Genomic DNA, 54,584 nt, shown 5'->3' with positions numbered 1-54,584 from the left:
AGAGAAACAGGTTCGGGTCGTCCCGCTGGTCGCGCAGGACCGCGAGCAGGTCGAGCGCGAACGCGGCGTTCCCGCGAATCTGGTCGGCGAGCAGGTCTTCAGGGACTTCGGGGTCGGTCACCGGGTCGATTTCGGGAAACGGCGGTGCGTCGAGGTCCTCGAAACCGGGCGATTCTCCGGTGGTCGTCCCGGGCGTCTCGTCGGTCGGCGATTCGTTCGCGGGAGTCTCGCCGGTCGTCTGCGGGTCGTCGCTTCCCGTACAGCCAGCGAGTCCGGCGAGGAAAGCACCAGAGAGAGCGAGGGTTTCGCGGCGTCGGAGGGTCATGGCCGGACGTTCCACGGGTCGGGATAAACGCTTTCTGTAGGCTGAAGTGGGCGCTTCAGTTACGGCGGAGGACTCCTCGTCGGCGTCGGAGTTTGACTGCGTCTCAGCGTCGGCGTTGTGCCTCATTTCTTCAGTAGACCGCCAACGAACCGCCGAACAAAGAAATAGCGTTCGGTGCTCCCGTCGAGAACGGAATGAGGCGGTTGTGACGCTTACGTACGCTATAGAACGTTTATAGGTCAAATTGTGTAGTCAAAAAGTCCAAGTACGAATAGAGGGAGTTAAAACGAACAATCCTACTTACCGGATGCTTCAGTACGAGGCGGTTCACAGGCTAAATTCGGGAGTGGCTGTTCGCCGATTGCTCCACCGTTCCGCTTCGACGAGAAACCTTGCTGCCCGCTCACAGAACATCCGTCGAGAGTGGAGTAACGTCCCCCGTCGGAAGCTCAACTACGATCTGCTCATGAGCGAGGTGGTAAATCAGTCCCGCCTCTTTCTGGTATTCTTTCACAAGTAACTCTGCGTCGACGAGGGTTTCGAGAGCACGATAAATGCTTTCCCGGTGTTTCTGGTCGCTGTATTCGTCGACGTACCGTTGGTGGAGACGTGTTGCCGAGCCGGGTTCCTCCGCGATAAGTTTCAGCAGTCGCAACCGTGTTTCGTTAGACAGGGCTTTACTGACAGCAATCAGTTCCATTACTGCTATGTAACTGCTGACGTTTCTTGGTTGCTTGTTACGTAATTCCGTAACGATATACAAGATATAGTAACAAAGGTTCGTGATAGCTTAGGATTTCAGCCCGATTGGATGCCGAAGGAACTGGAGAGCGCGTACGATGATGTATTGGAGAAAGCGCAAACGGTCGTGGACGAATTGGAGGCAATAGACCCTGAGGAAGTGACCCGCGAGAACTGGGAAGATAACTTTGCGAACTACATGGAAGCGATAGACGAGTTGAACGACCACCAGCCGGACCTGTACGCGGCTATCTTCCAAGAGTCGAGTGGTAAAGGCCGAATACGAGAGTATCTCCGGGACAAAATTGGGGAACCGGTCCGGTCTGAGCGACTCGCCCAGATCAGCGGTATCAGCGAGTATGCCCGCCGAGTCCGTGAACTCCGGAACCAAGAAGGTTTCGTAATCGACAGTACCAGAACGCGGAGTGAACTCGGGCAAAACGACTACTTCGTGGTAGAGATACGCGATATCGAAGAAAAGTCCCGTATCTCGGCACAAACGCGATACGAGCAGTTAGAACGGCAGAGCAACTGTGAAATCTGCGGTCGCGATGCTCATCATCCGGATGTTCGGTACATGGAAGTGGATCATATCGAGTCGTTCGTCGACTACGATAATTCAGACGCCGTAAATGATCCCGACAATCTCCGTACGCTGTGTAACGAATGCCATCACGGGAAGAGTGCGTCGGACAACATCGCGAACCGTCGGCGCGGCGGCCAGATAGAAGACTCTTGAACTTGATTGCGTCAGTCGAAGGACGCCAACTGAGCCTGTTTCTCCTCGCCGATGCGGAACGATTTCTCGAACACTTCGTGTTCAGTATCTGCATCTGGAATAATCTGGCTCTCCTCGCCTTCGAAGTGATCTTTGATCGCCTGGCCCAGATGGTACGACAGTTTCGGTGGGACCGCGTTTCCGATTTGGGGCGCGACACGGGTCCGCGCCCCGACGAACTCGAAATCGTCAGGGAAGGTCTGTAGCCGTGCCCCCTCGCGGATAGTGATGGAGCGATTTGCCTCCGGATGCAGGTACCGTCCCTTCTCCGGTTTGTAGAACTCGGTTCGAATAGTGACAGACGGCCGATCCCACCACAGCCGCCCGAACAGATCCGTGCCACCCCGTTTGTCTATCCAGCAATCTGGTAAGAGTTCTTTCGGGATGTCCGTCCGGTTCCCGCCTGGCGGTACGTGTTCCATCCGTTTCTTGCTAAGGTCGGTCACGTGTTGACGGGAAACGTGCCAGTTGTCACCCGTCGGTTCTTTCGGGAGATCGCCAAATGCATCTTCGACAGTGCGCTCGGATTCGCCCGACGGTTCAGGGAAGAAAGGGACGCCGAGTTTGCTCCCGATGACGAAGGCGCGCTTCCGCTTCTGCGGGACGCCGTACTCGTGTGCCCACAGCGTGTCCACCACCGTAGTGTACCCGTGGTTCTCTGCGATTTCCACGGCGCGAGCGCCCTGTGCCGATTTCAGGAACCGAGGCACGTTCTCGATGAGGAATACGTCGGGGTCAATTTCTTCGACGGCCCGCATGAAGTGACGCCAAAGCGTGTTCCGTTCGTCCTCCAGTTCCGCTGTTTTCGTCTTGTTCAAGTTAGAGAATCCTTGACACGGTGGCCCCCCGACAACGATGTCGGCATCGCTCCACTCCGCAAAGGACTCGATTTCCCGGATATCTCCTTCGATAACTTCACTTTCGAAGTTGCGGCGGAACGTTTCCGCCGTATTGTCATCGTTCTCGACCGCGAGTACCGTCTCGAAGGCATTTTCTTCAAAACCAAGCCCCTCGTAATCGAGGTTTCCGAGTCCGTTGAGGCGCTCGGGTTCTTCCAAGCCAAGAGAGAAACCGCCCGCACCGCTGAACAAATCGACCACTTTGTACGGCGTCTTGCTCATCGGCATAGTGATGTGACCGGCTCCTTATTGAAGTTGTGATTGCCTGTTATCATCGGTTCTACGCCGCGTTACAGCTATCTATTTTTGGAGGCTGTGGGTTTCGTACATCGCCGCTAGTAAAAAGGATTGATAAACCGCAGTGAAAGTGAACGATCCACGCCGAATACGGATTCCACTGGTCTATCGACGGAGGCGGGCGACGAGTTCGTCGTTCGCGTCACCGCGCTCTACGTCCACCAGTCCGTCGTCCGAGAGGTCGTTCAGGAGGCCCTCCAACCACTCGCGTCCGTACTCTCCCTCCGGCGCGTAATCGACCCTGACGCGGGGGCCGAGTTTCGAGAGCGGGAGTTCGTCGTACTCCTTCAGAATCGAGATGACCTTTCCGCGGAACTGCCTGCGACTCCCCTCGAAACTCGGCTGGGTCGGCACGTCCGGCGCGGTGAAGTCGCCGGTCTCGTAGGCGTGACACCACTCGCGCCACGGGCATCCCGCCGAGTCGCACTTGGGCGTCTGCTCGCAGGCGACGCCGCCGAGTTCCATGATGGCGTTGTTCCAGACCCGCGACTCGCCGTCGGGCATCGCCTCGCTGGCGGCGGCCTCGAACGCGGCGTCGTCGTCGGGCACGTCGAAGGCGCGGTGGAGGACGCGCTTGACGTTGGTGTCCACCACGGCGTCGCCGTTGTTGAACGCGAAGGAGGCGACGGCATTGGCGGTGTAGGGACCCACGCCCATCAGATTCTGGAGTTCGTCGGGCGACTCGGGGAACTCGCCGTCGTACTCGGTCACGACCTGCTCTGCCGCCTCGTGGAGGTACTTCGCGCGGTTGTTGTAGCCGAGACTGTGGTCGGTCCAGAACCCCACCACGTCGGCGCGGTCGGCGTCCGCGAGGGCCGCCGGAGTCGGCCACCTGTCGAGGAACGCCTCCCACGCCTCGACGACCCGGCCGAGTTGGGTCTGCTGGCTCATGACCTCCGAGACCAGAATCTCGTAGGCATCGTCCGTCTCGCGCCACGGGAACTGCCGGTGGTCGGCCTCGTACCACGAGACGAGTGCGTCGCGGACCGCCGGGAGGTCGTCGGGCAGCGAGTAGTCGGCGTCGTCCGATTCGCTCATTGGCGCGGTGTAGGGACGACGCGGATAAAGGGACGGCGGTTCGGTTCGTCTCCGGGCTACTGGAGCGCGCGCTCCCGGACCGCTCGGGCCTGTTCGCCGAGGTTCTCGCTCGGACGGCGCGTGTCGCGACCCATCGCCTCGTTCGCCGGACACGTCTGCGTCAGGCCGGTGACGGTCAGAATCGCGCCGACCGCGAGCGCGCCAGCCGTCACCGCCGGGCGGAGACGGACGGTTCCCTGCAGCGACGCTATCGAGAGCACCACCAGCAGCGGTCCGAGCGTGATTCGAATCCCCTCGTCGAGTCCTCCGACGTTCTTCTGCATGTGTGACCCCGAACCACGGGACGACGCCGCGACACTTGAAGGTGAGTGTCGGTCGCAACTGCGACACTTGAACGCGGACGGCGGTCGAAAGGCGTTTCCGCCTCACGCGCGACGCTCCCGACATGAGTCTGGACGACCTGCAGGCCGACATCGAGGACGAGTACACCGACCTCGGCGACGAAGTCGGGGTGTCGCTCGACCGCGAGACCCGCAACGAACTGGCGATGCTGAACGCGGCGTTCGACCCGGACGACACCGACGAACTCCTCCGGCGGGCGGTCCACATGCTGTTCCAGAGCGCGGTCGAGACGGGGAACCTCACCTTCCACCTCCGGAGCGAGTACGACGTGACCTACGACGAGTACCTCTCGGGGATGACCTACGACGAGATGACCGGCGGGAACCAGTTCCCCCAGCAACAGCAGAAGGACGACCGACGATATCAGTTCTGAGGGCGCTCTCCGTCGGCGTTTTCTCTGTCGGTCAGTTTCCGCGAGCGACGGCGACGGTCGCCGGAACGGAAGGGACAGACCCAAAACGCGGCCGGGAGAACACACGCGACGAGAGTACAGTCCACCATGCCACGCTACGAGGGCGTCCACGCCTACCCCGACGGCGACAGCACCGTCGCGCGCTTCGCGGCCACCGCCGCCGAGTACGACTTCGACGGCGTCGTCGTTCGCAACCACAGCGACGCGACCGGCGAGTACGACGCCGAACGCATCGCCGACGAGTACGGCGTGGACGTGGTGGACGCCATCGAGATTCGGGCCGACGACCCGGAGACCGCGTCGGGACACGTCGGCAACTACCGACCCAAGCACACGGTTCTGGCGCTCCACGGCGGGACCAACGCGCTGAATCGCTTCGCGGTGGAGTCCGACCGCGTGGACGTGCTGGCCCACCCGATGCGCGGCCGCGGCGACTTCAACCACGTGCTGGCGAAGGCCGCGGTCGAACACCACGTCCACGTGGAGTTCGACCTCTCGCGGGTCCTCCGGTCGGACGGCGGGCCGCGCGTGCAGGCCCTGCAAGACCTCCGGAAACTCCGGGAGATAGTCGTGAAGTACGACGCGCCCTACGTCGTCAGCGCGAACCCGACCAGTCACCTCCAACTGCGGGCACCCCGCGAGTTGGTCGCGGTGGGCGAGACCATCGGCTTCTCCGCCGACCAGATTCGCGCGGGCCTCCGGGCGTGGGCCGACCTCGCCGAGCGCAACCGCGAGCGCATGTCCGACGCGTTCATTGCACCGGGGGTCAAACGCGGCAGATATGAAGAAGAGCCTTGAGGAACACGCCTCGCGCTTCGACGAGGTAGCGGGCGAGTACGACGACAGCCAGAACGACACCGAGGAGTACCGCGCCGCCGTCTCGCTGGTCGTGGACCACGCGAACCCCCATGAGAGCGACACCGTGGCCGACCTCGGCACCGGCACTGGGGCCATCGCGCTGGCGCTGGCCGAGGACGCCGAGAAGGTAATCGGCCGCGACATCAGCGAGGGGATGATGGAGCGAGCGCGGGAGAAAGCGACGGAGCAGGGCATCGAGAACGTCGAGTTCGGCGAAGGGCGTTTTCGAGAACCGAACGTGGAGGAGGCCGACATCGTCGTCTCGAACTTCGCCATGCACCACCTCAGCGACGAGGAGAAGCGCGAGGCCATCGAGGCCATCGCGGAACTGGGGCCGCGGAAGTTCGTGCTGGGCGACGTGATGTTCTTCGGCGAACCCAACCCCGACGAACCGTTCTACAGTCCGGAAGTGGACGACCCCTCGACGGTGGGCCATCTGGCGGACGTAATGACCGAGGCCGGATTCGCGCTGACTGCGGTCGAGCGCGTTCACGAGCAGGTTGGCGTGCTGGTGGCCGAGCGCGGCGAATCGACGGAAGCGTAATCGACTGTTTCGATTTTCGCGGCCGAAGGCGCGTCACGTCGTCGGGAACCGTCTGAATACTCATCGGCGCTCAGAGAAATTTCGAAATCGGTGTCGATTTCCGGGCATCTCCCCGGCCGAAAACGGAGTTCGGTTGCTACTCCTCCGTGTCGTACGGCTCCCCGACGGCCGACGGGACTCGCGTGTACCCGACCAGCGTCAGCACGACCAGCACCGCGACGTAGGGGAACAGGCCGACGATGCTCCCCGGCAGCGAGATGCCCACGGTCTGGAACTGGACCTGTAGCATGTCCGTCGCGCCGAACAGCAGCGACGCGCCGAACGCGCCCAGCGGGTTGTAGTTGCCGAACAGGTACGCGACGATGGCTATCCAGCCCCGGCCGTCCACCATCGTCACGCCAGTCCCGGTGAACCCGCTTCCGATGCCGATGGAGAGGACCGCGCCGCCGAGGCCCGCCATCGCGCCCGAGAAGACGACCGCGGCGTACCGCACCCGGTTCACGTCCACGCCCGCGGTGTCGAGCGCCTCCGGGTTCTCGCCCGCGGCCTGCACCCAGTAGCCGTAGCGAGTGCGGTAGAGGACGACCCACGCGACCCCGGTCAGGAGGACGGTGAACAGCACCAGCGGCGAGGCGTCGAAGAGTAACCGGCCGAGGACCGGAATCTCCGCCAGCACCGGGACGGTCAGGTTGTCGATGTTCGGCAGCGAGGGACTGGAGACGCCGCCCCAGATGACCGTCGCCGTGAACGGGCCGAACCCGAGACCGAGGAACCACACCGCCAGCCCCGCGACTATCTGGTCGGCCTCGTACCGGATGGTCAGCACCGCGAACATCGCGGTCAGCAGCGTGCAGACCGCCACTGCGGCGAGGACGCCGACCCAGAGGTCGGCCTGCGTGACCGACCCGCTCCCGGCCGAGAGCCACGCCGCCCCGGCGGCCGCGAGCGCGCCGAATATCATGAACCCCTCCAGTCCGATGTTGAAGACGCCGCTCTTCTCGGCGTAGAGACCGCCGATGGCCGCCAGCGCGATGGGCGTCGCCGCCCGGAGCGCGCGCTCGGCCATCCCCACGGTCAGCAGGTCGGCCACCGGCAGGTCGAACAGCGCCGCGAGGACCGCCAGCAGGACCAGCGCAATCGCGGTCCCGCCGATTCTGAGTCGGTTTCGCGCGGCGTAGTCGGCGACGCTCACTCTCCGTCACCTCCGTCGGACTCCGTCCGAGTCGGTCGGGACTCCGACGAGTCTCGACCCCCGAGACCGGTGCGCCGACCGGCCATCCGGAACAGTTCCGGCGTGGCGACGAACAGCACGACGAGACCGACCACGCCGTCCACCAGTTCCGGCGGCACGTCGAGCGTGAAGCCGATGTACTGCCCGCCCGCGTCGAGACCGCCGAACAGCAGACCCGCTGGCACGACGCCGAGGGGGTTGTTCGCCGCGAGCAGACTCACCGCGATGGCGTCGAAACCGAACCGCGGGAACGTCGAGGGGTCGCTGTAGTAGCCCAGAATCATGATGGTGAACATCGCGCCCGCGAGGCCCGCCACCATGCCGGAGAAGGTCATCGTGGCGACGACGTTACGCTCGGGGTTCACCCCCGAGTAGGCCGCCGCGGATTTCTGATAACCGCTAGTCACGAGGTCGTAGCCGAATCGGGTGCGGGTCATCACGACGGAGACGACGACGACAGTCACCAGCGCCACGCCGAGTCCGACGACCGAGAACGACGCGCTGTCGAACACGACCGACGGGAGCGAGACGTACTCGGGGAACGTCTCGGTGTTCGGCGCGGCCGCGCCCGCCGGGCGGAGGTAGCGGTCGACGACGAAGAAGACCACGCCCGACGCGATGAAGTTGAGCATGATGGTCGTGATGACCTCGTTCGCGTCGGCGTAGGCCTTCATCAGTCCCGGTAACGCGGCGTACGCCCCACCGGCCGCGACGGCGGCGAGAGTCCCGAACACCAGCAGCAGAACCCCGCCGACCGCGCCGCCGGGAAGGTGGGGAGCGAGGAAGAGGACCGTGACCGCGGTGGCAAACCCGCCGACGACGAACTGACCCTGTACGCCGATGTTGAACACGCCCGCCCGGAACGCGACGGCGACCGCCACGCCCGCGAGGATGAGCATCGTGGACTGGCGGAGCGTGAACGCGAGGTTCGAGGTGGTTCCGAACGCGCCGTAGACTAACGAGGAGACGAACTCCACCGCGTCGTAGCCCGACGCGGCCACGATGACCGCTCCGAGCAGAAGCGCCAGCAGCGTCGAGACCACCGCGATGGCGAACCGCTCCAGCACCGTCGCGCGGAGCATGCGGTCGGCCGCCCGGTCGAGGGCCGCGCGGCCGCGGCCGGTGTCGCCGCTCACGGTTCGACACCTCCGTCGGTGGCGGACTCGGCGCTCTCGTCGGCGGCCGAAGGACGTTCTGACTCGACTGTCTCGTCGGTCTCGTCGAGCGTGCGCCCGGCCATCAGCAGGCCGAGTTCCTGCTCGGTAACGGCGTCGGGGTCCACCACGTCCACGAACTCGCCCTCGTACATGACCGCGACGCGGTCCGAGAGCTTCCGAATCTCGTCGAGTTTGGAGGAGACGAACAGTATCGCCATCCCCTCGTCGCGCATGTCGAGCAGGCGCTCGTGGATGAACTCGATGCTCCCGATGTCCACCCCTCGGGTCGGGTGTGAGGCGACCACGAGGTCGGGTTCGTGTTCGAGTTCGCGACCGACAACGAACTTCTGCTGGTTGCCGCCCGACAGCGACGACGCCTCGGCGTCGGCGTTCGGCGGTTGCACGTCGTACTCCCGGACGATGTCCTCGGCGTGGTCCCGGACCGTCCGCCAGTCGATGAAACCACCGCTGGCGAACGGTTCGACGGTCTGGTTCCCGAGCAGCGCGTTCCTGACGAGGTCGTAGTCCTGCACCAGTCCTTCCTCCTGACGGTCCTCCGGGACGTAGGTGATACCGGACTCGATGCGACTGCGGCGACTCGTCTCCGTGATGTCGGACCCGTCGAAGGTGACGGTGCCGGACTCCACGTCGCGGAGGCCGGTCAGCGCCTCGACGAGTTCGGCCTGTCCGTTCCCCTCGACGCCCGCGACGCCGAACACCTCGCCCTCGCGGACGTCGAACTCCACGCCCCGAACCTGTTCGAGGTCGCGGTCGTCGCGGACCCGGAGGTCCTCGACCGAGAGCGCGACGCCGCCGGGCGAGGTGTCGCGCTCCGGGTAGTCGAACAGCACGTCCCGGCCGACCATCATTCGCGCGAGTTCCTCGCGGGAGGTCTCGGCCGCGGCCACGGTGCCGACCGCCCTCCCGTCGCGCAGGACGGTTATCTCGTCGGCGGCTTCGAGCGCCTCGTCCAGTTTGTGCGTGATGAAGATGAGCGACCGGCCGCGGTCGGTGAGTTCCGCCATCACGTCGAAGAGGCCCTCGACCTCCTGCGGCGTCAGCACCGCGGTCGGTTCGTCGAGGACCAGCACGTCGGCCCCGCGGTAGAGGCTCTTGACGATTTCCACGCGCTGCTGGACGCCGACGCCCAACTCCTCGACCCGGGAGTCGAGATACCGGTCCACGTCGAAGCCGTAAGTCGAACAGATGTCCTCGATGTCCGACCGAGCGCTCGACTCGTCCACCAGTCCGTTCGCGGACGGTTCGTGACCGAGGACGACGTTCTGGACGACCGTCATGGTGTCCACGAGTTGGAAGTGCTGGTGAATCATCCCGACGCCCGCGTCGATGGCGTCCCGCGGGGAGTCGAACTCCCGGCGCTCGCCGTCGACGAAGATGTCGCCCGCGTCGGGGGCGTAGAGACCGTAGAGGACGCTCATCAGCGTGGTCTTCCCGGCCCCGTTCTCGCCGACGAGCGCGTGGACGGTCCCGGGTTCGAGCGAGAAATCGACGGCGTCGTTCGCCACCACGTCGCCGAATCGCTTGGTGATACCGTCGAGTCGGACGGCTGGCATCCGTGTGTCGCTCATGGCCATGGTGTGTGATTTCGTATCATAAATAACGGCGAGGTGGTCGGGTCAGTTCTGACAGCCCGAGGCGCTGCACGGAACGGTGACGTCGCCGTTCACGATGGCCTGCTTGGACTTCTGGAGGTTCTGTTTCACCACGTCGGGGAGCTTCGGCCCGACGGCCTGCCCGAGGACCAGTTTGACGGCGTCCTCTTCGAGTCCGAGAACGTTCTGACCGTTCACTTGGTCCCAGTTGCCGTTCACGACGGCCGTCGCCACGTCCCTCGTCCCTTTGTTGATGAACTTGACTGCCGACCCCATGACGACGTCCTGATAGTCGGGGAGCGTCTTCGACTGGTCGGCGTCCACCCCGATGGCGAAGCGGTTCGCATCTTGTGCGGCCTGAAAGACGCCCTGACCGGCCGCCGCGGCGGCGTGGTAGACGATGTCCGCACCGGCGTCGTACTGGGAACTGGCGATGTTGTTCGCGGTCTGGGTGTCGGTGTAGTTGCCGATGTAACCGACCTTCACGCTGACGTCCTCGCTGACCCACTTGGCCCCCGCCCTGTAGGCGCGCTCGAAGGCGTTGATGAGCGCGCCGTCGACGCCGCCGACGAAACCCACGGTGGCGTTGTCCGGGTTCAGGGAGTTGCCCGCGTGAGACAGTTCGCGAGTCGTCATCGTGGCCGCGAGGACGCCCGCTTGGAACGACATCTCGTGGTTCGCCCACGTGTACCCGGCGACGTTCGGTTGGTCGACGTAGTCGTTGATGAGCATCCACTTCTGGTCGGGGTACTGGGAGGCGTTCGATTCGAGCGCCTGCGTGTGGTTGTACCCCACGAGCACGACGAGGTCGTAGTCCGGACTACTGCTCTCGGCGAGTCGCGACTGAACCGTCCGGTACTGAGACTGGTCGGTCTCCTCTACTTGCTGGATGTTGATGTTGGCGTTCTGTGCGGCGTTCCGAAGGCCTTCGAGGGCCAAGTCGTTGAACGCCTTGTCGCCGAACCCGGCGGGACTCGATATGATTGCGATGTTCGTCGGTTCGCCGCTCCCACCCGACTCGGTGGTGGTCGTGGTGGTGTCTCCCTCCTGTCCGCCGGTACAACCGGCGAGCGCCGCGCCGCCGACCAGAGCGACCCCCGACTTGAGGAGCGCGCGACGGTTCGGACCGGTCGCGGTCGATTTCTGGCTGTGCGTCGGTTCGGAGTCGTCGTCCGCGAGTATGTTACCCATGTCCATGCCTCTTCAAGAGCCATTTACTTGTACGAGGGTAAATAATTACCTTTTAAAATTGAACTATGCCGATGAGTGATAAACCGGGCAACCGGTTTCTTTCACTGTTTCCTCAGAGAACAGCGTTCGGACGCGCAGAAGGCGTCCCCCGGTCCTGTCCGCGGTAGTCACACCCGAGAAACCCACCTTTCAAGCCACCGCGCGACCAATCGCCGCCAACTACCCGATGAAGCATCTCCCGAAGCACCTTCGACCCAGATGGCGCTACCTCGCCGTCGGACTCGAAGCGTGGCCGGACGCCGACTTCGACCGCCGGGACTTCCAACGGAGCATCTGGTTCGCTGCCCAGAACCTGCTGGGCGACGTTGGGAGCGCCGACGCCGACCTCAAGGTCCTCCAGTTCGAGTTCGGGGAGGGCACCGGGGAAGCCATCGTTCGCGCCCGACACGGACACGCCGACGAGGCACGGGCCGCGCTTGCCTGCATCGACGAAGTGAAAAACGACCACGTCGGCGTTCGCGTCCGCGGTATAAGCGGTACGGTCCGTGCCTGTGAAGAAAAGTATTTAGGAGCAGACGGCCAATTTCCTGACGAGAGAAAAGTCGTGTTCGGGGACGCCCAGCGGTCGGCCGTCGAGCGAGACGGACTCCTCGACGTGCGAACCGACGGCGCGTTCGCGGGCGCGACGGAACTCGATTTCGAGTGATACTATGCAGGGACAAGCCCAACAGCAGGCCTACGACCGTGGGATTACCATCTTCTCCCCGGACGGACGGCTCTACCAAGTCGAATACGCCCGTGAGGCCGTCAAGCGCGGCACGGCGAGTATCGGTATCCGCACGGAAGGCGGCATCGTGCTCGCGGTGGACAAGCGCATCCGTTCGGAACTCATGGAGCGGACCAGTGTCGAGAAGATTCACAAGGCCGACGACCACATCGGCATCGCCTCCGCGGGCCACGTCGCCGACGCCCGCCAGCTAATCGACTTCGCCCGGAAGCAGACGCAGGTCAACCGCCTGCGCTACGGCGAACCCATCGGCGTCGAGACGCTGACCAAAGAGGTCACCGACCACATCCAGCAGTACACGCAGGTCGGTGGCGCGCGCCCGTTCGGCGTCGCGCTCATCATCGGCGGTATCGAGGACGGCGAACCGCGCCTCTACGAGACCGACCCCTCGGGGACGCCCTACGAGTGGAAGGCCCTCGCAGTCGGCGCGGACCGCGGCGAACTGCAGGAGTACCTCGAAGACAACTACGCCGAAGCGATGGACCTCGACGGCGGCATCGAACTCGCGCTCCGCGCGCTCGGGTCCGTCAACGACGAACTCACCCCCGAGGGCGTCGGCATCGCCACCGTGGACGCCGAAACCGAGCAGTTCATGGAACTCTCGAACGACGAGACCGAAGAGTACCTCGCCGAACTCGGCCTGCTCGGCGGCGAGGACGACGGCGAACCGGAAGAAGAAGAGGAGTAGTCGGCCCTTCTTTCCCGCGGTTTTCGACGACTCGGTAGTTACGTCTCCGCAGAACGTGTTCGCAGAGAGAACATCGTCGAGACTTTTCAGTAACTGAGATGTTCACTCACAGAAACGCCGTACTCGCAGAAAAACCGTACCGCAGGAACCCTCACACGTCGAGGACGCCGACGCGTTCGCCGCGGTAACCGAAGACGTTCTCGTAGCCGTACGGCGACATCAGGACCGGATGGAACGGTTCCTCGGCGACCAGTTCTCGCCCGTCGGCGGCGGCGAACGCCTCGCCCGCCGAGACGCGCTCGAAGTTCTCGGCGAACACCTCGTACTCGTCGGCCGCGTTCTTGGGCACTGGGCGGCCGAGGTCGAACACCTCGACCTCGCCGCGGTCCTCGCCCGCGACCGGTTCGGCGTCGGCCAGCGCGCCGGTCGCTTCGAGGAATCCGTGGACGAGTTCCACGGCGTTGTCGGCGGCCTCGTCGGACCCCTGCAAACCGCACTCGGCCTCGATAACGTGGGGGTATTCGATGAGTCTGCCGTCGCTCTCGGCCCCGGTTTCGACGACGACGGAGACGGGGAGGTACGGACAGACCGAGCGCGCGACCGCATCGACCGTATCGACCAGCGCGAACGGGTCGGCGTACGACTGGGTGGAGTGCAGCGACAGCGTGGTGCAGTCTCTCACCTCGCGTGCCAGCGCGTCGGCCAACCGTCGCTCGTGGGTGTCCGCGTCTGGGTCGCCCGGAAACGCACGGTTCAGGTCCTCCTCGACGTACCGGACGTCGCGTTCCAGCGCCGCCTCGTTCGCCACGACGAACTTGACGGGGCGCTCGACCGCGGGCGACTCGGCGAGAACTCGCTCGACGGCCCGGACGCCACACGGTTCGTCGCCGTGAATCCCGGCGACCACGGCAATCTCGGGCGTACCCTCGCCCAACTGCTCGATTCGCATCGGAGAAAAAGGGGCAACGCTACGTATTGAGGGTTTCGACTTTCAGTCGTCGGACGGTTCGCACAGCGCGCGCGTCGAGGATTCGAGCGCCCGGCCGACGTCGGTCAACGCCACGTAGTCGTCCTCTTGGTCGTACGCTACCAGACCCGTGTCCGCGAGTTTGGGGACGTGCGTGTGGTACAGCGAGAGGTAAACTCGCAACACGTCGTCCGGGTCCACGTTCGAGAGCGGTTCGCCGCGCTCGGCGACCGTCACCTCGTCGGCGAGGTCCGGTAACGAGAGGTCGTCGTGTCGCAGGAGTTTGAGATAGGCGGTCCGGCGGCGGAAGTCGGCCAGCAACTCGAACAGCGTGTCGAGCGAGACCGGTCGGTCGGCCGACTCGAACGCGGCGATACTCTCGACCATCGCCGCGTACCGGGAGTCGAGACAACTCCGGACGAGTCCGCGGTCGGTCTCGTACGCCACCAGTCCCGCGTCGTCGAGTTTCGGTAGTACGGTGTGGTGGAGGCGGGCCGTCAGTCGCGTCTCGGCGTCGCCGGTCGCGTCGTCGCTCTCGGTCCTCTCGATAAGTCGCGCAGCGAGGTCCGTCACGAGGAACGTCTCGTCGTCGCTCTCGGCGAGTCGCCGAAGCAGGTCCCGACACTCCCGATCCGCGAGCGCGGCGAACGTGGCGTCGAGTGAAACGCCGCGCTCGGGACCGCACGGTTCGTCGGCCGTGTCGTCGGGGTGGGTGTCGGTCGTAGTCATGTCGTGACCTCCAGTGGGGTGTCGCGTGCGCTGTCGAAGACCACTCTGACTACACCATCGACGGGGAAGCAATATAAGTTGTCGATTCGAATTGACTGCCTGTCGGAACCGAGACGGGAGTGAAATCGGGCGACAGAGGCACCGAGAGCCGTAAATAGAGCGTCTACGAGAGACCCGGCCGTCGTTCACTCCAAGGACTCTGCGTAGGCGAAGTCCGAGTCGTCTGCGGTCGGGGTTCGCCCGTCGAGTTCTATCTGCCACCCCTCCAGCGCCGAGGGGTCGTCGAGCGCTCGCGTCGTCGTTTCGCGCACGTCCAGTACGTTCACGCCGTAGTAGTCCCGGGGAACGCCGTGGAGGTACTGGAGCGCGGTGTCGAACAGCGACCGCATCCCGCCGTCGTCCTCGAAGTCGAAGTGCTTGTACGCGCCCGCCGCGACCTGCACCATCCCGTGGCAGAACTTCGACTCGGTGGTGCCGCTCCCGTAGTTGTACCACGCGTCCTCGAAGCAGTCGTGCGACTCGTGGAACTCACCGGCGTTGAACAGACGCACGCCGTGGGCCGTCGCCCGCCGGAGCGTGTCGTGCCGCCAGTGGCCCTCCGCCGGAAGCCACCCCGTCGGACTTCCCGTTCTGGGCGGTCCGACCGACTCGTCGCGAGTGTGTTCGTCCATGTCGGCTACGTGGGCCCGTAGCCGGGTAACGTCGTCGGACGGTTGGTCAGCAGAGCGGAGAGTAGCGGAAGCCGACGCCACACAGGTCGAGGAAGGCCGAGACCGAAGTGGGACGGAACAATTGAAAGTTTACTTACGAAAGTGATATTTAAGTCCGATTTCTACGCCCCGATAATGAGTTTCGTGGCGGAGTTTTCGGTCCGCTACCCGATACTGCGCGAGGCGAGAGCGTGCGTGCCCGGCATAGAACTGGAGACCGAGGACGTTCGACAGACGCCCGACGGCCGCCAGCGGTTCGTCTTCTGGGCGAGCGGCGACGACTTCGAGGCGTTCGAGTCGGGCGTCGAAGCGGACGCGACCGCCACGGAGTACAGCGTACTCGGGGACTCCGGGGAACGGCGACTCTACCGCGTGACCCTCTCGGAGTCCGCCGGCGAGCGGACGACCCACTCGGTCGCCGCGAAACACGACATCGTGTTCCTCGACGTGACCGCCGACAGCGAGGAGACTCGAATTCGTGCCCGCGTTCCGGACAGAGACGCGCTGTTCGCCTTTCGAGACGCCTGTCGGGAGCGGGACCTCGCGTTCCGACTCGTCGGCATCTACGACGGAGGCGGGGAGACCGCCGACGGACGGCAGTACGACGTCACCGCCTCCCAACGGGAAGCACTCGTCCACGCGCTGGACGCCGGATACTTCGACGTGCCGCGCCGGACGACGCTGTCGGAACTGGCCGACGACCTCGGTATCTCCGACCAAGCGCTGTCGGCGCGACTCCGGCGCGGGCAGACGGGTCTCGTCCGAAGCACTCTCGACGGGCCGAGCGACACTTAAATCGTTGGCCATTCAACGTGGGCGGATTCACGTGTCGTCGTTCATCTGCCGGTATGGGAGAGCGCGAGGACTCGGTTGGCGTCTCGACCGACGAACTCCGGTATCGGGCCGACCCCGGCGAGACCGCGAGCGAAGCGGTGGTCTCGGCTATCACGGCAGTCGTTCGCGACACCGAGTTCGAGCGAACCGACGACGTGACGTCCCTGCCGCCGCTCTACGACGCCGTGGACGCGGACGCGCTGAACCAACTGTTCGACCCGCCGTGGAACGACGGGGACGCCGACATCTCTATTACGTTCGTCTACGCGGACTACCGCGTACACATCGACGACACCGGACTGGTGGTCGTCACGGACGGCGGTGACAGCCACTGACTCCGCAACGACCGGCCTCGGGTCCGCGGCGACCGACTCCGAGTTCGCGACGACCCCAACAGATACGCCGGTAGCGAACGAACGAACAGTCGTGTCCGTCGTCCACGACTACCACGTCCACTCGAACTACTCGGACGGTACGCAGATGCCGCGGATGCTCGACGCCGCCGCCGACGCTGGACTTCGTGCGGTCGGGTTCGCCGACCACTGCAACGTCGCCGAACGCGAAGGTCTCCAGCGCGAGAAGCGCGAGTACGGCATCAACCTCGACCGGACCTACCCGCTCCGGCGGGAGGCCATCGAGTCGCTCCGCGAGCAGTACGACCTCCGAATCTTCGACGCGGTGGAACTCGACTACGACCCCCGCGACGAGGGCGACATCGTCTCGTTTCTGGACGAAGCCGACTTCGACTACGCCGTCGGGAGCGTCCACCGCGTGGCGGGGACGAACGTCCAGCGGAGCGCGCCCTTCGCGGACCTCTCTGAGCGCGAGCGCCGGGCGTTCGTCGACGACTACTACGAGCGACTCGCCGACCTCGTCGAGTCGGAACTGTTCGCCGTCGCGGCCCACGTGGACCTCCCCGAGCGAACGCCCGAACTCCGAGGGTACACCACCGCGGACCACCACGAACTCGTCGCCGACGCCTTCCGCGGGTCGCGGACGGTCCCCGAACTCAACGCCGGGCGAGTCCTCCGGGACTACGGCGAGTACCACCCCGCGCCCGACTTCCGGGCGGCGCTCCGGGAGCGCGGCGTGGCGTTCGTCGCGGGGTCGGACTCGCACGCGCCCGACGAGATTCGGAACCGGAAGCGAGCGTTCGAGGACCACTTCGCCGAGCGCGAAGCGGAACCAGTTCAGTTGTTCGACTGACCTCGCTCGGCCGTCGGTCGCTCGAAAACTGCTGATGCGGTGATTCCGTCACTCGTCTTCTACTGGATGCGAACTGGCTTCCAGAACGTCGAGCGCACGCTCGAACGCCGTTTCGCTGGTTTCGAACTCCCCCTCGTGGTTCCACTCGTCGTCGCCGCCGGTCGTGTACACGTCGAAGTTCCCGCCGCGGTACTCGTGGCTCTCGACGTAGAGTTCGCGCTCGACGCCGCCGCCGTCGTCCACCAGCAGCCAGATGCCGAGTTCCTTGCCGCCTTCGAGGTCCCGCCGTCGTTCCCAGTGCATCGAGTCACGGTCACGAGTCGCACGCAGTTAGCTCTTGACGCGAATCGGAGTCCCGGCCGTCGAGCGCGCGAGCTTTCTAAAACGAAATCAGGACCGTGGACGCTCTATCGGTGACGATAGGGGGGAGCGTATCGACTCCCGAGTCAGTGTCCCGTCAGAAGTGTTGCGAGGGCCCGCGTGGGCCGTCAGTTTTGCGAGGGAAGAACGCTCCGAAGCGGTCTTCCTGCATCTTTGACGTGGCAAAGCCACGCTATGCGATGCGAGGGAAGGGATTCGAACCCTTGGACCCCTACGGGAGCGGATCTTGAGTCCGCCGCCGTTGGCCAGGCTTGGCTACCCTCGCACGCGGTCGGTCTCCGTTCGGGTCTCGGCCTGGCGTTTTCTCCTAAAGAGGTAGGTATATAAACCTCCTACGGTGTCGGACTCGGCGTCGCGGACGGTCGGACAGCGAGGTCGGACCGGATTCCGAGTTCTGGTGGGACGCTACAGTAGGCGTACCGTAACTGCGTTTCACCGTTCGTCGGCGTGACCCACAGACCTCGTTTGAGGAGGGCCCACACACCGGGTACTCCGTCGTAGGGAGCGTATAACGATAGGCGAACCTGTCTACTGTCGTTCACATGGACGTCACGTATCTCGAATCTGCCGCCGTCCTCGTCGAGGACGAACACACCAAAATCCTGTGCGACCCGTGGCTCGTGGACGGGGCCTACTACGGGTCGTGGGCGCACTACCCCGACCCCGATTTCGAACCGGAGGACTTCGACGACGTGGATTACATCTACATCTCCCACATCCACCCGGACCACTTCGACCCCGCGACGCTGGAGCGAATGGACTCGGACATCCCGGTCCTCGTCCACGACTATCGGTGGGACTACCTCACGAACGCCATCGAGGACCTCGGGTTCGAGGTGACAGAACTCCCCCACGGCGAGCGCACCCACCTCGGCGACGGCATGCACATCAACGTCCTCGCGGCCGACGGCTGTGACCCGGAACTCTGCGGTAACTTCTTCGGCTGTTCGTGGTACGACGAGAAGGCCGACGAGACCGGGTCCACGCAGGTCGATTCGATGGCGGTCATCGACAACGGCGAGTTCACGCTGGTCAACACCAACGACTGTCCCTACCCGATCGCCGAGTCGAGTTGCCGGAAGATAAAGCGCGACTACGGCGACATCGACATGCTGTGTCACCAGTACAGCGCGGCCCAGTTCTATCCGCAGGCCGTGACCAACTACGACCACGAGGAGAAGATTCGGGAGCGCGACCGGGTGATTCGGGAGAAACACGAGTTGGCGCTCAACTTCCTCCACCTCTTCGAACCGGACTACTACATGCCCTTCGCTGGCGAGTACGTGCTGGCGGGCGACCTCGCGCACCTGAACGAGTACACCGCGAACCCGCCACGGGAGAAGGCCAAGGCGTTCTTCGAGGCCCACGCCCCAGACGACTCGGAGTGCGTCTTCCTCAACTCGGGCGAACACGTCAGCCTCGCGTCCGGCGAGAAGTCCGCCGAGTTCGAACCCGTGGACCAGCAGGCCAAGCGCGAGTACATCGAAGAGGTGCTGGCCGAGCGCGAGTTCGACTACGAGGCCGACCCGGTACCGACGCTCGGGGAACTGCTGTCGTACGTGCCCTACGCCTACCGGAATCTGGAGGACAAGCGCGAGCAGATCGGTTTCACCAGCGATACCACGGTCCTCCTCCCGCTGGTCGGAGACGTGTGCCTCGAACTCTCGATGGACGGGGGCGGCTACCGCTTCGTCGCGGACGCCGACACCGACGACTACGACGGGTGGGTGAAACTCGACGTGGACCCGCGCCTGCTGAAGCGCCTGTTCGAGGGACCCCACAGCGCCTACTGGGCCGACGCCAAAATCGGCTCCCACGTTGGCATCAGCAAGGAACCCGACGTCTACGAGCGCGGTCTCTACAACTGCCTCGGGTCGTTCCACGCCCACGGCTACGACGTGGAACCGGCCGACTCGATTCGGGTCCGCGACGGGCACGAGTCCGGGACGGAGGCGGCCGACGCGACGCCCGGCGACGGGACCTCGGCCGCGAGCGACGGAGGGTCGGCGACCTGCGCCGATTGCGGCGCGTCGCTGAACATCGACTCGGACCGCCACGTTCGACACTCCCGGTCGGACGCCGACGGGCGGACCGCCAACGACGGCGGAGCGGTGGTGTTCTGCATCGACTGCGGCGTGGCGAAACTCAACGACGACGTAGCGCCGGGCGGCGAGGTAGCGGGCGACTGGGCCAGCGACCGGGAGGCGGCGGAGTAGGGAGTCCGCGCCCCGTCGTCGCCGACTCGACGCAGAGACGACGAACCGACAACACTTTTCCCGGGACGGCCGACCAACCGATATGACCGACAACGCCGACGAGCGCCTCGCCGTGGCGAAGCGCGCCGCACGCGAGGGGAGCGAAGTCGCCGCCGAGAGTTTCCGTCAGGGCATCGACGTGGAGACCAAGTCCGGCAAGACCGACGTGGTGACCGAGGCCGACCGCCGGACGCAGCGCCGCGTCATCGAGGTCATCCGCGAGGAGTACCCCGACGACGCCATCGTCGGCGAGGAGGAGGACGAGTTGAAGGAGGTGCCCGAGGAGGGCGACGCGTGGGTCATCGACCCCATCGACGGGACGAACAACTACGTCCGGTCGATTCCGGTCTGGACGACCAGCGTCGCGGCGGTGCGTGACGGCGGCCCCGTCGCGGCGGTCAACGACTGTCCCGCGCTCGACGACACGTTCGTCGCGGGGGCCGACGGCGTCCGACGCGACGGCGAGGCGGTGTCGGTCAGCGAGCGGACCGACCCCGAGACGTTCGCCGTCGCACCGACCTTCTGGTGGGACTTCGACCGCCGGGACGAGTACGCCGAGGTCTGCCGGGAACTCGTCGAGCGGTTCGCCGACATCCGGCGGTTCGGGTCGGCGCAGGTCACGCTCGGGATGGTCGCTGCCGGGTCGCTGGAAGGCGCGGTGACGAACGTGGACCCGAACCCGTGGGACACCGTTGCAGGCGTCCACATGGTCCGGCAGGCAGGCGGCACCGTGACCGACCGCCACGGCGACCCGTGGCGACACGACTCCGAGAGCCTCGTCGCCTCGAACGGGGAGGCACACGAGCAGTTCCTCGGCGCGCTCGAAACCGTCGCCTGAGGCAGAAGTGTATAATTAATTACCATAAACCCCGAGGCTCTGACGGAAAGAATTCTAAGGATATTTAGTCTGAAAGAATCTGATGTAGAGTATGGAACTCGATGATACCGACCGCGAAATCTTAGAAGCGTTACAAGAAGACGCGAGAACGCCGTTCAGCGAAATCGCGCGCCGCATCGACATGTCGAGCGCGACCGTCCACGACCGCGTGAATCGGATGGAGGACGCGGGCGTCATCGAGGGGTACCACGCGAAGGTTGACCCGAAGGCGCTCGACTACGGTATCTCGGCGGTCGTCGGTCTGCAGGTCGAGCAGGGCCAAGAGCAGGACACCCTCGGACGACTCGAAGACGTCCCGGGCGTGCAGGAGGTCCACCTCACGACCGGGTCGTGGGACGTGCTGATGCGGGTGTACGCGCAGGACGCCGACCGCCTCCGCGAACTCATGTTCGACAACATCGCGCAGATGGACGGGTTCGCCCGGTCCCAGACCATGGTCATCTTGGGCACGCCCTACGAGACCGAGGAACTGCCCATCGACGGGAGCGAGGTCTGAGTCGAGCGACCGACTGCGCGAGACCGTGAACTCAAACGACGCGAGACCGGAACCGTAAAACAGCCCGGTTCCGCTGTGAGACACATGGGCACCGCAACCGAGAGTATGGACACGGAACGCCTCTGGGGCGGGACGGTCGCGGCGCTGTTCGTCGCGCTTGTCGGCGGCGCACTCGTCTTCCCGGAGCGCGTCTACTACGGATTCGTCTGGCACTACTTCTGGGGGCCGGTCGTCGCAGACGCCAAGAGCGCCCAGTGTGCGGTCTACGCGGACGGTTCGGTGTCGTTCCTCACCGACGCGGCGGCGTGTCGGGCCGCGGCCGAACCGGTCGCCTACCCCGGGTACACGCTGGTCTCGGAGGTCGGCTACGCGCTCACGATGCTGCTGGCGCTGCTGGGCGTGGTCTTCCTGCTCCGTCGAATCGACGTGGGGCGGGACCGCGGCCTGTTCTACGCGCTGTTCCCCTACATGCTGTTCGGCGGGGCGCTTCGCGTCCTCGAAGACGCCTTCGACGGCCTGTCGGCCGCCGACGCCGCCATCTCGTTCCCGTGGAACACCCTCATCATCAGCCCGGTCATCTACTTCACGATGTTCGCCATCACGCTGGCCGCCCTGCTCGCGAGCGTCTGGCTCCGGGACTCGGGCGCGACCGAGAGCTACTACTACTCGCTGGCGGGCGTCGGCACCGGCCTGCTCGCGGCGACGGTCGGCTATCTGAGCGTCCTCGCGTTCACCACCGACAACGTGAGCCTCCACCCGCAGATAACGGCCGTCGTCCTCGTCGGTGCGACTCTCGTCACGTGGCTCACGTGGGAGGCCGTCGAGCGTTACGCGCCCGAGGTCAACCGCGGAACCGGCCAGATGGGTCTGGTCGTCATCTGGGCGCACGCCGTGGACGGCGTGGCCAACGTCGTCGGCATCGACTGGGCGAAGGAACTCGGTCTTCCGGCCGACCTCGTGCCGAAACACCCCGTCAACCGCGCGCTCATCGGCGTCGGCGAGCAGTTCCCCGAACCGGTCATCCAACTCGTCGGCACCGCGTGGCCCTTCCTCGTGGTGAAAATCGTGGCCGCGGTGTTCGTCGTCTGGGTGTTCGACGAGCAGATATTCGAGGAGAGTCCGCGCTACGCCATCTTGCTGCTCGTGGCCATCGTCGCGGTCGGTCTCGGTCCGGGCACCCGCGACATGCTCCGGGCGACGTTCGGCATCTGAGACCCTGCGCTACCCCCTGTTTTTCCGCCGTCTACGTCTCCAGTTGCTCCAGCGCGGTCTCGGGGAAGTATCGACCGCCGCAGTCGGGACACTCCGCCACCTCCAGCGAGTCCGGCGCGCCGAACCCGAGCGCCTCGGCGGGGACCTCTCGACGAGTCAGCGACGTTCCGCAGTTCGCACAGTCGAGTTCGTACTCCGAAGTCATCGACTCACCCCCGAGTAGTCGAGCGGTATAAATACCGTCATACGTTAGCACGTACGACGAGCCGCGGCATAAAACCTTGCCTGCGTAACCATTCGGAACTGTGAATCTCAGGCCCTCAGCGTCCGCGAAAGCGCAGTCTCCGCGCCGGAGGTCGTAACGCAGGAGACGAACGCGATGGTCCCCAGTTTGCCGCCCGCCCCGGCGAAGGCGGCCGCAACCGCGACGAAGACGAGTCCGCAGACGGCCCCGGCGAGCGCGACCCGACCCTCGCCGCCGAGTCGGTCCGTCGAAGACATCCCGACGAACGACGCGCAGAACGCGGCCGCCGCCAGCGTCTCCCCCGGCCAGAACGGGACCGCCGGGAGAACGAGACCGGCCAGTAGTCCCACGAGCGCGGACCCGACGACTGCACCCATGTCGAGGCGGACGCTCAGGACGACGGCCCCGACGGCGCCGACGACCGCGACCGGAACGACGAGGGCGGCGCTGGTCCACCGGAACGGCCCGGCGGCGGCGTAGGTGGCGTCGGTCACCACCGCGGTCGTCGCGCACCCGAACAGCGCCAGCGTCCCCAACTTGCCGCCGAACCCGGCGAACGCGCGTTCGGCGGCGACGAACGCGACTCCCGAGAGCAGGCCCGCCAGCGCGAGGTGGCCGACCGACGGAAACAGGGTGGGCGAGGCCATGCCCACGAACGACCCGCAGTAGGCCGGAACCGCGATTTCGGTGGCGAAGACACCGGCGAGCAGGCCGACGAGCGCGGACCCGACGACCGGACCGAGTCCGGCGCGGACGCTCAGGACGTAGGTGACGACCGCCGCGACGACGACCGCGAGCGCGTCCAGCAGGTCCTCACGTTCCGGTTCGTACGACCCCGGCGCTTCGAGCGCGTGTTCTCGCTCGGCGACCACCGCGACGCCCCCGGTGAGGAGTAGTCCGACTTCGAGACCGGCGACGGGGGCCGAGAGACCGGTGGCGAGCAGTCCGCGGGCGAGCAACGCGCCAGGCGTGAGCAACAGTACGGCGTAGCCTGCCAGACGAGTCGGCGAGTACACGCCTCCCCGTAGTCCGGCGACCGCTGTAGTGGGTTACGGTTTCGGGTCTGATTGCCGCGAGGACCGGAGGGGGAGAAGAGAAGCGAGCAGAGGGGATAGGGAGAGAGCGAAAAGAGAGGGAGTCCGCCGACGGTCGGACGCTCAGGGGTAGGGATGGAGGTCGCGGTCGGGACGGAACTCGAAGCCCATCTCCGCGGGGACCGTCCGTGCGCGCTCGCCGAAGAAACTCTCGCCGGTGAACAGCGGTTGTGCCTCGGGGACCAGCACGCGGACCGCCTCGAACCCTAACTGCTCGACGTCTCGAGTGGTCAGACGCGCGGCGTAGGCCGACAGGTCGGCGTCGGCGAGGCGGTCGAGGACGGCGTCGAGTTCGGCCGCGCCCGCGGGACAGTCCGACGGGCCGACGCTCGCGCTGGGAATCGCGGTGTCGGCCGCGACGAACTCGCGGGCCGCCTCCGGGAAGTCGGCGTACCGGCCGATGGCGCCGTCGGCGTCGGCCGCGTCCTCCTCGCCCATCGACCGGAGTTCCATCCAGTTCTGGAGCGCCTCGGCCAGCGCGCTCCCGGCCGCGGCGTCCGGGTCGAGGTCGGCGTCGGACCCGACCGCGAACCGCGGCCACTCGCCGTCCCGATGCACCGCCGCGGCGACTACCGGCACGTCCACGTCCTGCGTGACCAGCAGCGCCGTCACGTCGAGGTTCTCCGCGCGGGCGCGCGACCGGAGCGTCTCGAACTGCTCGCTCTCGACGGCGAGTTCCAGCGGGTCGAACGTGGAGTACCACGCCAGCATCGTGGCGTCGCGCTCCAGCACCTCGTAGAGACCCGACAACAGGGCCTCGACGGTCGAACTACCGAGGCCCAGTCCGGTCGTGATGGAGGGCTTGTGCCGGACCTCCGGCGGCGGGAAGTGGACGAACTCGGCCGGGAGGCGCGTCGGGTCGCCCGTCCGGAGGTTCTCGCCGTCGACCCACGCGATGCTGTCGTCGGCCGCGGGGTCCGACCACCCGTCGGGGCCGACGAACGCCGCCGGACCGACCGCCGAGTTGAGGTCGGCCGGGCGCGCACTCTCGAACGCCGCGGTCCGGTAGACGCCCGCGGCGTAGCGTTCGAGCGCCTCGCCGAGCGCCTTCATCAGCGCCTCGTTCCAGTCGTCGGAGACTCCAGCGGCCCGCTCGGCGGCCTGTGCGTCGCTGAACCCCGTCGTGTCTGCGAGTTCCGCGAGATAGTACGGCGTCGGGAACGACTCGGCCTCGCCGATGGAGGAGACGACGCCGACGCGCTCGTCCACGGCCTGCTCGGCCCGCGAGAGGGCGTCCTCCAGTTCGGTCTCGACGTACTCGCGGTCGATGGCGGAGTCGCTCTCCGGCGTCTCGCCGCAGACGTCGCAACCCGGAACGGGGAGGAGGGTTCGCTCGGCGTGAGGAACCTCCACGACGCCGCCGAGGGCGGCGGACTCGCCGCCGGAGAGCAAGGTCGCGGTCTCGCGTCCGGCGAGCGCACCCGCGAAGCGCGCGCTGGCCGCAGGAATTTCGACCCCGCTTCCGTCTCCGCCACTACGCTCGGTCGCGTCGCCGCGGTTCGCCGCGACTCGCGTCCGCAGACACTGCCAGCAGGCGGTCGCCGGTGCGAACCCGGAGACCGCGGCGTCCACGTCAGGCGTCGCGCGTCCGCCGACGCCACCGAGTTCGACCGCGAGCCACGGCGTTCGGGCGTCGCGGGCCGCGCGGTTCGCCGCGGCGAACTCGTCACCACCGGTCGCGCCGACGACGACGGCGAAGTCGGCGGCCGCGATGCGCTCCGGGTCGCACTCGACTGTCTCGGCCCGCACGTCGGCGAGTGCGGCCGTCACGGCGTCAGTTGCCGGACCCGTACCGACGAGTCCGACGGTCGGTGTACTCATACCGGGACGGTCGCAGTCGGCCGGGAAAAACGCGATGCTATCGCTCGGCGGCTATCGCGCGGAAAATAAGTCGATTCGGGCCGTCAGTGAAGCAGGCTCTGGGCCGCGCTCGCGAGCTGGTCGGTCTCGGCGTTGCGCAGGTCGTCGTTGGCCAACTTCAGGCGCAGGCGCGGACGACCCACGTCGATGGGGACCTTCTCGGTGCCGATGAGACCCATGTCTTCGAGCTTGGTCTTCGTGCGCGAGAACGTCGCCTTGCTGGCGATGCCGACGTCTTCGCCCCACTTGCTGATGTCGTAGAGCAGGGCCTCGTTCTTCGCGGCCACGAGCAGGCTGATGGTCACTTCGTCGAGTCCGTTGCCGTCGCCACGGGCGGTCTCCATCGAGGACAGCACCTCGTCGAAGTCCTGCTGGGCCTCGGGGCTGATCTCCTCGCCGAGCGTGTCGCGGACGCGCGAGAGCGGCGGCGTGCGCAACGAGAACTCGTCGGCCGACTCGAACTGCGCGGAGTAGGAGTCGTACGCCTCCGCGACGAACTCGTCGTCGTCGGAGGTCAGACCGCCCACGCGGTCGTCGGCAGTCACGAGCGCGATGACGACTTCGTCGGTGACGAGCAGGGAGTTGCTCGGCACCTCGTCGGTCGTGCGCAGCGACAGCGACCCGGCGTCGATGAGGTCGGCCGCGTTACTGGCGACGATGAAGTCTTCCATCACGTCTTTCAGGGTCCCCGACTGCGCGAGCATGCGCAGTTCGGGCAGGTCGCCCTCGTACGCGGTGGCGACGTTGATTAGCTCCTCGATGGCGCTTCGCGACGGATTGACCACGAGCAGCGTGTCCGGTGCTTCGTCGATAACCGTCCGAAGGATTTCGGCGATTTCTTGGTCGAGTAAATTCGATTCGGTCTCCATGTACCGACAAACGTTTTACCCCTACTTAATTTTAACGTTAATAACGGGGGGAAATCACGGATTATACGAAGGTATTTGGTTGTCAGTCATACAATTCTAATCGAACGCCGTAACAGGTTTCGATTTTCCGCCTTCTCGGCCGATTGTTCGTGACCATCCTGGTCAAATCCGCGACGAGACGGCGATTCCACACCGACGCGACGGATTCCTTACACGATAGAGTAGGTTTAACGCCATATTTCCCGTGTTACTCGTGCGGTACTTACAGGTGAAAGATGCGAAACAATCAAGTAGTGTGGCTAAGTAACAAGAAACACGCCATGCAAGGCAAAATTCGACAGTGGCTCGTTGACAATCCGAGAGCGATGGACGCCGCGTTCACCCTCGCCGTCGGGGGAGCGGTGCTTTCAGGCGAACTGACGACGCAAGCGGCTGGCGGAGCAGCGGCCGGACCCTAACTGAGAACGTCTTTCATTTCTTCGGACCAGTACAGTTCACCGTCGTAGAGCACCGGTGACTCCGCACGGTCGAGGAACATCAAGAGGTCGTCCTCGTTCATCGTCAGGTGGACCTTCGTGCCCTGGAGATGATACTCTGTGTAATTTTCGTGGTATATCTGGCAGACGGTGCCGTTCGTGTCCGCAGGTCTGTGTTCAGTGATCAGGTCGAACTTCCCGTCGTCTCTCTGGTCGATGGTGAGGAAGATGGGATATCGGTTCTCGGTCTGGGTGAGAACGTGCGTGCCGTCGCCGACGACGGCGTAGTCTTTCCCCATCATGATGCGCCGACGCGCGAACCGGAGGGCCAAGTCGATGCTGAAGCCGTTTATCAGCAGTCGAGCGAACGCGACGCCGACCTTGGCCGCTTGCTTGTTGAGGACTTTGGTGAACGTCACCGCTCCGGCCACGCTCCCCTTCTTGACCAAGTCCCGGCCCTCGTAGTACGACCCGCAGGCGTTCAGGAAGAACGTCTGGACGCTACTGTCTTCGAGGGTGGAGACGGCTAAATTGCCGTTGGTACAGCGCAGGCCGTCCTCTTCGCAGTGACCGATGTAGTGAACGAAGTCGTGGGACGACTCCAGTACCGCCGCGAGTTCGGCCTTCGTGAGGTGTTCGTGGACGGTCACGTCGATGGGGAGTTCCTCCGCGCGCTCCTCGTAAATCTCGGCGACCTCCTCGTGTTCGTCGACCATCTCCTCGTCGTTCAGGATGAGGGTCACGTCGATGTCACCGTCGTCGCTGTCGTTGAGGTACTCGAACTTGTTCTCGTACGCCTCCGGAACCGCCTTGAACACGTCTATCGGAACGCCGTCCGCTAACCAGCCGTTGACCTGTCCCTCGTGGAGGACGGGGTCGCGCCTGTCGACCGATTGGACCGGTCCGGGACCTCGCCTGAACGTGTCCGCAGTGGCCTTCGGCGGGTGGGCCTGCGGGTCGCCCGCACGATAGAAGTCGTCGATGGACTTGTTCAACAGTTGGTCCTTTTCGAGGTCGGTCGATTCCGGCAGGTAGACGAGACTGAGGTCGTCGAGGTAGTACGGCAGACAGGTGGCGTTCTCCGAGCGCGGTTCGACGTGCATTGCCAGATGCCACTCGGGCAACTCGCCGTCTATCCGCTCGTACGCGACGTCGAAGTACCCGGTCAGTTGCTCGGCGGGCGTGCGCTCGTACAGTTTCCCCGCGTCGACGTCGATTTCTTCGAGTAAGGACGTCTCCGCGACGTTCCAACTGTACTGGCCAGCGGTCCTCACGAGGCAGTCGAGGAAGAAGACGCGTCGCAGCGTCTCGGCGACCTCGTGTTGGAACTCGGGGAGCAGCGCGAACTCGTGTTCGAAGCCCGTCTCGGGGGCGCGTAGAATCGGGAACTGCCGGTCCGCAACCGTCACCTCGGCCTGTAGATAGTACGCGAGCGGAGCCACGACGAGGACGTACTCCAAGCGGTCGGGAACTACTATCTCGATACCCGTATCGAATCGCTCCTCGGACACCGGGTCCGGGATGTCGGTCTCGGACCCGAGTTCGATTCGCGGCGGATGACCTCGGAGCGTGGGGTAGGACTTGTCCGCGCCGGTCGTCTTGTGGGACGACGAGGAGTACGTAACCGCGGTCGCCACGCCCTCGGGAGTCGGGGGTACCGTAATCGTGTCGACGGGTTCGTCGTGGTGACTCCGGAATCCGAAGGTCACGAGCGTCGGTTCCGGGAACGAGATGGACATCTCGGTGTAATCGTCGTTCTTCCATATCGTCGCCGGTCCGGAGAACCGGACGTAGGTCTTGATGTTGAGCGTGACGTTGAGCAGGTACTCGCCGCTCGGGAGGTCGAGTGATTCGGCGTCCCCGCCGTGTTTGTACTCCTCGCCCGACTCTAACTCCGTCGCTTTCACCAGTGCAGGTGGCAATCGAAGCTCCGACACGCGGCCCGAAACGGTGCCGTCGAGCGGCCGCTGGATGTCGTAACCGCTCTCGACCGTCTCCCACGCGTCGGTGTCGATGGACACCTCCGTCTTCGTACGGTCGAACACTCGTAACCCAGAATTCGTCTCCTCCCACTCGATCATGTCGGCGTTGTACAACGTGTCTCACCGGGACTTTATATTTTTGTCGCCCGGAGTCTTCCCCGCGAAAGGTAAGCTTATACTCCGGGACGCACCGATTTTTTGTATGAAGTACGACCGCGTCCGCGGAGTTGACCCCGAAGTCGCAGACGCCCTCGAAGCCGAGGTAGAGCGCCAGCGCGACACGCTCGCGATGATAGCCAGCGAGAACCACGTGAGCGAGGCCGTGATGGAGGCCCAGGGGAGCGCCCTCACCAACAAGTACGCCGAGGGGTATCCGGGGGCGCGCTACTACGCGGGGTGCGAACACGCCGACACCATCGAATCGCTCGCCGTCGAGCGCGCGAAGGAACTCTGGGGGGCCGAGTACGTGAACGTCCAACCCCACAGCGGGTCGCAGGCGAACATGGGCGTCTACCTCGCTATGCTCGACCCCGGCGACAAGATACTCTCGCTGGACCTGACCCACGGCGGCCACCTCAGTCACGGCCACCCGGCCAACTTCGCCGGACAGGTGTACGAGGTCGAGCAGTACGAGGTGGACGCCGAGACGGGGTACATCGACTACGACGCCCTCCGCGAACACGCCGAGGAGTTCGACCCCGACATCATCGTCTCGGGGTACTCGGCGTACCCCCGCGAAGTCGAGTGGGAGACGATTCAGGAGGCGGCCGACGCCGTGGACGCGTACCACATGGCCGACATCGCCCACATCACGGGACTCGTCGCCGCCGGAGTCCACTCCTCGCCCGTCGGCATCGCCGACTTCGTGACGGGGTCGACCCACAAGACGATTCGCGCCGGACGGGGCGGCATCATCATGAGCGACGAGGAGTACGCCGACGACATCGACTCGGCCGTCTTCCCCGGCGCGCAGGGCGGCCCCCTCATGCACAACATCGCGGGCAAGGCCGTCGGGTTCGGCGAGGCGCTCGAACCCGAGTTCGACGAGTACGCCGAACAGACCGTCGAGAACGCGAGGGCGCTGGGTGAGTCCCTCTCGGAACACGGGTTCAGTCTCGTCTCCGGCGGGACCGACAACCACCTCGTGCTGGTGGACCTCCGGGAGTCACATCCCGACGTCACGGGCGGCGACGCCGAGGAAGCCCTCGAAGACGTCGGTATCGTCCTCAACGGCAACACCGTCCCGGGCGAGACCCGGTCGGCGTTCAATCCCAGCGGCATCCGCGCGGGCACGCCCGCGCTCACGACCCGCGGGTTCGACGAGGAGGACTGCCGGTACGTCGGCGACCTCATCGCGCGCGTCATCGACAATCTGGGCGACGAGGACGTGAAGGCCGAAGTCGCCGAGGACGTGCAGGAACTCTGCGACGCGAACCCCCTGTACGAGTGAACCGAGCTTCGCCGCCGCGGTAATCGGAAATTAACGCAGTTATTGTCTCTTTTCTTACCACGTTTCCAGCTGAGACTTCCGACTGAATTTCGGACGCTGGAAGTCTTCGAAAACGCGACTGTACATCCGCGAAAGCGAAACGCGACTCCGCAGGCCGTTTGGTGCACACACGTGCATTAAATGGCGGAGTTGGGGCAGAAAATACGCACGTATCCGAGGGTTGAAGGGGTTCGGCGTCGGACGTTCGGGCAATGACGGAGCTAATCGACGGGAACGCCGTCGCCGAGCAGATTCGGACCGACTTGCAGGACAGCATCGAGACGCTGGCCGACGCCGGGGTCCGACCGGGTCTGGCCACCGTGCTGATGAGCGACGACCCCGCCAGCGAGACGTACGTCTCGATGAAACAGCGCGACTGCGAGGAGGTCGGCATCGAGGGCATCCACGTCGAAATCGACGAGGACGCGCCCGCGCAGGAACTCTACGACACCATCGACGACCTCAACGCCGACCCCGAGGTCCACGGCATCCTCGTCCAGATGCCGGTCGTCGAGCAGGTGGACAAACGCCGCGTCCTCCGGAGCGTGGACCCCGAGAAGGACGTTGACGGCTTCCACCCCGAGAACGTCGGGCGACTCGTCGCCGGAGACGCCCGGTTCAAACCGTGTACCCCCCACGGGATTCAGAAACTGCTCGAACACCACGGCGTCGAGACCGAGGGCGCGGAGGCCGTCGTGGTCGGGCGCTCGGACATCGTCGGCAAACCGATGGCCAACCTGTTCGTCCAGAAGGAACCGCTCGGTAACGCCACCACGACGGTCTGTCACTCCCGGACGGCGGACCTCGCGGCACACACCCGCGAGGCGGACATCGTCGTCGCGGCAGCGGGCGTCCCCGAGATGATAGACGGCGAGATGCTGAAGGAGGGCGCGACGGTAATCGACGTGGGCATCAATCGCGTGGACGCAGACACCGAGAAGGGCTACGAACTCGTCGGCGACGTGGACTTCGAGTCGGCGAAGGAGACGGCGGGCGCTATCACGCCCGTCCCCGGCGGCGTCGGTCCGATGACCCGCGCGATGCTGCTCTACAACACGGTGAAGGCGGCCGGAGCGCAACAGGGCGTGGACGTCGAACTGCCCTGACTCCGGGACGAATCAACAATATTCTACCTACTACGGAGTTGCTGGCCGACCCGAGTGCGACTGACGCGAACGAAACGGTGCCAAACCGGCGACGTGTTTTCTTGCTGCGAATTTTTGTCGGTCGAAGCGGAACGTGACGGTATGGCGTCCGAACCGCATCCGCAAGTGCAGGCGCTACTCGAACGACTCGACCAGATGGGGACCCCAGAACTCTCGACTCTCGACCCCGCGGAGGCCCGCACGCTCTTCGAGAAACTCAGGTCGGGCGACTCCTCGGAGTCGGTCGGCGACGTGACCGACCGGACGATACCCGGTCCCGGAGGCGACCTCCCGATTCGAGTCTACTCGCCCGACGGCGAGCGACCCCATCCGGTACTAGTCTACTTCCACGGCGGCGGGTGGGTCGTCGGGAGCATCGACACCCACGACTCGGTGTGCCGCCACCTGACCAACGCCGCGGACTGCGCGGTCGTCTCGGTGGACTACCGACTCGCGCCCGAACACCCCTTCCCGGCCGCGACGGAGGACGCCGTGGCCGCGGTCGAGTGGGTCGCGGAGAACGGCGCGGAGATCGGCGTCGATACCGACCGACTCGCGGTCGGCGGCGACAGCGCGGGCGGCAACCTCGCGGCGGTCGCGGCGCTCGTCGCGCGGGACCGCGGCGGTCCCGACATCGACCGGCAGGTGCTGATATACCCGGCGACCAGCGCCCGCGACGACTGGCCCTCGGTCGCGGAGAACGACGAGGGCTACCTCCTCACCCGGTCGGAGATGGAGTGGTTCGGCGACCAGTTCTTCGAGAGTCCGCTCGACGCACGCAACCCCTACGCCTTCCCGTTACAGGCGTGCGACCACGGCGGTCTCCCGCCCGCCACGGTGGTCACGGCGGGGTTCGACCCCCTTCGCGACGAGGGGCGAGCCTACGCCGACGCGCTCGCTGACGCGGGCGTGGACGTGACTCACAGGAACTACGACGGGATGATTCACGGCTTCGTGGACATGCTGGAGGACCCGGTCGAACTCGACCGCGCCCGCGAGGCAATCGAAGCCATCGGCGAGGACCTGCGCGAATCGTTCGAGTGACGAGTCGGGCCACAATCGGTCGGTGTTGGGCGACTATATAGTGGGGTGCGACGGGTCACTTGCCGAAAATTGGCTACCATTACTACTTCTGGGTGGTCACTTCGAATACGTAGTCCCGGAATCCGTATCGGGTCATGTCCGTCGACGTAACAGCGGAAAGGTACGCGTCTACCATTTCTATATCGTCGGCGTGGCCGACGTATTGGACGGAATCAATTCCGTCGGTCGCAGCGTATGGAAGCGTGTTTAATAGTCCTGAAAGCTGTCGGACGTGCTCGGGGAGGAGTTGCACGTCTGGAGTGCCACCGCCGAACGAAACGATAAGTGAACCGCGTTCATCTTTGGGAACATTGGCACGTACAACCAGCGTCGACCTGACGCGTTCAATGTTCTTCACGGTGGCGGTCGGACGAACAAGTGGAGCCTTCCCGGCGAACCCGAACACTGCTGCGGCCGCACGCTTGTCGTCCGGTGTAGACTTGAAATAACCGTGCGTGGATAGGCCGTAGACGCCAGGACCGAGACCGCCAATGGTGATGTCCGATTCGGCGATATACGCGCTTTGACTATGTGCGACACTGTCCTTGATAGCCGAGAGACGATAGGTGTGTGATCCGCCACTTGGAATACGTTGTAGTGACCCAGGGACTGCCAGCGGTGCGAGACGCCGCCACTGACTTCCATCCCACTTCTGCAGTACCCACCGGTAGTGGTTCGTCATAAACGGTTCGTCTGCCACGTTCTCCACGGTGAACGTTACGGTTCCGTCCGAGAGCGTTCCAACAGTTGGGGAGACTGTGACCTGAAGTCGCCCACGGTCTCCGGGACAGGTTATTGGGCGGTCGTCAAGTGACGCGCAGTCGCGGTCGTCCAATCGCCGATTGACCTCCTCTGAGGTCATCAATGATTGGTCAGCCGGGATGAAGTCATAAGTCGGATTCGTCGTCGTTTCCTTCGTGCTAGGGTGGCTAGACGAGGTAGCAGTTTCATCTGATGTCGTCAATGTTTGATTCGCAGTCGAATCGATGCCTGAACCACCAGAACTGGTACATCCTGCAAGGAGGGCGGACAAGGTAGTGAGGACCGTTCTTCGATGCATCGATGGGAATATTTCCCCCACTATTTTAAATAACTTATCAATCTTAATATAATACACATACTTAGAATTAGAAACTTTCATTTCTTATCATGCTTAATTATATGCATGCCGAATATGATTAGTTATTCTATACTATATGGGTTGTACTAACTTGACAAAAATGCGACTAGGCGGAAGTTTTTGAGGACGCTTGCAGCGTCCGGCGTAGGGCTTGCTGGACTTCGGAAGGCCACCGAGCGCGCGTTCGGTGAGAAGCCAGATGGCGTTCCACTGGTATGGCGCTATGACAAGTACGGTAACCCAGAGACCGTGCGTTACGTGCCAGAAGAACGCTATCGTCGCATCATGGCCTACCACAAACTTGACCCAAGTACGGTCTACAAACGTACTGAGGGCGTCAACGGTATCTCCCTCCAACAGCGTTCCGACGACCCTACCGACCTTGCGCTCACGGTGTATGTCAATCACAATAAGCGGTCGGTGCGTCGTGCACTCCCGAACCGCACTCAGAAGATTCCCGTCACCGTCAAGGAACGCAAAGTTGACCGTAAGTTCGGAAGTGTGTGTGACCGTCGTAATCTTGATTTCTACGACCCGCTACCCGCAAACCCCGAAGTCGGAGGCTATGACGGGGATGATACTTCTTACGGGCAAGGTACGCTCGGCGTCGTCTGCTGGAACGATAATCCGAATAACGCCTACGAGTGCTACATCACTGCCGCCCACGTCATCAAGGACAATGGTTCATACGCTGATTACCTCCGTCACGGCGGCACCGACGATGGGACTAATCGTGTAGAAGATGTCGGTGCCTACGTTACTCATAGTGACCCCGGTGACTATGGAATGGACGTCGCCAAGTACCGGCGGCGGAACGGAACCGTGACGGCTGACATCCGAGGCAACGCCGACGACAATATCGGCGACTTGGCGGGAACGTGGACCCACTCAGGTCTAACCGACCGTACGTCCGGAAGTAAGTCACTCTCAGTTGAATTTGCGGGGCAGTCAACGTGCTACGCTACCACAGAATGTACCGGCACATCAAAGACTTCACTCGTAGAATACCAAGCCGACTACTCCCCGAACAAGACGACAGACGGCGACTCTGGCGGTCCATTCGTCGATAATGACGATTATCTCGTCGGAACATTCTCGTTCTTCTGTGAAAGTTGCGAGGAAAGCCATGGCCCAACAGGACAGGAATTACTCAACCGCATGAACGCCCAACTCACAAATCCGAAGCTACAATAGCATCATATTATATCATAATTAAATTAATATTATAATTCTCGTAACTTTTGCGCGGGTCTTCGAGTTTGTTACATTTTCAACACCCTAAACCGGTCGCGCGCGCTCGCCAGCGCCTCGGCGTCGCCCTCCCGGAGGTACCGACCGACGTCGAGAGTGGCGTTCACGAGCAGTTCCGCGGTGTCGGCGTCCACGTCGCCGTCGAGGGCCTGCACGCGCTTGACGTGGTCGCCGAGCGTTTCGAGCGCGTCGCGGCCCCCGTGGGGCACGGCCGAGGCCTCTCGCTCGTCGGCCCAGTCGGCCATCTCCCGGCGGTACTCCGCCACCGCCTCGGCGTAGGCTAGCCCGCGAATCGGATGCATGGAGGTCGGAACCTCGTCCGGGGCGGGCCGCGAGTCGGCGTCCGAATCTGTCCCGTCAGCCTCGGCGTCTGCGGACCTGAGGAGCGCGAGGAAGTACCACTCCTCGTCGTCGCTCAGGTCGAGACCCCGCCTCACCACGTCGGCGGCGTGGCGGAGTTCCTGCGCGGCGAGGTAGGTGTCGTCCAGCGTCAACAGGTCGCCGCCCCGGACGAACCCGCGCTTGCGGACGTACTCCCGGGCAATCTCGCCCGCGCGGTCGGCCACCTCGCGCAGGGGGTGGGCGTCCACGGCTTCTCGCGGTTCCGTCAGGTCGAACTCGACCGGACTGTCGGTGTGGAGGTCGCGCTCGTCCTCGACGCCGACGCTCCGGAGACTCCCGCACTCGGGGCACTCGACGGTTCCCGTCTCGTAGTAGGACCACCGCGCGCCGCAGTGCTTGCACTCGCGCTGGCCGCGAACTTTCATGCCCGGTCGTTGGAGGGCGGGATACAAAATGTCCCGGACTCCGAGACAGAACTGGCTTCGTTACGGACTGCGGTCGCTCAGTAGATATCGTCTATCTCGTCCTCGCTGTAACTGTGTTCCTCCGCCGGGAACTCTCCGGACTCCACCGCGTCGCGGAACCCGGCGACCGCCCGCTCCATCTCTCCCTTCACGTCGCCGAACTGCTCGGAGAAGTACGGACTCCGGTCGCTCAGTCCGAACACGTCGTTCAGCACGAGGACCTGTCCGTCGGTGTCGGGACCCGCGCCGATACCGATGGTCGGAATCTCCAGCGCCTCCGTAATCTGTGCCGCCACGTTCGAGGGGACGTGTTCGAGGACCAGCGAGAAGGCTCCGGCCTCCTCGTGGGCCTTCGCCAGTTCCAGCATCTCCGCGGCGCTCTCCTCGTCGGTGCCCTGCCGGAAGTAACCGCCGAGTTGGTGGACGCGCTGGGGCGTCAGTCCGAGGTGAGCCATCACGGGGATACCGAGGTCCACCAGTCGCTCGGTGACGCTCACGGTGTGCGGGCCGCTCTCCAGTTTCACGGCGTTGGCGTCGGCCTCCTTGAGCATCCGGCCGCAGTTCTGGATGGTGTCGCTCTCGTCGGCCCCGTAGCTCAGAAACGGCATGTCCGCGACGACCAAGGCGTCGTCCGTGGCCCGTGCGACCGCCGCGGTCCGACTCTGCATCTCGTCGACGGTCACAGGGAGCGTCGATTCGTAGCCGAGTACCGCGTTGCCCATGCTGTCGCCGACCAGAATCACGTCCACGCCCGACTCGTCCACGATTTCGGCGGTCGGTGCGTCGTAGGCGGTCAGCATCGTTATCTCCTCGTCGTTCGCCTTCTCCTGCAGGGTCCGGACGGTTGGCATATATTGCCACTCGCAGGCACAGCGGTTAAACGTGTTCGGTTGTTGCTCACTCCGGTCGGCGAGGGGCCAGAGAACCCAAGGCCGAGTCGCGAGTAGAGCGCACGCTATGACTGCCCGAGAGGAGACCGACTCGGAGACGCTGGAGGGCTACGTCATCGACAACGGGTGCGTCCGCAAGAACGCCCGCGAGGACCTGCCAGAGCGCGCCCGGACCCACAGCAAGGAGTGCGCGCTGATGGGCCACTGCATCGAGAGCGGGTACAGTCTCGTCAACGAGGGCGAGGGGATGGCGATGCTCGACGCCGGGGCGACGCGGGAGGTGGTCCACGTCGTCGAGGACAGCGACCGCGAGGAGGGCATCCGACTGCGGGTCGAACGAGAGCGCGAGGACGGGGAGATGCGGACCGTCTCAGTTGAGGAAGTCGAGCGATGAACCACGCCGGGAACTGCAACGTTTAAGCCGCGAGCGTCCCGCACTCGAAACGTGCCCGAACCAGTCGAGACCCACGACCCCGAAGGCGTCGATTACGGGTGGGTGATGCAGACGACCTTCGTCCTCACCATCGTCGCGGGCGCGCCGGTCGTCGCGCTCGTCGCGTTTCTGGTGGGGGTCTCGCTCCCCACGTGGGCCGCCCGGGCGGAGTTCGCCGTCCGAGTCGGCGCGCTGGTCTGGTTCGTCGTCGCCGTCGGCGTCTTTCTGTACGCGCGGCGGGCGGAAGAAGAGTCGTCGGACGCCGGGAACTAGACCCACTCGAACCGGGTCCCGGCGCGATTCGCGGTCTCCTCGTCGCTCGCGGAGTCGCCGACGAACAGCGCGTTCTCCGGAGCGACGCCCAACTCCTCGACCGCCGCCAGCAGGGCGCGGGGATGGGGCTTGCGCTCGGGCACGGTCCCCCGGCCCACCACGCTCTCGACGCGGTCGGCGAGGTCGTGGCGGTCGAGCGCGATGCGGACCGCCGACTCGTGGTTGAGCGAGCAGACGCCGACCGGAACCTCTCGCGCGAGCAGTTCGTCGGCGAGAGGGAGTCGCTCGGACTCGCGGGCACCCTCGCGCTCGGCCGCGGCGATGAGTTCGTCCGCCTCGTCGCCGACGCCGGTGTCTTCGGCGGCCGAGAGCAGTTCCCACGCGCTCAGCGGGTCGGCGTCCACGCCCTCGCGCTCCAGCAGGTCGGCCAGTCGGCGCTCTACGTCCGCCCAGTCCACGGCGAGGCGGACCAAGGTGCCGTCGAGGTCGTAGACGACCGCCGCGAGGTCCGTCCCGTGGTGACTCGGCGTCTCGTCGGTCCGACTGCCAGCGTCGTCTCGGGTCACGCTCGTCGGTAGGACCACCGTGAAAAAAGGGGTGTCGGTCGTTCCGGTCAGTTTAACTGGTCCTCGACCGCATCGACGACCGCCGTCACGTCCGCGTCGGGGTCGGTCGTGAAGAGCAGTCCCTGCTGGCCGACGAGAACCCGGACGAGCGTCACGTAGTCCATGTAGGTGACGAACGACCGGACCTCGCCCGCGCTGCGGAACACGTCGCCGAACAGGTCTCGCTCGGTGAAATCGACGTGGACGTACGAGTGGACCTGCTCGAAGTGGTCGTCCATCTCGTCGCGGTCGCCGCCGTACAGCGACATCGTGAGTTCGTCGGCGTAGAGCGTGTGGAACTCCTCGGGCGTGTACTCCACGCAGAGGTGTACTGCGTCGTCCGAGACCTCACGGGCCGCCGAGAGCGCGGCCTCCGCGTCGAAGTCGACGAGCGTAGACTGTTCGAGAACGACCATCTCGTTTACGCTCGTTTCGACCCGGAATTATAAGTGTAGCGGCTTTTCCGGATGTTTCACGTCGTTCAGACTTATTCCAAGAGGTTTCGAGCGATAACTTTCTTCTGAATCTCGGAGGTTCCCTCGTAGATGGTCGTAATCTTCGAGTCGCGGTAGAGGCGTTCCACGTCGAAGTCGGTGGTGTAGCCGTACCCGCCGTGAATCTGGACCGCCTCGTTGGTCACGTCCACCGCCGCCTCGCTGGCGAAGTACTTCGCCATACTGGCGGCCATCTCGACGCTCTCGCCCTCGTCGTCGCGCCGGGCGGCGTCGCGGGTGAGCAGGCGCGCGGCCTCCAGTTGGGTCTTCATGTCCGCGAGTTTGTGCCGGACGGTCTGGATGTCGGCGATGGGCTTGTCGAACTGCTCGCGGTCCTGCGCGTACGCGACGGCCTCGTCGAGCGCGGACTGAGCCAGTCCGACCGACTGGCTGGCGATGCCGATGCGACCGCCCGTGAGGATGTGGAACGCCGCCGAGAGACCCTTCCCCTCCTCTGTCAGGCGGTTCTCGGCCGGGATGCGCACGTCGTCGAATATCAGGCTCGTGGTGTCGCTGGCCCGCAGGCCGAGTTTGTCCTCTTTCTTGCCGACCTCCAGTCCGTCGGCGTCTTTGGGGACGACGAACTGCGTGACCGACCGCGGGTCCTCGCGGTCGGTCTTGGCGAACAGGACGACCACGCCCGACCGCTCGCCGTTGGTTATCCACTGTTTCTTCCCGTTGATGACGTACTCGTCGCCTGCGTGCCCGTCGCCACGTTCGACTCGCTTCGCCTCGGTGGTCATCTCGGCGGGGTTCGACCCGGCCTGCGGTTCCGAGAGCGCGAAGGCCCCGACGGGGCGACCTTCGGCCATGTCGGGGAGCCACCGCTCTTTCTGGTCCTCGTCGCCGAACTCCGCGATGCAGGAGGTGGCGAGGCTGTGGACCGACAGCGCCGTCGCCACCGAGAGCATCCCGTACGCGACCTCCTCGTTGACGACGCTGTAGGTCAGGCGGTCCACGTCGAGACCGCCGTACTCCTCGGGCACCGTGAGACTGGTCATGTCGAGGTCGGCCAGCCCGTCCCACACGTCCTCGGGGAACGTCTGGTCCGCGTCGCACTCGGCCGCCGTCGGGCGAATCTCCTCGACCGCGAACTCCCGCACCACGTCGCGGATGGCCCGTTGCTCCTCGGAGAGGTTCATACGCGAACTGTCGGGAACGGCGTGGAAAAAGTTGCCTGTTCTCGGTTCCGTCGCGAAAGGTGTCGGCCACTCTCCGGCGTCTGAAGGTCGAGGGCGTCCTACTGCTCCCGGAGGAACGCCACGACGTCCGCCGGGTCGGCGTCCAGTCCGCCGCCCTGCGCGAACGTCGGACTGCCGCCCCCTCCGCCGCCGAATGCCGCGGTCACGTCGTCCACGATGTCGCCCGCGTCCGGAGTGCCGTCTGTCGCGGCGACGACGAACGTCGCGCCGTCCTCGCCCGCGAGCACCACCGCGTCGTACGCTTGGGGCGTTTCCGCTTCGCTCGGCGACTCTCCTTCGCCGGGGTGGGCACCGTCGCCCGCGAGTTCTCTGGCGGAGTCGGCGACCTCGTTCGGACCGAAGTCCGAGACGGTGCCGACCAGCCACTCGCCGCCGTCGCGCTCGACCGAGTCCTCGCGCAGGTCGGCGAGGCGCGCGTCGAGCAGTTCGTCCCTGGCGTCGTCCAGTTCGGACTCCAGTTCCTCGACCTGCTGGCCGACTCGCTCGGCGGCGTCCGGGAGTTCGCCCACGCCCACGTCGAGCGTCCGGGCGGCCTCGCGGGCGGCGCGCACGTCCGCGGCCCGGCGGCGGATGGCGGTCGGCCCGACCGCGAACTCCACGCGGGTCAGTCCTTCCCCGGGGTTCGACCGGTCGAGGACGGTGACGGGACCGATTTCGCTCGTGTTCGAGACGTGGGTGCCGCCGCAGGCCGCCCAGTCCCACCCGTCAATCGTGACCACGCGCACCGCGTCGGACTCGCTCATCACGCCCTCCTCGGTCTTGGTGTTGAACGCCACTTCCTCGCGCTCTCTGGCCTCCTCCTGCGGAATCTCCTCCCACGAGACCGGCAGCGAGTCCCAGACCGCGCGGTTCGTGAGTCGCTCCAGTTCCGCCAGCGTCTCGTCGGTGATGTCGGTCGAGGTGGTGAAGTCCACCCGGACCTTCTGCTCGCCGATGTCGAACCCGCCGTAGCCGAGGTCGTCCAGAATTCTGCGGCCCGCGCCGTAGAGCGCGTGGCTGGCGGTGTGCGCCCGCATGCAGTAGGTCCGGAACTCGCCGTCTATCTCCGCCCGGACCGTCTCGCCCGCTTCGAGGTCGGGGTCGTCGGCGAGGCGGTGGACGGTTTCGCCGTCCTCTCGCTTCTGCACGTCCTCGACCACCGTCCCGGCCAGCGTGCCGCGGTCGGCGGGTTGTCCGCCGCTCTCGGCGTAGAAGTGCGTCTCGTCCAGCGTGACCGCCCGGCCGTCCACGTCCGCGACGGTCGCCTCGAAGCGCCGTACGTCGGGTTCGCGTGCCGCGAGTTGACTCATACCAGTCGGGAGTCGGCGCGGTGACTAAAGATTCACGCTCCGCGGGGGTGTCGATTCGACGGCGACAGTCGCCACGGAGTCGCGGTCGATATCAAAACCTATCCGCGAACCGACGGAATCTCCTCGCATGCCCTCCAGACGTGCGGTCATCGCGGGCACTGGCACGGTCGCGGGCGGCGTCGTCCTCGGATGGGTCGCGACCGGCGGTCTCGCCCAGACCGGACGAGTCGTCCGGAAGCGCATCGGCGTTTCGTGGGAGTACGGCGGCGGTGAACTCTGGCACGGAGACCTCCTTCAGACACACATCGGCCCGGACGGCGAAATCGGCCTCGCGTACGACCCATCGTACGTCGGCCCGGCCGTGACCGGCCCGCGAGACGTCTCGGTCGGCGACCACCTCCACGAGGCGTTAGAAGACGAGTTCCGGAACGTCGAGTACCGCCTCGGGGTCTGCGGTACCGCCGACGGTGAGGACTGCGCCTACCGGATACTGCGAGCGGGCCGCGATGGGTTCAATCGCGCGCAACTGGCCGATAGCGCCACTGTCACCGACTTCGCCGACCGACTCTTCGTCCACGAGGTGACCGAGACTTCGGAGTGGTCGGGCACCGCCACCGTGGCCGAGTTCGACTTCGACCGACGACACACCGACCGCGGACGATGACGGACGACCTCACTCCAATAAGTCGGCCTGCACCCGCGCTTTGAGGTAGTCGATGGCGGCTATCGCGGTCGGCGCGGAGAGGCAGAACCCGGCCAACAGCGCCCGGTCGCGCGGACCGAGTTCGACGCCGAGCGCGGCCATGGCGACGACGAACAGCGCCGCAGTTCCGACCACGCCGCCGACGCGCCTGCTCGCGCGACCGAAGTCGAACCCCTTGGCCGGTCGCCACACGAGATTCTCGGCCGCGACCGCGAGACCGACGCCTTCCGCGACCCCGACCAGCGCGTAGGCCCCTGCGGGGTACGCCGGAAGCGGGTCCGGGAGCGCGACCACTGCGAGAACTGCCGCGACGCCCAGCACGCCCGCGGCCCGACTCCTGACCGCGCCGAGGAGCCTCGCGAGCGCCGAGGACTCTTCGCGGAGGGAATCACTGAGCTGATACATGCTCGTCACAACGACCATTCGCGTTATCAATCTTGTCGGGGCGTCCGTCGGGCCGCCGACATCCGAACCGTGTGAGAAATCGCTCTCCCCGAAGAGAAGAAGAGAATCGAAACGGGGATTCGAACGAGACGACCGGCGCGAACCGAATCAGGCCACCTCTTCGACCGCCGACTGGAACACGTCGAGCGCGAGTTCGATTTCGCGCTCGGTCACGTCGAGCGGCGGCAGGAGGCGGAGCGTCTTGTACCCGCACCCGAGCACGAGCAGGCCGCGCTTCAACGCCGCCTTGACGACGGCCTCGCGGCGCTCCTTGGTGTCGAACTCGACCGCGAGCATCAGTCCCCGGCCGCGGACGTCGATGGCGTTCGGCAGGTCGGCGTCTTCGAGGAGTTCGCGCATCTGGCGGCCGCGCTCGGCGACGTTGTCGAGCAGGTCGTACTCGTGGATGGCGTCGATGGTGAACACGCCCTGCATCGAGTCCACGATTTTTCCCGCGCCCCACGTCGAGGAGAGGCGGGCCTTCTCCTTGGGGAACATGTCGGAGTTGGCGACGGTCGCACCGGCGCGGAGACCCTTCGCCGACGTGATCACGTCGGGGTCGAGGTCGAGGTGGTCCACGGCCCACATCTCGCCGGTCCGGCCCAGTCCGGACTGAATCTCGTCGGCGACGACGTTCACGTCGAAGCGCTCCCGAATCTCGGCGAGGTCGCTGACGAAGCCGTCGTGGGGCACCCGGTAGCCGCCCTCGCCCTGCACGGGTTCGATGATGAGGTACGCGACTTCCTCGGGGGCGATGACGCCCTGCTCGGGGTCGAGTTTGTCGGCGAGGACGTTGCCGCCCGGCCCGTCGGTGAGCCACTGCTTCTCGTAGGCCTCCTGCGTGGAGGGGTAAGGGACCGAGACGACGCCGCCGATTTCGGGGTAGCCCTTGCGGTGGTTCACCTTCGAGCGGTTCAGCGAGAGCGCGCCGAGCGTCCGGCCGTGGAAGGCACCGTCGAACGTGAACGCTCGGTGACCGCCCTGCGCGTAGCAGATTTTGATGGCGTTCTCGACCGCCTCCGCTCCCGAGTTCGAGAGGAAGACGGTGTCCATGTCGTAGTGGCTCGTCAGGTCGGTCAACCGGTCCATCAGTTGGGTCGGGCCGGGGAGTTCGGGGTCCTCCGGGGGCCACCCGCCCGCGGCGTAGAAGTCCTGTCCGGCGATTTTAGTCGGGTCCACGAGGTCGAACTCGTCGAACTTCTCCATGATTTTGGGGTTGTTGTACCCCAGCGGCGCGGCCGCGACGTGGCTGGTGAAGTCCATCAGGACGTTCCCGTCGATGTCGGTACAGAACGGTCCGATGGCCTCCTCGGTGAAGTCCCACACGAAGTCGTAGACGTAGGTGCTCGGTGCGGAGAACTGGTGGTGGTAGTCGGCCCACTCCTGTGCCCGTTCGCCGGGCATCCCATCGACCGTCGGTTCTGCGGAGTCTCGGTCCATGAAGCGTGGTTGGGACACACACCCTTTAATTGAATTGGTTCGTTGCGCTTCGGGCAATACTTGCAACAGCTCCGAGTTCCGCCGCCAAAGTTAGATTGCCGCCAGTACCGCCGCGAGCGCCGACCCGGCGAGCAGCACGCCGCTCCACGCCGCGACCCGGAAACTGAACGCCCGGTTCGGCGCGGAGAGGGTCAGCGCGGCCTTCACCGCGATCGAGGAGGCGGTCGCCAGCAGGATGCCGAACACCGAGGTCTGGTAATCGATGGTCCCGCCCATGTAGAGCAAGACCGCCGAGGAGGTCGCGCCCGCGCTGGAGACGAGTCCCGAGAGGAGCGCGGTCACGTAGAACCCGGCCGACCCGAACTGCTGCTGGGCGACGGCACCGCCCACGATGACCAGCAGGAAGATGGCTCCGAACCCGAGCGCGTTCCGGAGCGAGAACGGGCTTTCGAGGTCGATGTCCACGTGTTCGGACCAGTCGGCGGCGTACGCCGCGATGGCGACGCTCCCGAGGATGACCGCGCCGAGCGGAAGTACCGCGCCGTAGAGGACGGGCTTGGAGCTACCGAACGTGAACGCCAGCGCGATGGCGAGGTTCCGGACCGCCATCGCGGCGTCGGCGAGCAGGATGGCCGCCACGCCGTAGGAGGCCGCCTCGGGGCGCTGACGGACGTGGTCGAGCATCGTCCCGACCACCGCAGTCGAAGACGCGAGGCCGCCGAAGAAGCCCGTGACCGCGATACCCCGGCCGCCGTAGGTCGTCACGACCGCGTAGTTGACGATGCCGATGGCCGCCACCGTGACGACCATCAGCCAGACCGTCCGCGGTTGGATGCCGTAGGCGAACTGTTCGTTCGGGAGCAGCGGGTAGATGACGAACGCGAGGATGGCGAACTCGACGGCCGACCGGAGTTCCTCGCGGGACATCCCCCACGCGAGACTGTGGAGTTCGCGCTTGAGGACGAGCAGCAGCGACGACAGCACCGCCACCGTGACGCCCACGAGGATGTACCCGTCCATCACGAGCGAACCGACGCCGAAGGCGACCAGCATCGACACGGAGGTGGTCAGCGAGAGGCCCTCGTCTTCCTCCTCGTCGGCCATCAGGCCCTGAACGCCGAGCATGATTCCCTGCACGATGACGAGCAGGCCACCGAGCAGGAGGAGTTCCTGTCGGTCGAGCAGGGTGAACACCGCCCCGAGGAGGCTGATGAGGGTGAACGTCCGAATCCCGGCGGGCTTGTGTGACCACTCGCGCTCCAGTCCGAGGAAGAGTCCGAGCGCGGCGGCGAGCGCGACGCGGACGACCTCACTGTCCAGCGGTACCTGCGTGAGGAACTCGACGATACTCGGCACTTCTCCCACTATGACGACGTGCGTATAAATATCTCTCCCCGAGACGTCCGGAGTCGCGACGGTTCGCCGCGAAAGCACCGGTCCCGGACTCTCCTAACTGCGAACATTTTTATCACAGCGCTCCAGTGCCAAAGGTATGGTCGGCGGTTTGAACATCGACCGCGCGCGAACCGCTTGGTGGCTCGTCGGGTTATCGCTCGGCGTAGCCGTGCTGTTCGTCGTCTACTCGTTCATCGGGACGTTCGTCTTCGGTATCTTCCTCTACTACGCGACCCGACCCGTGTACAAGCGACTTCGGCGACGCGTCCGTCCGGCGAGTCTCGCGGCCGCCACCGCCCTGTTCGCGCTGGCGCTCCCGGTGTTGCTGTTGATGGCCTACACCGGCGCTATCGCGCTACAGGAGTTCAACAACATCGCCAATCGGACCGACCTCGACGTCCTCCAGACGACGATTCAACCGTACATCGACGTCTCGTCGCTCGCCCGGAGTCCCGAGGAGTTGCTGGCGAACCCCGACCCCGCGCTGGTCAGCGAGTTCGGGAAGGCGGCGCTCGAATACGTGGGTCTCATCGGCAACGCGATACTCCACCTGTTCGTGATGATAGCCATCGCGTTCTACCTGCTCCGAGACGACCACCGTCTCTCGCGGTTCTTCCGGCGGCAGTTCGGCGACGAGGGCGGAGTGGTCGAAGCGTACCTCCGGGCGGTGGACAGGGACTTCAACAGCATCTTCTTCGGGAACATTCTGAACGCGCTGCTCACGGGGACCATCGGCGCGGCCTCGTACAACCTCATCAACATGTTCGCGCCCACTCAGGTTGTCGTGCCGTACCCGACCCTGCTGGGCCTGCTGACCGGGGCGGCCAGCCTCATCCCCATCGTCGGGATGAAACTGGTCTACTTCCCGGTCTCGGCGTATCTCGGGGCCGAGACCGCGATGGCCGACCCCGCGTTCCTCTGGTTCCCGGCGCTGTTCTTCGGCGTCTCGCTCGTGGTCGTGGACACGATTCCGGACCTCGTCCTCCGACCGTACGTCTCGGGCCGGAACCTCCACGTCGGACTCGTCATGCTGGCGTACATCTTCGGCCCGCTTCTGTTCGGGTGGTACGGCATCTTCCTCGGCCCGATGATACTCGTGCTGGTCGTCCACTTCGTTCGCATCGTCCTGCCGGAACTGGTCGCGGGCGAGGACATCCGACCGTGGGCCGTGGACCCGACCTACCTCTTCGAACCCGAGACGCCCGAAACGCGGACGACGGAGACCCCCGGGGTCGAGACGGCCGAGACGGACGCCGTGGACGAGGGCGTGGGCGTCTCCCACCAGTAAGACGATGTTTCGTCGGCGGGCCGACGCGCGGACATCCTTCGGACGAGTCGGAGTGAAGGACGACCGATTGGAGAGCAGAGTGTAGCGGGCGGCGGAAGCGGGACAGCGGTTCAGGGGGCAGCGAGCGGAGGACGGCGAAAACGGAGGACGACGGTGGGCAGAAGTTCACCATACGGTCGGCGAGACGCACTCTCCGCGCCGTAACTAGGTCAGAGATCGGGAGCGGACGATGCGGGTTCTCGCGGGAGGACTGTCCGCGATGCTCCGGGCGGCCGACCGGCGTCGCTGGCGCTCCGCGGACACGTCTCAGGCCTCGACGCTCAGGTCGATGTACTGGGACTCCCACTCGCGGCGGGCCTCGATTTCGCGGTCGCCGCGTCGCGTCAGCGTGTAGAAGTTCGTCCGACGGTCGCGCTGGCCCTTCTCGACCAGCCCCTTATCGACCAAGGTGTCGAGGTTCGGATAGAGTCGGCCGTGGTGAATCTCCTTCTCGTAGTAGTTCTCCAGTTCGTCCTTGATAGCGAGACCGTGCGGTTCGTCCAGTCCCGCGATGGTGTACAGCAAATCTCGTTGGAATCCTGTCAGGTCGTGCATCGGTAACGTACGAACTAGGATACCGATGGAAATGAAGATAACGGCCCCTCGTGACCGACTCTCGGCGTGTAATCGACGCGGTACGTCTCCGGAGAATCGAGGGCGGAACACGGACATCTCCGGTCACCGTCAGGAGAGGCAGCGACTTTAAGACGCTCGTCTTCCTGTCTAGGAGTATGCCAGAGGAAGTTCTGTTCGAGACCGAGCGCCGGATGGACCGAACCGACGTGGCCTCCTACCTCCGGACCGTCGCCGAGAAGTTGGAGTCCGGCGGCGACATCACGCTGTCTGCGGGCGACCAGTCGGTGACCCTCGACCCGCCGACGCAACCGACGTTCGAAGTCAAGGCCGAACGCGAGACGCCCACTGGCGGCGGAACGGGCGAACTCAGCATCGAGTTCGAACTGGAGTGGGACGAGGACGACAGCGGCGGCGGCGAGACCGACACCGGACTGGGGATAGAGTAGGTTCCTCAGACCGGAGACCTCAGGAGACCGTAGCCTCGAACACGACTCAGAATTTCGTCCCGACTCGACAGTGGGAGTTACGGCTACCGACCGAGAGCGAGGCGACGCCTCGGGGTCGAAGATACTCGGAAAGGAATATGGAAAGGAAAGCGGAAAACGCGGGGGTGAAAAAGCCCCGCGAACCGCTTGCCGCCCTGAATTGGTCCCCGCTGACGCTTCGGCCCTCCAAGCGAAGCGTCAACTGGAACAAAACGCCCTAAGAACTTAAACCTAACGCCGCCGGAACCTTGTACCGATTCCGGGGCTGAACACCAGTTTCGGAACCGCCACCGTGAAACATTTCGAAAACGTTAGACAGTCTATATGTGTTCCTCTTCGAGGACCCATCCGAGCGCTCGCTTGTAGTACGTGAACATCTGTCGAACGCCCTCGTGACGCATGTTCTCGTCGTCGAGTTGCTCCTTCAGGAACTCGTACTGCTCGCGGATCTCCTCTTCGTCTCTCATGTACCGAGGATTCGGCTTCGCGCGTAATGAGTTCGGTGGGATTCTCCGAGAGAGGGGACGAGTCGCCGCACCGACTCCGCTACTTCCGGTTCAGGCGCGAGAGACCGTGCCAGATGGCATCGACCATCCGGTCTTCGCCCTCGCCGTCGGCGTCGGTCCATCCGCGGGCCAGCGCGTCCTCGATGACGGCGAGGTCGTGGTTCTCGAAGTTGTTCATCCCGCGGAACGCTTCGAGCGCGTCGCGGTCCTCGCCGCCGAAGTTCCCGGCGGAGTCGCTCGCGGGTTCACCGCCGTCGTAGAATCCGAGGTCGGCCAGCGTCCCCGCGACCTCCGCGGCCGTCTCGCCCGAGAGTTCGCGCACGTCGTCGGGTTCCTCGCGTTCGAGCAGGGTCACGTCGTAGATTTTGAACGCGCGTTCGAGTTCGTCGATGGGTGCCTCGTGGTCGTCCACGCGCACGTCGATCCAGCGGTCGTTCTTCCCGTCGTACCCGCCCTCGGGCTTGGCGACGTAGAGGGCCGCGCTCTGCTCGCCGCGCTTGTCGCCGCCCGCTTCGTTACCGGCGTGGAGGGCCGCGAGGAGTCGCTCGGGCAGGCCGCCATCGGTCTCCTCGTAGGCGGTCTCCATCGCGCGCAGCGTCTCCTCGTTCTCGAGGATGTTTCCCTGCACGGTGTAGGTCTCGCCCCGTCGGTCGCCCGCGAACTCGAAGCACTCTTCGCCCGTGAACGCCGCGACCGAGCCGTCCCGTCCGACGACGCCGACCTGTCGCCGGGCCGCCTCCGGGTCGTCGTCGGTCAGCGCCGCGACGACTTCCTCGGCCGACTGGCCCTCGCGGAGGAGGTCGAGACCGTCCGGGCCGTACGCGACGTTGGCGAAGCTCTGCGTCGCTATCGCTCCGGCGTCGGCGCTGGCGAACGGCACGACGGAGCCGACGCTGACGAACTTCGATTGGACCGCCACGCCGATCGCCTCGGTGTCGGGGTCGCGCGCGACGATGGAGAACGTTGCTGGGCGCGGTTCCATGCCCGAATCGTCGGAAGCGACGACGAAAAGCGTTCGCCCGGCGACGTCAGTGTCCGGTTTCACCTCCGGCGTCGCCTCGGCGGTCCGGCCCGTCGCCAGTCCGCTTTCTGGCGGTGAGCGGTTGACGCTTCTCCAGTTCGCAGTCGAAGCTGGGGTGCTCGGCGAAGTGATGCACGAGCATGTGACGACGCCCGCCGGTCAGTCCGGATTGGCCGACGTCCTCGGCGGTGAACTCGTCGGGCAATCGGTCGTAGCGTCGCCGGAGGGCCGCGAAGCTCTCGAACACCTTGCGGTGGCCCGACGAGTCAGCACACCGTCGGGCGACGACGTAGCTTCCGTCTTCGCGGTGTGTCCCGACCGTGCGTACGAACTCGCGGCGCTCGGTCAGCGCCTCGCCGAGCGCCGCGCGTAGCCGGTCGGCCTCGGCTCTGGTGAGTTCGTGGGTGTCTCCGGCGACGGTGACTGCGACCGTCTCGTGCGCGTCGGCGGGACCGTCGCGGTTCTCGTCGTCCGGGTCGGGGGAGGATGAGTCGGAACGAGAGTTACACTCCGCGGAGAATTTCTCGACCAGCCGCCGACTGGCGACTTACTCTATCCTCGGACGCCTCGGTCGTGAGGCCGTGGCTCGACATGGAGTGTGTGTAACGAAAGCAGGGTAATAAATGTCGGGGAACGCCGCGGAAATCCATCACACACCGCTCTCGCGGGACGACTCACCGTTCCGCGGCCAGCAGCGCCGCGACGACGACGTTGTACACGACCAACCCCGCCAGCACCGCCCCGACCGAGAGCGCGACGAAGGTCGCGCCGACGACGACGCCGTCGCCCGGTTCGCGCGCGACTGCCACCGCGACGGCAGACGGCACGAGCAGTACGAACCCGAGCGGAACGCCGTACGCGCGCCAGAACTCCCTCGAAACCGGCACGCGAAATTCGAGTAGTCGGCGCTCGCCGCCAGATTGCATACGTAAGTGTACCATCGCTGTCTGGTATAAGTTTTCAGGTAATCGGGAGTTCTCGTTCCGGCGTTCCGACCTAATCCGGGGTGGGAGAGAGTCTCAGCGGTCGAAGTGGCGAGGGGCGACTTCCGGGACCGGACAGCACGACCTCCGTACTCACGGCGACCGGACTTCCGACGCCCGCGCCGAGGACTACGCTTCAGACGTCGGCCGCTTCCAGAAAGTCCAGAATCGCGGCGTTGAACCCCTCCGGCTCTTCGAGCATGGCGAGGTGGGCCGCGTCGCGGACTTCCGCGTACTCGCAATCGGGAATCCCGTCGGCCAGTTCCTCGTGGTACGCCGGCGGGGTGAGGTGGTCGTGTTCGCCGACGACCGCGAGCGACGGAACGTCGACGTCGCCGAGTGGGTCGCGCACGTCGAACGCGTGGCAGGACTCGAAGTCGCGGCGCGTGACGCGCTGGCCGACGCCTCTCATCGCCTCCGTGGAGAGTTGGACGTACCGGGAGTCGGCGTCGTGGAAGAGGCGGTCCTCGCCGTGGAGGAACTCGACCGCCCGGTCGAAGTCCGAGTCGAGCCACCGGAGCAGGTCGTCCAGCACCGGGAGTTTCGCCCCAGTCCCGGCGAGGACGAGTCCGTCGAAGTCGTGGTCGCGCTCGATTACCAGTTGGAGCGCCACCGCCCCGCCGAGAGAGTTACCGACCAGCACACCCGCGTCGGTCTCCTCGGCGACCGCCAGCACGTCGTCGGCGTAGGCCGAGAGCGTCTCCCACCCGAGGTCGGCCTCGAAGTCCTCCGATTCGCCGTGCCCGCTCAGGTCGAGGGCGACGACCGGACGCCGACCGGCCAGTCGGCCGAGTTGTGCCTTCCAGACCTCGTGAGTGCCGCCGGACCCGTGGACGGCGAGTAGCGGTGACCCCTCGCCGCCCCGGTCGGCGACTCGATAGGCCGTGGCCCTGCCGTGGTGTGTGACCCGTTGCATGACGAACTCTTCGCGCGGACGAGACAACAAACCTCCGGTCGGCGGTTCGGGCGACTCCCTGAAGACGGTTCGCGAGGCCCGATGGCGTTCCGGCCGACGTATTTCTTGAACCGCAATTCGTCTCTAATCGACTACCCCGACGCCTTACCGCGGTTTTTCAGAGAAAGGCTTAAGTAGTATAGACCCTAACCTGTAGTTAGCATCAAATGTCATTGAAGCACATCACCGAACGAGACGACGTGTTCGCCCGGCGCTACGACTACGGCGACGAGGAGGTTCTCGTGGCCGACCTCGGCGACGCGGGCGAGGCGTCCGTGGACGTCCTCGGTAACGAGGCCATCGTGGTCTTCGAGGACGAGGACGGTACCCGCCAGATAGAGCTCCAACTGCCCGACGGCGGGGCGGAAGCGTTTATCACGAACGGCGTCCTCACTATCGAGGTGGGACTATGAAACTCACTGTCAAGCCGTTAAAACAGAAAGACGCCGGTCGCGGACTCGCCGCCGTGGACCGCCAGTCCATGCACGAACTCGGCGTCGAAAACGGCGACTACATCGTCATCGAGGGGAAGAACCAGAGTCGGGCGGTCGCCCGAGTCTGGCCCGGATACCCCGAGGACGAGGGCCGCGGCGTCGTCCGAATCGACGGCCAACTCCGTCAGGAGGCGGGCGTCGGCATCGACGACAAGGTCAGCATCGAGAAGGCGGACGTGAAGCCCGCCACCTCGGTCACCATCGCGCTCCCCCAGAATCTCCAGATTCGGGGCGACATCACGCCCCACATCCGGGACAAGCTCAGCGGACAGGCCATCACGCAGGGCCAGAACGTCCCGTTCGGCTTCGGCCTCATGGGGATGGGTTCCGGACAGTCCATCCCGCTGAAGGTCGCCAGCACGAACCCCGAGGGGACGGTCGTCGTCACCGACTCGACCGAGATAAACGTCAGCGAGCGCGCCGCCGAGGAAATCGCGCAGGGCGGCGCTGGCGGCGAAGGCACCCCCAGCGTGACCTACGAGGACATCGGCGGTCTCGAAGGCGAACTCGAACAGGTCCGGGAGATGATCGAACTGCCGATGCGTCACCCCGAGCTGTTCAGTCGCCTCGGCATCGACCCGCCGAAGGGCGTGCTGCTCCACGGCCCGCCGGGGACCGGCAAGACCCTGATGGCGAAGGCCGTCGCCAGCGAAATCGACGCGCACTTCCAGACCATCTCGGGTCCCGAGATAATGTCGAAGTACTACGGGGAGTCCGAGGAGAAGCTCCGCGAAGTGTTCGAGGAGGCCGAGCAGAACGCACCGGCCATCATCTTCATCGACGAACTGGACTCCATCGCGCCCAAGCGCGAGGAGGCCGGTGGCGACGTGGAACGACGCGTCGTCGCCCAACTGCTCTCGCTGATGGACGGTCTCGAAGAGCGCGGTGAGGTCACCGTCATCGCGGCCACGAACCGCGTGGACGCCATCGACCCCGCGCTCCGTCGCCCCGGACGATTCGACCGCGAAATCGACATCGGTGTCCCGGACCGCGAGGGTCGCCTCGAAATCCTGCAGGTCCACACCCGCGGGATGCCCCTCGCCGACGGCATCGACCTCGAAGAGTACGCCGACAACACGCACGGATTCGTCGGCGCGGACTTGGAGAGCCTCTCGAAGGAGTCGGCGATGAACGCGCTCCGTCGCATCCGTCCCGAGATCGACCTCGAATCCGACGAGATTCCGGCCGACGTGCTGGACTCGCTGCAGGTCACCGAACGGGACTTCAAGGAGGCGTTGAAGGGAATCGAACCCTCGGCGCTCCGCGAAGTGTTCGTGGAAGTCCCCGACGTGACGTGGGATCAGGTCGGCGGACTCGAGGACACCAAAGAACGCCTCCGGGAGACCATCCAGTGGCCGCTGGACTACCCCGAGGTGTTCGAGACGCTCGACATGGAGGCCGCCAAGGGCGTGCTGATGTACGGGCCGCCCGGAACCGGCAAGACCCTGATGGCGAAGGCCGTCGCTAACGAGAGCGACAGCAACTTCATCTCGATCAAGGGCCCCGAGCTCCTCAGCAAGTGGGTCGGGGAGTCCGAGAAGGGCGTCCGCGAGATGTTCAGCAAGGCCCGCGAGAACGCCCCGACCGTGGTGTTCTTCGACGAGATAGACTCCATCGCGGGCGAACGCGGCGGCGGACAGGGCGGCGGCTCCGAGGTCAGCGAGCGCGTGGTCTCCCAGCTCCTCACGGAACTGGACGGACTGGAGGAACTCGAAGACGTGGTGGTCGTCGCCACCACGAACCGACCGGACCTCATCGACAGCGCGCTCCTGCGGCCCGGACGCCTGGACCGTCACGTCCACGTGCCGGTGCCCGACGAGGACGCTCGCCGCGCCATCTTCGAGGTCCACACCCGCGACAAACCGCTCGCGGACGACGTGGACCTCGACGAGTTGGCCGCACAGACCGACGGCTACGTCGGCGCGGACATCGAAGCCGTCACCCGCGAGGCGTCGATGGCCGCCAGCCGGGAGTTCATCAACAGCGTGGACCCCGAGGACATCGACGAGAGCGTCGGGAACGTCCGCATCGACGCCGACCACTTCGAGCAGGCGCTCGGCGAGGTGACGCCGAGCGTCACCGAGGACACCAGAGAGCGCTACGAGGAGATCGAAGAGCAGTTCGACTCGGCCGACCCCGAGGCCGAGAAGGACCAACTGGGCCGGACGTTCCAGTAGGACCTTTTACTGCGGGCGACGCACGAACGCGCCGCCCTTGTAAAAGCTCCACCAAAAACACGGCGTCACCCCCTCACTCGGCCCTCACTTCGTTCGGGCCTCGTTCGAGGATTCCTTGGTCCGCTCGCTCACGGCGGACTGCGGTGTACTCATATGGTTGTAGCAATTTTTCGAGAATAGAACGACAGACCTGAGCGTAGCGACTGCTGATTCTTCGGGTGCTAAAACCGACTACTCAAGTCTCTCGGCCGCACCGCGTTCCACGAGCGGTTCGGCGTTCGCTTCGGGCAGCGTCACCACGTCCTCGCTGGCGAGGTCGTAGGTGCGCTCGTCCACGCCGAGAATCTCGCCCACGTCGTCGGTCAGACGGACCGTCGTTCGCTCGGCCAGACCGTCGAGGGGATCCGAGTCGGACTCCGACGCCTCGCCCTCCCTCTCGGCCGACTGCTCCGCGTCGGTGTCGGCGACTGCGGCCGCCTCCGCGGTGGCCGGGCGCGCGCCGTCCGCGTCCGACTCGCCGGAGGTCGGCGTCGAGTCGGCGCTGGACGAATCGGCGCTCGCCGAGGCGGACACCGCGTCCGTCGCGCCGTCGTCGCCGCCCATCACGTCGGCGGCGCTCACGTCCTCGTTCGACGCGCTCGCGCTGGCCGTGGGGGCGTCACCGGGGTCGGGTGCGGCCCCCGCGCCGGACGGTCCGGCGGGGTCCGGCGTCGAGTCTTCGCCGACGCCCGCGGACTCCGCGGCGGCCGACTCGACGCCGTCGGCCTCGCCCGAGAGGATGTCCAGCACTTCCTCCTTGTTGGACTCGATGCGTTCGACCAGTT

Annotated in this window: 59 protein-coding genes, 1 tRNA gene and 1 pseudogene (2 of these 61 only partly in view); 25 read left to right on the top strand and 36 right to left on the bottom strand. The window is 65.2% G+C overall.

The window, feature by feature from the left end:
- Both NGM06_RS03210 and NGM06_RS03205 read right to left on the bottom strand, forming a co-directional pair.
- A protein-coding gene (locus NGM06_RS03210; RefSeq protein WP_254268912.1) for a serpin family protein crosses the window boundary here: on the bottom strand, positions 1–325 show its 5' portion. Its footprint begins 1,094 nt before the window's first position; 325 of the gene's 1,419 nt are visible here — the first part of the coding sequence; its start codon is at positions 323–325; its stop codon lies beyond the left edge, outside the window.
- Between the two features lie 403 nt (positions 326–728).
- Positions 729–1,025: a hypothetical protein gene (locus NGM06_RS03205; protein ID WP_254268911.1), complete on the bottom strand. Its 297-nt coding sequence runs from the start codon at positions 1,023–1,025 to the stop codon at positions 729–731.
- A 111-nt stretch (positions 1,026–1,136) separates the two neighbouring features.
- On the opposite strand from NGM06_RS03205, the gene NGM06_RS03200 reads away from it, so the two are divergent.
- Entirely contained in the window at positions 1,137–1,805 is a 669-nt protein-coding gene (locus NGM06_RS03200; RefSeq protein ID WP_254268910.1) for an HNH endonuclease, read from the top strand.
- A gap of 11 nt (positions 1,806–1,816) precedes the next feature.
- Here the strand turns inward: NGM06_RS03200 and NGM06_RS03195 are convergent, their stop codons facing one another.
- The 3 genes from NGM06_RS03195 to NGM06_RS03185 all read right to left on the bottom strand — a co-directional run bounded on the left by NGM06_RS03195 (position 1,817) and on the right by NGM06_RS03185 (position 4,401).
- Positions 1,817–2,965 carry a DNA cytosine methyltransferase gene (locus NGM06_RS03195; RefSeq protein ID WP_254268909.1) on the bottom strand — a complete coding sequence of 383 codons (1,149 nt, stop codon included), beginning with the start codon at positions 2,963–2,965 and terminating at the stop codon, positions 1,817–1,819.
- A 180-nt stretch (positions 2,966–3,145) separates the two neighbouring features.
- Positions 3,146–4,078 carry an HhH-GPD family protein gene (locus NGM06_RS03190; RefSeq protein ID WP_254268908.1) on the bottom strand — a complete coding sequence of 311 codons (933 nt, stop codon included), beginning with the start codon at positions 4,076–4,078 and terminating at the stop codon, positions 3,146–3,148.
- A gap of 56 nt (positions 4,079–4,134) precedes the next feature.
- Positions 4,135–4,401 (bottom strand): YgaP family membrane protein, encoded by a 267-nt coding sequence (locus NGM06_RS03185; protein WP_254268907.1) that lies wholly within the window; start codon positions 4,399–4,401, stop codon positions 4,135–4,137.
- A 122-nt stretch (positions 4,402–4,523) separates the two neighbouring features.
- On the opposite strand from NGM06_RS03185, the gene NGM06_RS03180 reads away from it, so the two are divergent.
- The 3 genes from NGM06_RS03180 (at position 4,524) to NGM06_RS03170 (ending at position 6,294) form a co-directional block, all read left to right on the top strand.
- The gene (locus NGM06_RS03180; protein ID WP_254268906.1) at positions 4,524–4,853 is read left to right on the top strand and encodes a ribbon-helix-helix protein; all 330 of its coding nucleotides are present in this window, start codon (positions 4,524–4,526) and stop codon (positions 4,851–4,853) included.
- Positions 4,854–4,979: 126 nt separating this feature from the next.
- A complete protein-coding gene (locus tag NGM06_RS03175; protein ID WP_254268905.1) occupies positions 4,980–5,690 on the top strand; it encodes an RNase P subunit p30 family protein in 711 nt (236 codons plus the stop codon).
- Complete coding sequence (locus NGM06_RS03170) at positions 5,674–6,294, top strand: class I SAM-dependent methyltransferase (RefSeq protein WP_254268904.1); 621 nt, start codon at positions 5,674–5,676, stop codon at positions 6,292–6,294. The genes NGM06_RS03175 and NGM06_RS03170 overlap by 17 nt, the downstream gene beginning before the upstream one ends.
- A gap of 136 nt (positions 6,295–6,430) precedes the next feature.
- On the opposite strand, the gene NGM06_RS03165 is transcribed toward NGM06_RS03170, so the two are convergent.
- The 4 genes from NGM06_RS03165 to NGM06_RS03150 are packed head-to-tail and all read right to left on the bottom strand — an operon-like array spanning position 6,431 to position 11,486.
- Positions 6,431–7,486 (bottom strand): ABC transporter permease, encoded by a 1,056-nt coding sequence (locus NGM06_RS03165; protein ID WP_254268903.1) that lies wholly within the window; start codon positions 7,484–7,486, stop codon positions 6,431–6,433.
- A complete protein-coding gene (locus NGM06_RS03160; protein WP_368410506.1) occupies positions 7,483–8,607 on the bottom strand; it encodes an ABC transporter permease in 1,125 nt (374 codons plus the stop codon). Before NGM06_RS03160 ends, NGM06_RS03165 begins: the two co-directional genes overlap by 4 nt.
- Positions 8,608–8,657: 50 nt before the next feature.
- Entirely contained in the window at positions 8,658–10,271 is a 1,614-nt protein-coding gene (locus NGM06_RS03155; RefSeq protein WP_254268901.1) for an ABC transporter ATP-binding protein, read from the bottom strand.
- Between the two features lie 48 nt (positions 10,272–10,319).
- Positions 10,320–11,486 (bottom strand): BMP family lipoprotein, encoded by a 1,167-nt coding sequence (locus NGM06_RS03150; protein ID WP_254268900.1) that lies wholly within the window; start codon positions 11,484–11,486, stop codon positions 10,320–10,322.
- A gap of 226 nt (positions 11,487–11,712) precedes the next feature.
- Between NGM06_RS03150 and NGM06_RS03145 the strand changes: the two genes are divergently transcribed.
- Both NGM06_RS03145 and psmA read left to right on the top strand, forming a co-directional pair.
- On the top strand, positions 11,713–12,192 hold the full coding sequence (locus tag NGM06_RS03145; protein ID WP_254268899.1) for an Rpp14/Pop5 family protein: 480 nt from the start codon (positions 11,713–11,715) through the stop codon (positions 12,190–12,192).
- A 4-nt stretch (positions 12,193–12,196) separates the two neighbouring features.
- Complete coding sequence (psmA, locus tag NGM06_RS03140; protein ID WP_163520474.1) at positions 12,197–12,961, top strand: archaeal proteasome endopeptidase complex subunit alpha; 765 nt, start codon at positions 12,197–12,199, stop codon at positions 12,959–12,961.
- 151 nt (positions 12,962–13,112) lie between these two features.
- Here the strand turns inward: psmA and NGM06_RS03135 are convergent, their stop codons facing one another.
- The 3 genes from NGM06_RS03135 to NGM06_RS03125 all read right to left on the bottom strand — a co-directional run bounded on the left by NGM06_RS03135 (position 13,113) and on the right by NGM06_RS03125 (position 15,328).
- Positions 13,113–13,910, bottom strand: coding sequence for a M14 family metallopeptidase (locus NGM06_RS03135; RefSeq protein WP_254268898.1), 798 nt, complete (start codon positions 13,908–13,910; stop codon positions 13,113–13,115).
- 42 nt (positions 13,911–13,952) lie between these two features.
- Positions 13,953–14,657: a DUF7344 domain-containing protein gene (locus tag NGM06_RS03130; RefSeq protein WP_254268897.1), complete on the bottom strand. Its 705-nt coding sequence runs from the start codon at positions 14,655–14,657 to the stop codon at positions 13,953–13,955.
- Between the two features lie 185 nt (positions 14,658–14,842).
- Positions 14,843–15,328: a DUF309 domain-containing protein gene (locus NGM06_RS03125; RefSeq protein ID WP_254268896.1), complete on the bottom strand. Its 486-nt coding sequence runs from the start codon at positions 15,326–15,328 to the stop codon at positions 14,843–14,845.
- A gap of 174 nt (positions 15,329–15,502) precedes the next feature.
- Here NGM06_RS03125 and NGM06_RS03120 point away from each other — a divergent pair, with 174 nt between their 5' ends.
- The 3 genes from NGM06_RS03120 (at position 15,503) to NGM06_RS03110 (ending at position 17,407) form a co-directional block, all read left to right on the top strand.
- Positions 15,503–16,162: a helix-turn-helix domain-containing protein gene (locus NGM06_RS03120; protein ID WP_254268895.1), complete on the top strand. Its 660-nt coding sequence runs from the start codon at positions 15,503–15,505 to the stop codon at positions 16,160–16,162.
- Between the two features lie 53 nt (positions 16,163–16,215).
- Positions 16,216–16,536, top strand: a complete 321-nt coding sequence (locus NGM06_RS03115; protein ID WP_254268894.1) for a HalOD1 output domain-containing protein — start codon at positions 16,216–16,218, stop codon at positions 16,534–16,536.
- Positions 16,537–16,627: 91 nt separating this feature from the next.
- A complete protein-coding gene (locus NGM06_RS03110; protein WP_254268893.1) occupies positions 16,628–17,407 on the top strand; it encodes a PHP domain-containing protein in 780 nt (259 codons plus the stop codon).
- A 48-nt stretch (positions 17,408–17,455) separates the two neighbouring features.
- On the opposite strand, the gene NGM06_RS03105 is transcribed toward NGM06_RS03110, so the two are convergent.
- Both NGM06_RS03105 and NGM06_RS03100 read right to left on the bottom strand, forming a co-directional pair.
- Positions 17,456–17,710, bottom strand: a complete 255-nt coding sequence (locus NGM06_RS03105; protein WP_254268892.1) for a hypothetical protein — start codon at positions 17,708–17,710, stop codon at positions 17,456–17,458.
- A 258-nt stretch (positions 17,711–17,968) separates the two neighbouring features.
- Positions 17,969–18,053 (bottom strand) — tRNA-Leu (locus tag NGM06_RS03100).
- A 277-nt stretch (positions 18,054–18,330) separates the two neighbouring features.
- Here NGM06_RS03100 and NGM06_RS03095 point away from each other — a divergent pair.
- The 4 genes and pseudogenes from NGM06_RS03095 to NGM06_RS03080 all read left to right on the top strand — a co-directional run.
- A pseudogene (locus NGM06_RS03095) lies at positions 18,331–19,689 on the top strand (MBL fold metallo-hydrolase); the annotation flags it as partial.
- 397 nt (positions 19,690–20,086) lie between these two features.
- Positions 20,087–20,881 (top strand): inositol monophosphatase family protein, encoded by a 795-nt coding sequence (locus NGM06_RS03090; RefSeq protein WP_254268890.1) that lies wholly within the window; start codon positions 20,087–20,089, stop codon positions 20,879–20,881.
- A 91-nt stretch (positions 20,882–20,972) separates the two neighbouring features.
- Positions 20,973–21,437: an Lrp/AsnC family transcriptional regulator gene (locus tag NGM06_RS03085; RefSeq protein WP_254268889.1), complete on the top strand. Its 465-nt coding sequence runs from the start codon at positions 20,973–20,975 to the stop codon at positions 21,435–21,437.
- A gap of 84 nt (positions 21,438–21,521) precedes the next feature.
- Positions 21,522–22,649 carry a DUF63 family protein gene (locus tag NGM06_RS03080; protein WP_254268888.1) on the top strand — a complete coding sequence of 376 codons (1,128 nt, stop codon included), beginning with the start codon at positions 21,522–21,524 and terminating at the stop codon, positions 22,647–22,649.
- Between the two features lie 31 nt (positions 22,650–22,680).
- Here NGM06_RS03080 and NGM06_RS03075 read toward each other — a convergent pair whose 3' ends face one another.
- The 4 genes from NGM06_RS03075 to tbsP form a co-directional block, all read right to left on the bottom strand.
- Positions 22,681–22,854 carry a zf-TFIIB domain-containing protein gene (locus NGM06_RS03075; protein ID WP_254268887.1) on the bottom strand — a complete coding sequence of 58 codons (174 nt, stop codon included), beginning with the start codon at positions 22,852–22,854 and terminating at the stop codon, positions 22,681–22,683.
- A gap of 107 nt (positions 22,855–22,961) precedes the next feature.
- Entirely contained in the window at positions 22,962–23,909 is a 948-nt protein-coding gene (locus NGM06_RS03070) for a hypothetical protein (protein WP_254268886.1), read from the bottom strand.
- Between the two features lie 141 nt (positions 23,910–24,050).
- A complete protein-coding gene (locus NGM06_RS03065; protein ID WP_254268885.1) occupies positions 24,051–25,808 on the bottom strand; it encodes a YcaO-like family protein in 1,758 nt (585 codons plus the stop codon).
- 83 nt (positions 25,809–25,891) lie between these two features.
- Positions 25,892–26,716, bottom strand: coding sequence for a transcriptional regulator TbsP (gene tbsP, locus NGM06_RS03060; RefSeq protein ID WP_254268884.1), 825 nt, complete (start codon positions 26,714–26,716; stop codon positions 25,892–25,894).
- 320 nt (positions 26,717–27,036) lie between these two features.
- On the opposite strand from tbsP, the gene NGM06_RS03055 reads away from it, so the two are divergent.
- Positions 27,037–27,174 (top strand): hypothetical protein, encoded by a 138-nt coding sequence (locus NGM06_RS03055; protein WP_254268883.1) that lies wholly within the window; start codon positions 27,037–27,039, stop codon positions 27,172–27,174.
- Here NGM06_RS03055 and NGM06_RS03050 read toward each other — a convergent pair.
- Positions 27,171–29,237, bottom strand: a complete 2,067-nt coding sequence (locus tag NGM06_RS03050; protein WP_254268882.1) for a hypothetical protein — start codon at positions 29,235–29,237, stop codon at positions 27,171–27,173. The two genes, NGM06_RS03055 and NGM06_RS03050, sit on opposite strands and share 4 nt — an antisense overlap.
- Before the next feature lie 139 nt (positions 29,238–29,376).
- Between NGM06_RS03050 and glyA the strand changes: the two genes are divergently transcribed.
- The 3 genes from glyA (at position 29,377) to lipP1 (ending at position 32,852) form a co-directional block, all read left to right on the top strand.
- Positions 29,377–30,624, top strand: coding sequence for a serine hydroxymethyltransferase (gene glyA, locus NGM06_RS03045; RefSeq protein WP_254268881.1), 1,248 nt, complete (start codon positions 29,377–29,379; stop codon positions 30,622–30,624).
- 251 nt (positions 30,625–30,875) lie between these two features.
- Entirely contained in the window at positions 30,876–31,769 is an 894-nt protein-coding gene (locus NGM06_RS03040) for a bifunctional methylenetetrahydrofolate dehydrogenase/methenyltetrahydrofolate cyclohydrolase (protein ID WP_254268880.1), read from the top strand.
- Between the two features lie 141 nt (positions 31,770–31,910).
- Entirely contained in the window at positions 31,911–32,852 is a 942-nt protein-coding gene (gene lipP1, locus NGM06_RS03035) for a LipP1 family hormone-sensitive lipase (RefSeq protein WP_254268879.1), read from the top strand.
- Between the two features lie 82 nt (positions 32,853–32,934).
- Here lipP1 and NGM06_RS03030 read toward each other — a convergent pair whose 3' ends face one another.
- Entirely contained in the window at positions 32,935–33,753 is an 819-nt protein-coding gene (locus NGM06_RS03030) for a hypothetical protein (RefSeq protein WP_254268878.1), read from the bottom strand.
- A 516-nt stretch (positions 33,754–34,269) separates the two neighbouring features.
- On the opposite strand from NGM06_RS03030, the gene NGM06_RS03025 reads away from it, so the two are divergent.
- Entirely contained in the window at positions 34,270–35,205 is a 936-nt protein-coding gene (locus NGM06_RS03025; RefSeq protein WP_254268877.1) for a trypsin-like serine protease, read from the top strand.
- A 68-nt stretch (positions 35,206–35,273) separates the two neighbouring features.
- Here the strand turns inward: NGM06_RS03025 and NGM06_RS03020 are convergent, their stop codons facing one another.
- Positions 35,274–36,029: a DUF7117 family protein gene (locus NGM06_RS03020; RefSeq protein WP_254268876.1), complete on the bottom strand. Its 756-nt coding sequence runs from the start codon at positions 36,027–36,029 to the stop codon at positions 35,274–35,276.
- Positions 36,030–36,106: 77 nt separating this feature from the next.
- Positions 36,107–36,919 carry a 3-methyl-2-oxobutanoate hydroxymethyltransferase gene (panB, locus tag NGM06_RS03015; RefSeq protein WP_254268875.1) on the bottom strand — a complete coding sequence of 271 codons (813 nt, stop codon included), beginning with the start codon at positions 36,917–36,919 and terminating at the stop codon, positions 36,107–36,109.
- Positions 36,920–37,025: 106 nt separating this feature from the next.
- Between panB and NGM06_RS03010 the strand changes: the two genes are divergently transcribed.
- Both NGM06_RS03010 and NGM06_RS03005 read left to right on the top strand, forming a co-directional pair.
- Positions 37,026–37,352, top strand: a complete 327-nt coding sequence (locus NGM06_RS03010; RefSeq protein ID WP_254268874.1) for a hypothetical protein — start codon at positions 37,026–37,028, stop codon at positions 37,350–37,352.
- A gap of 51 nt (positions 37,353–37,403) precedes the next feature.
- Positions 37,404–37,664, top strand: coding sequence for a DUF5822 domain-containing protein (locus tag NGM06_RS03005; RefSeq protein ID WP_254268873.1), 261 nt, complete (start codon positions 37,404–37,406; stop codon positions 37,662–37,664).
- Here NGM06_RS03005 and NGM06_RS03000 read toward each other — a convergent pair.
- The 4 genes from NGM06_RS03000 to NGM06_RS02985 form a co-directional block, all read right to left on the bottom strand.
- Positions 37,661–38,230, bottom strand: a complete 570-nt coding sequence (locus NGM06_RS03000; RefSeq protein ID WP_254268872.1) for an HAD family hydrolase — start codon at positions 38,228–38,230, stop codon at positions 37,661–37,663. The genes NGM06_RS03005 and NGM06_RS03000 overlap by 4 nt on opposite strands.
- A gap of 47 nt (positions 38,231–38,277) precedes the next feature.
- Positions 38,278–38,685 carry a DUF7522 family protein gene (locus tag NGM06_RS02995; RefSeq protein WP_254268871.1) on the bottom strand — a complete coding sequence of 136 codons (408 nt, stop codon included), beginning with the start codon at positions 38,683–38,685 and terminating at the stop codon, positions 38,278–38,280.
- Positions 38,686–38,756: 71 nt separating this feature from the next.
- Positions 38,757–39,905, bottom strand: a complete 1,149-nt coding sequence (locus NGM06_RS02990; protein WP_254268870.1) for an acyl-CoA dehydrogenase family protein — start codon at positions 39,903–39,905, stop codon at positions 38,757–38,759.
- A gap of 98 nt (positions 39,906–40,003) precedes the next feature.
- Positions 40,004–41,254, bottom strand: a complete 1,251-nt coding sequence (locus tag NGM06_RS02985; protein WP_254268869.1) for an alanyl-tRNA editing protein — start codon at positions 41,252–41,254, stop codon at positions 40,004–40,006.
- Positions 41,255–41,381: 127 nt separating this feature from the next.
- Here NGM06_RS02985 and NGM06_RS02980 point away from each other — a divergent pair, with 127 nt between their 5' ends.
- Positions 41,382–41,918, top strand: coding sequence for a hypothetical protein (locus NGM06_RS02980; RefSeq protein ID WP_254268868.1), 537 nt, complete (start codon positions 41,382–41,384; stop codon positions 41,916–41,918).
- A gap of 9 nt (positions 41,919–41,927) precedes the next feature.
- Here the strand turns inward: NGM06_RS02980 and NGM06_RS02975 are convergent, their stop codons facing one another.
- From NGM06_RS02975 to NGM06_RS02965, 3 genes are all read right to left on the bottom strand, one after another.
- A complete protein-coding gene (locus NGM06_RS02975) occupies positions 41,928–42,362 on the bottom strand; it encodes a hypothetical protein (protein WP_254268867.1) in 435 nt (144 codons plus the stop codon).
- Positions 42,363–42,509: 147 nt separating this feature from the next.
- Positions 42,510–43,841: a class-III pyridoxal-phosphate-dependent aminotransferase gene (locus NGM06_RS02970; protein ID WP_254268866.1), complete on the bottom strand. Its 1,332-nt coding sequence runs from the start codon at positions 43,839–43,841 to the stop codon at positions 42,510–42,512.
- Between the two features lie 90 nt (positions 43,842–43,931).
- Entirely contained in the window at positions 43,932–45,206 is a 1,275-nt protein-coding gene (locus NGM06_RS02965; RefSeq protein WP_254268865.1) for an MgtC/SapB family protein, read from the bottom strand.
- Positions 45,207–45,333: 127 nt separating this feature from the next.
- Between NGM06_RS02965 and NGM06_RS02960 the strand changes: the two genes are divergently transcribed.
- Positions 45,334–46,524: an AI-2E family transporter gene (locus NGM06_RS02960; RefSeq protein ID WP_254268864.1), complete on the top strand. Its 1,191-nt coding sequence runs from the start codon at positions 45,334–45,336 to the stop codon at positions 46,522–46,524.
- Positions 46,525–46,830: 306 nt separating this feature from the next.
- Here the strand turns inward: NGM06_RS02960 and NGM06_RS02955 are convergent, their stop codons facing one another.
- A complete protein-coding gene (locus NGM06_RS02955) occupies positions 46,831–47,118 on the bottom strand; it encodes a PadR family transcriptional regulator (RefSeq protein WP_163520438.1) in 288 nt (95 codons plus the stop codon).
- A gap of 176 nt (positions 47,119–47,294) precedes the next feature.
- Between NGM06_RS02955 and NGM06_RS02950 the strand changes: the two genes are divergently transcribed.
- On the top strand, positions 47,295–47,585 hold the full coding sequence (locus NGM06_RS02950; protein ID WP_254268863.1) for an amphi-Trp domain-containing protein: 291 nt from the start codon (positions 47,295–47,297) through the stop codon (positions 47,583–47,585).
- A gap of 359 nt (positions 47,586–47,944) precedes the next feature.
- On the opposite strand, the gene NGM06_RS02945 is transcribed toward NGM06_RS02950, so the two are convergent.
- The 5 genes from NGM06_RS02945 to NGM06_RS02925 form a co-directional block, all read right to left on the bottom strand.
- Complete coding sequence (locus NGM06_RS02945; protein ID WP_205427199.1) at positions 47,945–48,091, bottom strand: DUF8555 family protein; 147 nt, start codon at positions 48,089–48,091, stop codon at positions 47,945–47,947.
- 79 nt (positions 48,092–48,170) lie between these two features.
- Positions 48,171–49,112 (bottom strand): DUF1028 domain-containing protein, encoded by a 942-nt coding sequence (locus tag NGM06_RS02940; protein ID WP_254268862.1) that lies wholly within the window; start codon positions 49,110–49,112, stop codon positions 48,171–48,173.
- Positions 49,113–49,158: 46 nt separating this feature from the next.
- Positions 49,159–49,500, bottom strand: coding sequence for a DUF7528 family protein (locus NGM06_RS24290; RefSeq protein ID WP_368410505.1), 342 nt, complete (start codon positions 49,498–49,500; stop codon positions 49,159–49,161).
- A gap of 325 nt (positions 49,501–49,825) precedes the next feature.
- Positions 49,826–50,077: a hypothetical protein gene (locus tag NGM06_RS02930; RefSeq protein ID WP_254268860.1), complete on the bottom strand. Its 252-nt coding sequence runs from the start codon at positions 50,075–50,077 to the stop codon at positions 49,826–49,828.
- 193 nt (positions 50,078–50,270) lie between these two features.
- Positions 50,271–51,050, bottom strand: coding sequence for an alpha/beta fold hydrolase (locus NGM06_RS02925; protein ID WP_254268859.1), 780 nt, complete (start codon positions 51,048–51,050; stop codon positions 50,271–50,273).
- A 206-nt stretch (positions 51,051–51,256) separates the two neighbouring features.
- Between NGM06_RS02925 and NGM06_RS02920 the strand changes: the two genes are divergently transcribed.
- Together NGM06_RS02920 and NGM06_RS02915 are read left to right on the top strand one after the other, a co-directional pair.
- Positions 51,257–51,502, top strand: a complete 246-nt coding sequence (locus NGM06_RS02920; RefSeq protein ID WP_254268858.1) for a DUF7127 family protein — start codon at positions 51,257–51,259, stop codon at positions 51,500–51,502.
- A complete protein-coding gene (locus NGM06_RS02915) occupies positions 51,499–53,760 on the top strand; it encodes a CDC48 family AAA ATPase (RefSeq protein ID WP_254268857.1) in 2,262 nt (753 codons plus the stop codon). The genes NGM06_RS02920 and NGM06_RS02915 overlap by 4 nt, the downstream gene beginning before the upstream one ends.
- A gap of 231 nt (positions 53,761–53,991) precedes the next feature.
- On the opposite strand, the gene NGM06_RS02910 is transcribed toward NGM06_RS02915, so the two are convergent.
- Positions 53,992–54,584, bottom strand: the 3' portion of a protein-coding gene (locus NGM06_RS02910) for a DNA replication complex subunit Gins51 (protein ID WP_254268856.1). Its footprint extends 328 nt past the window's final position; the window shows 593 of its 921 coding nt (coding positions 329–921); its start codon lies off the right edge, out of view; the stop codon is at positions 53,992–53,994.

The sequence above is a fragment of the Halorussus aquaticus genome (genome assembly GCF_024218795.1).
GTDB lineage: Archaea > Halobacteriota > Halobacteria > Halobacteriales > Haladaptataceae > Halorussus > Halorussus aquaticus.
Note: the sequence above shows the minus strand (reverse complement) of the source record. Positions and strands in the feature narration are given on the sequence as shown.

Coding starts and splice junctions, on each gene's coding strand:
- NGM06_RS03145 (WP_254268899.1), top strand. CDS start 11,713: ATGAAGCATCTCCCGAAGCACCTTCGACCCAGATGGCGCTACCTCGCC.
- glyA (WP_254268881.1), top strand. CDS start 29,377: ATGAAGTACGACCGCGTCCGCGGAGTTGACCCCGAAGTCGCAGACGCC.
- NGM06_RS03030 (WP_254268878.1), bottom strand. CDS start 33,753: ATGACCTCAGAGGAGGTCAATCGGCGATTGGACGACCGCGACTGCGCG.
- NGM06_RS02930 (WP_254268860.1), bottom strand. CDS start 50,077: ATGCAATCTGGCGGCGAGCGCCGACTACTCGAATTTCGCGTGCCGGTT.
- lipP1 (WP_254268879.1), top strand. CDS start 31,911: ATGGCGTCCGAACCGCATCCGCAAGTGCAGGCGCTACTCGAACGACTC.
- NGM06_RS03080 (WP_254268888.1), top strand. CDS start 21,522: ATGGGCACCGCAACCGAGAGTATGGACACGGAACGCCTCTGGGGCGGG.
- NGM06_RS03020 (WP_254268876.1), bottom strand. CDS start 36,029: ATGAAAGTTCGCGGCCAGCGCGAGTGCAAGCACTGCGGCGCGCGGTGG.
- NGM06_RS03120 (WP_254268895.1), top strand. CDS start 15,503: ATGAGTTTCGTGGCGGAGTTTTCGGTCCGCTACCCGATACTGCGCGAG.
- NGM06_RS03040 (WP_254268880.1), top strand. CDS start 30,876: ATGACGGAGCTAATCGACGGGAACGCCGTCGCCGAGCAGATTCGGACC.
- NGM06_RS02975 (WP_254268867.1), bottom strand. CDS start 42,362: ATGTATCAGCTCAGTGATTCCCTCCGCGAAGAGTCCTCGGCGCTCGCG.
- panB (WP_254268875.1), bottom strand. CDS start 36,919: ATGCCAACCGTCCGGACCCTGCAGGAGAAGGCGAACGACGAGGAGATA.
- NGM06_RS03155 (WP_254268901.1), bottom strand. CDS start 10,271: ATGAGCGACACACGGATGCCAGCCGTCCGACTCGACGGTATCACCAAG.
- NGM06_RS03185 (WP_254268907.1), bottom strand. CDS start 4,401: ATGCAGAAGAACGTCGGAGGACTCGACGAGGGGATTCGAATCACGCTC.
- NGM06_RS03075 (WP_254268887.1), bottom strand. CDS start 22,854: ATGACTTCGGAGTACGAACTCGACTGTGCGAACTGCGGAACGTCGCTG.
- NGM06_RS03160 (WP_368410506.1), bottom strand. CDS start 8,607: ATGCTCCGCGCGACGGTGCTGGAGCGGTTCGCCATCGCGGTGGTCTCG.
- NGM06_RS03190 (WP_254268908.1), bottom strand. CDS start 4,078: ATGAGCGAATCGGACGACGCCGACTACTCGCTGCCCGACGACCTCCCG.
- NGM06_RS03065 (WP_254268885.1), bottom strand. CDS start 25,808: ATGAGTACACCGACCGTCGGACTCGTCGGTACGGGTCCGGCAACTGAC.
- NGM06_RS03200 (WP_254268910.1), top strand. CDS start 1,137: ATGCCGAAGGAACTGGAGAGCGCGTACGATGATGTATTGGAGAAAGCG.
- NGM06_RS02970 (WP_254268866.1), bottom strand. CDS start 43,841: ATGGACCGAGACTCCGCAGAACCGACGGTCGATGGGATGCCCGGCGAA.
- NGM06_RS02920 (WP_254268858.1), top strand. CDS start 51,257: ATGTCATTGAAGCACATCACCGAACGAGACGACGTGTTCGCCCGGCGC.
- NGM06_RS03205 (WP_254268911.1), bottom strand. CDS start 1,025: ATGGAACTGATTGCTGTCAGTAAAGCCCTGTCTAACGAAACACGGTTG.
- NGM06_RS03055 (WP_254268883.1), top strand. CDS start 27,037: ATGCAAGGCAAAATTCGACAGTGGCTCGTTGACAATCCGAGAGCGATG.
- NGM06_RS02950 (WP_254268863.1), top strand. CDS start 47,295: ATGCCAGAGGAAGTTCTGTTCGAGACCGAGCGCCGGATGGACCGAACC.
- NGM06_RS03170 (WP_254268904.1), top strand. CDS start 5,674: ATGAAGAAGAGCCTTGAGGAACACGCCTCGCGCTTCGACGAGGTAGCG.
- NGM06_RS03175 (WP_254268905.1), top strand. CDS start 4,980: ATGCCACGCTACGAGGGCGTCCACGCCTACCCCGACGGCGACAGCACC.
- NGM06_RS02960 (WP_254268864.1), top strand. CDS start 45,334: ATGGTCGGCGGTTTGAACATCGACCGCGCGCGAACCGCTTGGTGGCTC.
- psmA (WP_163520474.1), top strand. CDS start 12,197: ATGCAGGGACAAGCCCAACAGCAGGCCTACGACCGTGGGATTACCATC.
- NGM06_RS03105 (WP_254268892.1), bottom strand. CDS start 17,710: ATGCACTGGGAACGACGGCGGGACCTCGAAGGCGGCAAGGAACTCGGC.
- tbsP (WP_254268884.1), bottom strand. CDS start 26,716: ATGGAGACCGAATCGAATTTACTCGACCAAGAAATCGCCGAAATCCTT.
- NGM06_RS03085 (WP_254268889.1), top strand. CDS start 20,973: ATGGAACTCGATGATACCGACCGCGAAATCTTAGAAGCGTTACAAGAA.
- NGM06_RS02985 (WP_254268869.1), bottom strand. CDS start 41,254: ATGAGTCAACTCGCGGCACGCGAACCCGACGTACGGCGCTTCGAGGCG.
- NGM06_RS02925 (WP_254268859.1), bottom strand. CDS start 51,050: ATGCAACGGGTCACACACCACGGCAGGGCCACGGCCTATCGAGTCGCC.
- NGM06_RS03125 (WP_254268896.1), bottom strand. CDS start 15,328: ATGGACGAACACACTCGCGACGAGTCGGTCGGACCGCCCAGAACGGGA.
- NGM06_RS02995 (WP_254268871.1), bottom strand. CDS start 38,685: ATGGTCGTTCTCGAACAGTCTACGCTCGTCGACTTCGACGCGGAGGCC.
- NGM06_RS02980 (WP_254268868.1), top strand. CDS start 41,382: ATGCCCTCCAGACGTGCGGTCATCGCGGGCACTGGCACGGTCGCGGGC.
- NGM06_RS02915 (WP_254268857.1), top strand. CDS start 51,499: ATGAAACTCACTGTCAAGCCGTTAAAACAGAAAGACGCCGGTCGCGGA.
- NGM06_RS03150 (WP_254268900.1), bottom strand. CDS start 11,486: ATGGGTAACATACTCGCGGACGACGACTCCGAACCGACGCACAGCCAG.
- NGM06_RS03195 (WP_254268909.1), bottom strand. CDS start 2,965: ATGAGCAAGACGCCGTACAAAGTGGTCGATTTGTTCAGCGGTGCGGGC.
- NGM06_RS02955 (WP_163520438.1), bottom strand. CDS start 47,118: ATGCACGACCTGACAGGATTCCAACGAGATTTGCTGTACACCATCGCG.
- NGM06_RS03010 (WP_254268874.1), top strand. CDS start 37,026: ATGACTGCCCGAGAGGAGACCGACTCGGAGACGCTGGAGGGCTACGTC.
- NGM06_RS02940 (WP_254268862.1), bottom strand. CDS start 49,112: ATGGAACCGCGCCCAGCAACGTTCTCCATCGTCGCGCGCGACCCCGAC.
- NGM06_RS03115 (WP_254268894.1), top strand. CDS start 16,216: ATGGGAGAGCGCGAGGACTCGGTTGGCGTCTCGACCGACGAACTCCGG.
- NGM06_RS03180 (WP_254268906.1), top strand. CDS start 4,524: ATGAGTCTGGACGACCTGCAGGCCGACATCGAGGACGAGTACACCGAC.
- NGM06_RS02945 (WP_205427199.1), bottom strand. CDS start 48,091: ATGAGAGACGAAGAGGAGATCCGCGAGCAGTACGAGTTCCTGAAGGAG.
- NGM06_RS03090 (WP_254268890.1), top strand. CDS start 20,087: ATGACCGACAACGCCGACGAGCGCCTCGCCGTGGCGAAGCGCGCCGCA.
- NGM06_RS03135 (WP_254268898.1), bottom strand. CDS start 13,910: ATGCGAATCGAGCAGTTGGGCGAGGGTACGCCCGAGATTGCCGTGGTC.
- NGM06_RS03130 (WP_254268897.1), bottom strand. CDS start 14,657: ATGACTACGACCGACACCCACCCCGACGACACGGCCGACGAACCGTGC.
- NGM06_RS02990 (WP_254268870.1), bottom strand. CDS start 39,905: ATGAACCTCTCCGAGGAGCAACGGGCCATCCGCGACGTGGTGCGGGAG.